This window comes from Psittacicella hinzii (genome assembly GCF_003585885.1).
Lineage (GTDB): Bacteria > Pseudomonadota > Gammaproteobacteria > Enterobacterales > Psittacicellaceae > Psittacicella.
This window is the reverse complement of record NZ_NRHC01000043.1, coordinates 1-57,671: the sequence shown is the minus strand read 5'-3', so window position 1 is coordinate 57,671 and position 57,671 is coordinate 1. Positions and strand designations below refer to the sequence as shown.

Genomic DNA, 57,671 nt, shown 5'->3' with positions numbered 1-57,671 from the left:
TAATGTTAGAGACATGTCTTACATGTTCTACTCTGCTGTAGAGTTTAATGCTGACATTAGTCGCTGGAATGTAAGCAAAGTACAAAATACCTTCGCTATGTTTATGGGTGCGCGTAGCTTTAAACAAGATTTAAATACTTGGGATATAGCTTCATTACGTAATTCTTTTGCAATGTTCAAATCTTCGGCAATGAGCTTTAATGAAGTTTATAGCTGGAAAGATAAACTTTCATTCAAAAATTACAATGAATTATTTATTAATGAAGTAATTAATAAATAACTATCTTTATTAAACTTTGGTTTATTAATACTCACCATAGACTTAAACTACCTTAATTTAAAACTCTCATCAACTACTTAATCTATACGTATGGCAACAAAAATCAAAACTATAGTTACCACTGTAGCAGTTACCCTAGCTTTATCTGCAGGCGGATTATATGCTTATGATAAAGCTAGTAACGTTTACACAGATGCTACTTATGATTCTTCCCTTGGTGAATTGTATGGGAAAAATCTTGCTTATACCGGAAAGAAATTTGTATTTACCTCTAGTAGTTCTTTAAAGAAATTTATTGAAGCTTACGTCAAATACCACGGTAATAAAAAAGCTAGTCTTGATCTAAATTTTATCGATACTTCTAAATTAACTGATTTAAATTTTGTTTTCGCAGGAGATTATTCTCAAATTACTGAAAAGGAATATGAAGCTCTTACAAAAGAGGAACAATCTTCTTATTCTGATTTTGGAGAATTAGGCTTTTTAAAATGTGATAGAAGTAAAAAGCAACAAATATATAACATAGACATTTCATTATGGGATTTAAGTAAAGTAGAAAAGTTAAATGGTACTTTTATGTGCCAGAGATTCTTTATCAATCTTAGTCAATTAGATGTATCAAATGTAAAAGAAATGCAAGCTACTTTTGCTTTTAACTTACTTGTTCCTGAAGGAATTAATTATTGGGATGTTGGCAATGTAACAAATACGTCTTACATGTTTAAAATGACCTTAAATACAAGTAATAGTATAGAAAGTTGGAATGTTTCTAAACTAGAACATGCAGACTATATGTTTAGCTCAAGTTTATTTTTTGATCAGAATTTAAATGACTGGAATCTATCTTCTTTAAAAAGTGCAAAAGGTATCTTTTCTCTTACATCTATGAAAGAAAGTAACTACCAAACTTGGAAAGCTAAAATTTCCCCTAATATATACAAAAGTTTATTCAAATTCCAGTAAATCTCACATAATTACAATAACAAAAATAAGACAGAATAATGGTAAAGAATTATGTCCTACAATTTAAAAACTATTATTGCTAGCGCTTTAATTACTGCTACTTTATCAATCGGAAGTTATTTTGCTTACAAAAATAAACCTAAAACTTTTATAAACCCGATCTATAGCAAAGAACAAATAGGTGAGCTGTATGGTACAAACCTTAGCCAAGCTAAAGAAAAATTTGTCTTTACTAACTCTCAAGCCCTCAAATCCTTTATTAAACAATACTTAGAAGACAATAAATTAAGACAGGTAGTAGATCTAAACTTTATAGATATATCAAATATTAAAGATTTAAATTTCGTATTTTCAGGAGATGTCTCTGGTTTCACTGAAGAGGAATTAAAAAAAGAAGGTCTTCAAGATTTACCAAAAATTAAAAATGGAGATAAGTATTCAGTATGTAAATCTACATTCAATCATAAAGTTGATATCTCCCGTTGGGATACTAGTAATGTAACTGACCTAAGAAGTACCTTTGCATGCTCATCTGTTGATTTTGGTATTAGCAAATGGAATACATCTCAAGTTACAAATATGCAAGGTACTTTCATGTTAGCTCTTAAATTTAATGGAGACATTTCAAATTGGAATACAAGTAAAGTCACAGATCTATTTTCAGCTTTTGCCGGAGCAAGATCATTTGCTGGTGACCTAAGTAAATGGGATGTATCAAATGTTGAATATCTTGATTATACATTTTTCATGGCAACAGTATTCAATTCTGACCTAAGCAATTGGAATGTTTCTAACGTTAAAAATATGAAATTTACTTTTGCTATTGCTGAAAAATTTACTTCTGACCTTAGCAGATGGAACGTATCCAATGTAAGAAGTTTCTTAGCTACATTTTATGGCGCTTCTAGTTTTTACTCTAATTTAAGTCTATGGAATACTTCTAAAGCTTATACTATTAGCTGGATGTTTGCATTTACTAACTTCAGAACTGACTTAAATTTTTGGAATCTATCCTCTGTTGAATATGCTGAGAAAACATTCTTCAATTCCCAATTTCGAGAATTTGATATATATAATTGGAAAAATAAAATTCCAAGCTTATACAATAAGCTAGAATTTAATAAAAACTATTCAGAAGATGATTTATATAAATATGAAGCTAACCCTAAAAAACGATAGGTAGATTGGATACTTTTTTAGACGACAACTATCATTTTAAATTATTTATATATGTTTATAGTTGAATAATTTTGGAGTTAGACGCTGAATTAACCTATTAAATGTAGGAATTACTTACCTCTAATTTTTTTAGGGAGCGGTTCTATTAGGTGTGCATGAACTGTCTCCATAAATGTGCAACAAAAATCTAAGCTTACATTTGTAAGTTTTTAACTCATGAATTTGTCTTATTTTAAAAAAATTGATTACATTCTCCACATATAGATAGCTCCTTAAAAAGATTTTATAAAGTCTCTTTATAAATGTTGCTCAAAACTTACAAGTAATCACATATCGTTATATATAACTTTTAAGTAGACTTAAACTGCTCAACCATAAAACTAAAACACTCATTAACTATCTAAATACACACATGACAACAAAAACTATAGCAACAACTATAGCAATTTCATTAGCTTTATCAGTTGGTGGATTGTATGCCTACGACAACATTAGCAATGTTTATACAGATGTAACCTACGATTCTTCTCTAGGTGAATTATATGGAAAAAATCTTGCTTACGAAGGTAAAAAATTTGTTTTTACTAACAGCAAATCATTAAAAAAATTCATAGATTCCTACGTTAAATACCATGATAACGAAAAGGCTAGACTTGACCTAAATTTTATTGACATTTCTAAATTAACAGATCTAAACTACGTTTTTTCTGGAGAAAATAATTATATATCTAAAGAAGAATATGAACTTCTTCCCAGTAATGAACAATATAAGTACACTTACTACAAGGGTTTAGGTTACTTTAACTGTAATAATACTGTAGACAAGATACACAAAATAAGTATTAGTACATGGAAACTAAGCAAGATAGAAAAATTAAACGGAACTTTTGCATGTGGAAATTTTGATATTGATGTAAGTCAATGGGATGTATCTGGTGTTAAAGAAATGAAGGGAACTTTTTTAGGAAACGAAATGGCTCCTTATGAAATTACGTATTGGGATGTGGGTAATGTTACCAATATGTCTTTTATGTTTGCAGGGACGCTCGCTACATATGCTAATTTAAGAGACTGGAACGTATCTAAATTAGAACATTCTGATTTTATGTTTGCTGGACAAATAGGTTTCTCTGTATATTTAAATAATTGGAATCTTATTTCTATAAAAAGCGTAACTGGAATGCTTAGAAATACCATGGCAGACGAAAAGTATTTCTATAAATTAAAGGATAAAATTTCACCAAAACTTTACGAAGAATTACTAGAAGATAGGTTTTATTTTTTAATAAATTAAAATTTCTACATTAATTATTTCGTTCTCTCATCTTGAGGTTACCTAATTATAGTAATAATCCTATGTCAAAAAAACTAAAAACAATACTTACCAGTACTTTTATTACTGTAACTTTATCAATCGGAAGTTACTTTGTATATAAACATTTTGAAAAGAGTAAGCCTAAAACTTTTATAAATCCCATTTATAGCAGAGAACAATTGGGTGAACTTTATGGTAAAGATCTTAGCAAGGTGAAAGAAAAATTTATCTTTACTAAATCAAGCGATCTTAAGCTGTTTATATCTGATTACCTAGATTACAATAAACTAAGAGATAGAATTGATCTAAATTTTATAGATGTCTCACAGATCAAAGATCTAAATCATGTTTTTTCTGGTGAATTTGATGTAATTGAAAAAGATAAGTTCAAAGAAGAAGATTTTAAAAATCTAAATGTGGTTCAAATTGACTCTAACTATTCAGTATGTAAATCTCCATTTAGCTACAATATTGACATTTCTCGTTGGGACACTAGAAATGTAACAACCTTAGGGTACACTTTTGCCTGCTCCTTAGTTGATTTTAATATTAGCAACTGGAACACCTCCAACGTTACAAATATGCATGGTGCCTTTATGCTAGCAATAAATTTCAACTCTGACATTTCAAATTGGAATACAGAGAGGGTTACTAGTTTGAATTCAACATTTGCAGGAGCAAAATCATTTGCCGGTGATTTAAGCAAATGGAATGTATCTAATGTTGAAGATCTTAACTACACATTTTTTCAAGCTAGAGAGTTCAATTCTGATTTAAGTAATTGGGACGTTTCTAATGTTACTAATATGAGATTTACTTTTGCTTTAGCAGAAAAATTTACTTCAGATTTAAGTAAATGGAAAGTATCTAATGTGCGAAGCTTCTTTGCCACATTTGCATGGGCCTATAATTTTTACTCTGATTTAAGCCAATGGAATGTTTCTAATGCCGTAATTCTCAACTATATGTTTGCATTTACTCATTTTTCAACTAATCTTAATGACTGGAACTTATCTTCTGTTAAATATGCTCAAGGTACTTTCTTAAATTCTGAATTTAGAGAAAGTGATTTTGTTACATGGAAAAATAAAGTTCCAAGTTTATATAGTAAACTAAGACTATTTGAAGAATAGTTTTATTCCTGGCATAAAAATAAAAATAGAAGTTTACATTCTCCGTTTTTATAGGGTAATTATAAATAAGATATTGAGTTACTTATTTGTACAAATTATTTGTACAAAATGGTTGCTTATTTTATGTTTTAAAACGCGTTTTAACTTTTTAGTTAAGGAAAAATGATATGAATCTTTTTAAAAAAGTTTTATTAGCTACATTGATATCATTGGCTTCTGTTAATTTAGCGACAGCTAAATTTGATAAGTTTCACTGGGAGCCTGTTATTGGTAGTTCTCAGAATCAACAAGTTACTTTAGGAAGTCTATCAGATAGTCAATTACAGCAGGTAATTAACGACTACTCTCAGAGTGGCAATGTAAGAAGTGCTGCGGTATTACTTTTAACTATAAGATATATTGATCGTTCAAATTATTCACAAGCAAAATATACATTGAGTTCTTTTAATCCTTACTCTGCTACTCCTAGTCAAGTAGAAACTTACAATATCTTAAAAAAGTTTTTAGCTGACTATTAACAACTTTCACTATAAAAATACCTATATTGACAACTCCTCTATTAAACCTAATTTACCGTTTATCTTATTCACTCACAAATATTTAACTTTTAATATCATTAATAAATAATTATATTAATTTAAGACAGATAGTGTACGAAAAAACTCATAAATTAGAATTAAATTAAATAAGTTATATGCTTTCATATTTTAAATAACCAAAACGGTTTATCCCCCTCGACCAATATGTTGAGGGGATTTTAGAATAAAAGACAAGCATTACTACAGAAAGAGGAAACTTTTAAAGGCATTTGCTTTTAAAACCTAGAGTATTAATAACCAGCAATATATTTTTATATGGGTAAGTACTTAACACTTTTTAAGTAAAGTATTTTATCGCTCAACATTATTCTCTTAAAACTCAACAAACAAAAATAGCTTAATTTTTCACGTTCATTATTTAATTTTCTATATTTCCCATCATTTTATTTCAAATAGATTATGGACCTATAACAATATCTGCTCTATTCTATCTCGCGCATTAATTATTTCAGCTATATCAAATTAAAAATATCCACTGTGTTCACACTACTTTAAGTTTAAAAAACTTTAATTTTTTTCACTATATGTAGGGATTCCCGAACAAAGAAGAAGCTAATGATTAAAGATCATTAAATTTCTTACTTTTACATTAAGTCAACAATCGATTTCTAGCAGGGCAGTCTGCCCTGCTAGAAATCGAGGTAACCTAATGTTATTTAGTAATTTATTTAGAAGAAAATGATCAATTTCGGGAATCCCTATATATGAATATTTTCAAAAAAGTTTTATTAGTTACATTAGTAACTTTAGCTTCTGTTAGTTTAGCCACTGCGAAACTCGATAGTTCCTTATCTTTAAATACATATACTATCAAACCAGCTATTGGCAAAACAACATCAGACACCTATCAAAATAATATTCAAAAGGTTAGTCTATCAGATTCTGAACTAGAATCAATGATGCGTGACTATTCTTTAGATGCTTATACAAGAAATAAAGCTGTTCTAGTTTTAGCAATGAGATATGTTGATCGCTCAAATTATGGGCATGCAAGAAGAGTACTAACTTATTTTAATCACTCTGGTGCGGACTCTGATCAATTAAGAGCTTACGATACCTTAAGAAAGCTTGCATATAGTAACTAATTTTAGTTAATAATTTTTACCGAAGATTATACAAAATACGAAAGATTGTTTTACATTACTGCTGAACCTTCGGGGTAACGGCTAAACTATCAATCAAATCATATAAAAAAATATTGTAAAATCCTTCACGCTTATTAGCATGAAGGATTTTACAATATTTAATAGACATTGTGATCAAGCTCTTTTACCACTTGATACACTCTCTCACAACATCGCCCATCCCTAAACGGAAAAGTCTCTTCTATGCGACTAGCATAAACTTCTTCAACTTCTCCACCTCTAGCTATGGTTGCTTGTAACTCTTGTAAGAGTTGCTCAAGATTATAAACCACTGGTCCAAAACCATCCTTTTCATAAGAAAAATACCCCGCGCTTAAATGCAAGCCACTAAAGAATTCTTCTTGATCAAATTGATAGTAAAGCACCGGTTTTTCTAGTAAAGCAAAATCAAATGCTACCGAAGAATAGTCTGTGATTAAAATCTGTGCTTCTTGCATCAGTTGCTGGATTTTAACCTTACTGGTACGAATATCCCAAGCTTGGATATACTCCGGTAAAGCAAACTCTTCCAAGTAAGGTGCAATATTGATATGCGGAGCAAAAATAACTTTGTATCCTTGGTCTACAGCTAACTCTTTTAACTGCTTGCTATGCAAGAAGTTACGCCAGCATTGCGCAAATTGACTTTGCGCAAACTCTTGGTTTACCGTACGTTCTTGTCTACCTTTAAAGCTGGTACCAACTATTTTTTGACGCCAAGTTGGCATAATTAAAATAGTTTTCTTGCCTCTTTGATTACCTTTAAGCAGACTATCATGACGAGGAAAACCTGTAAGTTTGACTTCTTTGTCTGTAAAGAAAAAGCGTCCATAGTCTTTAACTAAGTAATCATACTCGGCAGGTGTAGCTGCAGTTATACAAGCAATCCCTTTCTTGCTATTGAGCCACTTGGACAAGTTATTATGGGTTACCCCGTGCTGTAAGAATACAAGTTTTTTACTTAAGTTGTAGTTATCCCCAAAGTAATCACTAATGTAACCATCAATGTTACTACTTATTATCTTGTCCGCTTGCGCTAATTTTTGTTTAAAAGCATTTGAACCAAAAGCCAAGAGGTTAAAACCCTCTGCTTCTAATCTCTGCCAATCTGGAGTATCTTTTTCTAAAGCAAAGTAGTACTCTTGCTCTCGATGATGCTCTTTTACATAACGACAAAGATGTTCTGCATTATCATCAGCATTACTGTGACGATCAATAAAGATCCAAATGTCTTTATTAGCATAACGCGCATGTGGTTTTAATTCCGTTAAAATCTCTTGCACTGTTACTAGAGCATGGTAATGCTTACCTTTAATAACTAGCACAGCAGGTTTACCATTAACCGTAACTTGTAACTCTTGCTCTTGGATCTGCTCTTGGATCTGCTCTTGTCTACTAGCATGAGCTAATTCGCTTTTAAGCTCTTTTTGCTCTTTTGGCTCTTTTGGCTCTCCTACCGCTTGCTCCAATTGCGCATAAGGTAACCAAAAACGCTTTTCATAGACAAAAGGTTGATCGAGCAACATATGCGTTACAGTTTTACTGTGTAATGGTAAAACCGTTCTTTGCTCTTGCTGGCAAAAACTAAAGCTAACTTGCTCTTGCGGAAAGTAAGTAAAGTAAGTTAGTTGCAATTGCTCTTTGGCACGATCTACTTTTTCTACATAAACATAAGTTTGCGGTAACTGCGCTTGCTTAAACTTCCCAAGAATACCACTTTTGAAAAAGTAAAAGAGATTGTTAATTTCAAAACTAACAATCGTTTGATAGTCTATGTAAGTAAAGATCTGCTCTAACAAAGACAAGCTTCTCTCTTTTTCTGCTTGACTAAGAAACTTTACTCTTTCATCAGAGTTATACAGCGCTTTAAAAAACCAAGAGAGGTTGTAAAGTACCATACGCTGAACAAACTTAGGGACATAGCCAAGTTTGTCTTGGTAGGTTTGTAACAAAGCTAAATCACCAAACTCTAAACAGTCACCAAACTTCTCTTTCTTTGTCCAAGTTGTGTCAATAAGTGAACTACCGTCAGCTCTTTTACGATAAAAATAAATAGCGTCACGTAAGAACGCTACTTTATCATCATTTGTACAGTGAAGTAAAAACTCTCCAACAAACTTACTATCTTCAAACGTTGGTTTAACGCGAGGATCAAACTGTAGTTTTTCTTCTTTAATGATCCTACTTGCAAAAACTCCAGTGTTTACTCCCATAGTAAAAAAGTTATCTAGCTCATGCCCCCTAAACTCACTTACTGCTTCTTTAAAACGAAACTTTAAAGGGTGGCTGTCACTGGTAATCCCATCTTTTTCATAGAAAAAATGAAGGTTGTTAACCACTAACGCGGTATTACTGTGAGTACGTAAGTAATCATCCACACATTTAAAGTAATTTGGATGAAAAAAGTCATCAGGATCAGCAAAGGTAACAAAAGGATGGATTACTTGCTCGATCCCTAGATTACGCGCAGAAGCTACTCCCCCATTTTCTTTATGGTAGTAAAAAATGTTTTTTGGGTAGAGTTTGCTCCACTTTTGAATAATACTGGCAGTGTTATCAGTAGAGCCATCGTCAACACAAATAACTTGGAGATGACGTTTAAAGTCCAGTCTTTGCTCTTTGAGGCTTGTAAAAAAGCTATCTAAATACTTTTCAACATTGTAACAAGCAACGACTAGAGAGTACTTGTACTTACCTCTTGCTTTGTATGGCAAAAGTTTTAACAATTGTCTCGAATGCTTTTGCCATGCGTCACTAAGAAAGAGCTTGGGATCTCTTAGAAGTTTTCTAAATTTTTTTCTCAGTTTAACCATCTTAATCTTTATGATAGAATTTCTTTAACATCGCGAGCAAGTTCTCTCTATAGTTCGGGATTTCTTCTTTACTATGAAAATCATTAGCACAAAATGAGTGTGGTAAAATCCCTGTACGTTTACCATTGAGGAGTTTTTGATAAATAAACAAACTATGGTTTGAGCGGATATTAAAATAGTAACACGCATCAAAACCAATACTCGCTTTGCCCTCTAAATACATTAACCAAGGTACTAAGAAAGTAGCCATATTGAGATCTTGTTTGGATCTAATTTTTGCTGGGAGAAACTTTCTAATCTCATCACCATATTTTTGCCAAGCTAACTCATACATACTCTTTTTTAATGGGAAATAAGTATGTACAGTTGGGGAGTCAATACTGATCTCGTAGTCCCCTTGTAAAAGTTGTAAGCTATTGTATGAAGCTTCAAGCGTAGCTGTGAGTTTCCCACGAGCACGCATCTGTTTTAAACTTTTATCAGTCAGAAAAAGTGAAGCTAAACCATTTGGCTGGAAAAAGTGAGACTTGTTAAGTTCACGAGCAACAAAAACATCATCGTTAAAATAGATAAAGTTTTCATTGAGATCTGGGATCTTATATAAAAAAGCTTCAATTACATGCGAATTAAAGGTTGGCAGATATTGGGTAGGAATAATATCCTGATGATCCACAAGTACTACCTTATCTTTATAAGGATATGAGCTATTGTACCAACTTGGTATTTGCCCATCTGTAACAATAAAAATCTTTCTCACCCAAGGTAAGAATTTTAAAACACTTTGCACTGAAAAATAGATTTCGTTATGATCTTCAAAACGAGCTTGATCAGCAGCAAATAGTGCCGGTGCATTAATACTTACACCTGAATATAAACTAAACTTATCTTTCCAAAATGAGTCATTACCATCTACCCATGTAAACACTACATCTACATTGGTTTGTTCAACTAGGTTCTTCTCAATAATGGTTTCTAACCTTCTACTAAGGTTTACTACAAGAGGCTCTTCACTTTCAACAAATGGTTGTTCAATATTTTTTATGGGAAACTTCTTAAGTAAATAATCCCTAAAAAAGATATTAGGTTTAGTTAAGAGCTTTTTAGTTTTTTTTAACATCTTCTAATAGATAAATGTATAGCAATATGTAATCTTAAACGTGGGAGTAAGTTACTCTCAACGAATGAGTGTTCTTTAAGCCAAGCAATGCTTTGGCATTAAAACAAATTATAGCAGGGAAAAGAGGATAAGGTAATATTATGCAGTGAAAAAATTCTTTACCACTTTAAATCCACCTTATGCCTTTACCCTGCCAAGCATTCCCTTTTATCTCGGAGAGAATAGCTAATAAGCTGACAAAGGAGATAAAAACTAACTTATCAGTAAAACAGTTTTTACTATTAGTCCTCTTCCTCAGTGAGAAATGAAGTTTATTGCCTCTCAAAATTTTAATAAGCTTCAAATTTATCACGAAACAAACTTTGAAGAGGCTTAAGGTTTATCACTACTTCAAAATTTTAAGAGGCTTAAATAAAGAGAAGCAGAGCTTTGCTCTGCTTTTTATTATTTTTGCTTCATGATTTGGTTGTAGTAATCATAAGCTTTATCAATATTTTCAAACTTGTGAAGTTCACCTTTATCAAGAACTAAAGCATTATCACAATATTGTCTAATTGCGCTTGCGCTGTGAGATACCAGAATCAATGAACGATCTTTACGCTTTTCAAACAGCTCATATTTACATTTTTTTGCAAAGTTTGAATCACCTACGGCAATCACTTCATCGATAAGGTAACAGTCAAAATCAATTGACAAAGATAAAGCAAAGGCTAGACGGGCTTTCATCCCTGAAGAGTAAGACTTAACCGGTTCATAGAGATAATCACCTAGTTCCGCAAACTCTTCGGTAAAGTTTTTTACATACTCTACATCTTTACCGTAGATACGACAGATAAAACGTAAATTATCCATCCCTGTTAAACTACCTTGGAATGCCCCACTAAAAGCTAAAGGCCAAGAAATGCTCATACTTTGTTCTATCTCTCCTGAAGTAGGAGCTTCTACTCCCGAGAGCAAACGAATTAAAGTCGATTTCCCTGTACCATTTCTTCCTAAGATACCTATCTTTTCTCCTTTTTTTAAAGAGAAAGAAACGTCCTTAAGAATTTGCTTGGTTCCAGTACGAGTACGATAACTCTTACTTACATGCGAGACTTTAAGCATTGGTGTAGTTTGCGGATCAAGATCTTCAGCAACTGTTGAAATTTCTCCAGCAGAGACAGCTTTTTCCTCTTTTGCTTTGGCTGTTTCAGCTTTTGTTTTGTCTTTTTCTTCCTTTGCTTTATCTTTTTCTTCTACAGGTTTAGATTTGTCTTCTTTAGACGTGTCCTTGTCTTCTTTGGATTTTGACTTATCCTTATCTTCCTTAGACTTGTCTTTTTCTTCTTTAGGTTTAGACTTGTCTTTGTCTTCTTTGGACTTAGCCTTATCCTCTTTGACTTTATCTTCTTTAGGTTTAGATTTGTCTTTATCTTCTTTAGACTTATCTTTGTCCTCGGAAGTCTTTGCTTCTTTACCTAATTGAAGTTCTTCATCTTTCTCTGCTTTAACTTTTTGTTCAGTTTGGCTTTGCTTGTCTACTGTCGCAGTTGTTGCAGCTGTTGTTACAGTTGCTAGCTCTGTAGTTTCTTCAGATGTCTTAGAAGCTTCTGCAGTTTTAGCTGTTTCTGCTACTTCAGTAGTTTCTTCACTCTTAGCAATAACTTTTTCCTCTACTTGAGGAGTTAAATCTTTTTCACTCATCTAATCACCTCGTTTAAGGATTAATATTACGACTAATAACTCTAATAGCTACTAAACCAAACATTAAGATCACTAAATCACAAAAGAACAGATAGTAAGGATTTTCTAAAGTTATTACACTCGCACCAAAATAACCATGACGGAACATTTCCGTTCCATGAATCATTGGTAACCAAGATAAATAACTTCTAAAGTTCTCTGGAATTGAGTTTAAGAAAAAGAAAACCCCAGACAGTGGCATCAGTAAAAAACTAAAAGTACTCCAAATCTTACCAAAAGCTTCAAACTTATTTGCAATCGAAGTAATAATTAATCCCAGACCAATTGCAAACATTGCCATTAAGAACCATGCCAATAACATGTAGAAAATGTCATCAGGATAGCCAATTACCCCCAGAGTGATTAGAGCAACCATAATTACTATTTGCGCAATTGTCGCTCCACAAAGCTCAAGGATCATACGAGCTAACACTGTATCTACCACTTTTACATTACGGTGGTAAAGCAAACTGATATTAGCATCAATAGAACCGACTGCACGATTAGCAGCATTACGCCACATCATCATTAGCGGGTAACCAGTGATCGTAAAGGCAATAATGTTTAAATTGGAAAAACTTCCAGCTCGCAACTCACCCCATAATAACGCAATTAACAGCGTCATTATGAGAGGTTCAACAAAGAGCCACATAAAACCTATGTTTTTACGTCCATAACGAGTAATTATTTCACGTAAAATCAGGGCTTTTAACACGCGACCTTGAATGACAAAGCTTTGCGCTAGAGTAGTTTTATTACCATAGTTCATAATTAATTTTTATGTTCTCTTACACTTGCAATAATTAAACTGGTTAAACCGTAAAGTAATAGACCAATAATAAAGGTTGCAAGAATGTTATAGAAACGATTAGGTAATTCAGCTTCATCTGGATTACTTGCTGGAGAAATTACTTCAAGATAAAGCTGCTTACGCATAGCTTCATCTTGAGCAGCTTGTAAAGATGAAATCGCACTTGTTAGTTGCTCAACTGCCATAGAGTTTTCTAGGCTTAGTCTTTGATAAACTACGCTTTGCCCTACTAAAGAAGAATCGTCACCGACAATCTTTTGCATTTGCACTTCAATTTCATGTTCAAGTGAACGGTTACGACTTTCAAGGGTTTTAATTTGTAAGCTATCAGGACTTGAAGCTTTTAGCTGACTAATTTGTGCTTGGTTTTTCACAATATCAGCTTGTAAACTTTCGATTAGTTGTAGTAAAGCTTGGGTTTGCGCATTAACATCAAAGATTTTGTTGGCAATACGAAAATCCATTAAAGCTTTGGCTGTTTGTAGCGAATACTCTTGAGCACGCTCAACGTTGTTTTTAGCAAAGGTAATAGCGTCATTTAACGCACGAGTATTTAACTCATTTACGCGGTTTTCAGCAATTGAGATTAAGCGAGAGTTAATCTCTTGTCCTTCTTCAGGCTTATATGCTTTTACACGTAAAGTCGCAATACCCGAAACTGGATCTACTCTAATACTTACTTTTTCACGGAAGTATTGGTAGAAAGCTTCCTGACTGTTGTTTAAACGCAAGGTGTTAAAACGACTAAACCAATCGCCTTGCTTGCTATAGTAATCCCTTACATCAACGGTACCCTCTAAAGTATGTAAAGCAGCACGTGAAGTAATGTAGCTCTGTACACTATAAGCATCGTCAATTGATTTATTAACCCCTACACTCGACAACAAAGAACCCATAGTGCTAATGGTAGCTTGGTTGTTGGCAGAGCGAACAACAAAAGTTGATTCTGACACATACACTTTGGAAGCAATAATTCCAAAGTAGATTACCGAAATCGTTGTTGGTAAAACAACGAGAAATACAAAAAGAGGCTTAAGTTTTTTAAATCTAGTGACAGCTAGATTAAGCCATTTTTTTATCATAAAAAACTCACTTAGTCTTGCACCGCTCTCACTGTATTTACTGCCGGGCTTACTACGTAGTAAATTGCACGAACAAATTTGGTAAATTCAGCAAATGGTGCATTAGAGATATAAATAATATCTTGGTTGTGTACTGGGAATTTTTGTAACCAGAACAACGCTTGCGGATTTTTTAAATTGATACGATAAACTGTTGGTACTGAACTTTGCAGGTTATACCCTTGTTGTAACCAACTTTGTTGTTCTTTAGCTGGTAAGTCAGCTAAAGTTAAGTAACGGAAAACAAATAGACCTTGTGGATCTGCACGATTGTCATCTAAACCTTCAACTCGACCTAAAGCTTGAGCGAGGTTTAAACCTTGCGCAGAGAAATTAACCTCTTGGTTTTTCCCTACTGCACCCATAGCTGTAAAGCTTAATGGGTTAGTCATTAAGTACACCACATCACCAGGTTGTAAAGCAATATTTTGTTTTGGATCGCTAACTAAGCTCGCAAGGGAAATAGCTTTTACTTCATTGCCACGAGTAATTTGTACCGAAATGTTTTGCACTTCAGTATCTACTCCACCTACAGCTGCAACAGCATCAAGTACTCTTTCGCCATGTGCGGTTAAAGGCATTTTTACACTATTACCTTGACGTAAAACCGTAACATTTTCAGAGTTATTTGATTTTACTTGGACAAGCACTTGTGGCTGGTTAGCCATATTGCTTAAACGTTGTGTAACTACGCGCTGGATTTGTAAAGGCGTTAACCCCGCTACTTTTAAATTACCTACAAATGGTACCGTTAAGTAACCATTTTTGTCGACCATTTGTTCTGGCAGAGCAACGGTTTTAACTCCATTACCATTAGCATTGATACTTGCATCAGCAAAAAGAATTGCTGGAGATGCTTCCCAAATAGTAATACTTAAAATATCACCAGCTCCAACTTTACCAGAAACTTCGCTTTGCTGTTTAAACGAGCTAAATGCTTGTTGTTGCTCTGCGGTAAAAAGCTGGTTTACAACTTGGTTATCTACTTCAATTAGTGTTATTGGCAAATCACTTGCATTCACTACTTCGCCAGTAGTTGGTCCTGATTTAGGGGTAATAGAGCAAGATGATAGCAATAAAGTGCTCACTAATACCAAGCTAGTCTTGTTAAATACAAAATTCATAAATCAATCTCTTCAAAAATAAAACGCAGGTTTCCCTGCGTATTATACTCTTATTATCAAGATTATTCAGGACTTTGGGTGCGCTGGGTTAAGCCTTGATAGTGTTCTTCTAAACTACGACTGTAGATTAAGTTGATACGTTTTTTAGTGAACCCAGTAACAACTTGGATATAGAGACGACCATCTACTACCTGAATAGCTTCAGCTTCGTAATGGTTGTACTGAATCGCCAAGTCACGTCCTACTGTGATAAACTCACGTCCAACTAATTCCCCGTCAAAGGTATAAGTCAGTAGTAATAGAGGGTGCTCAACACTTGATAGTCCTAAATATAAATAAACGTACTTACTATCACTAGCAATCCCTTGTAAAGGATATTCTGGATCTGTAGTAATTTCGTCTACTAAAAACTCTTTTAAGTAAGATTTGGAAATATCTGTCTTTTTAATGGCAGCTAAATCCCAAATACGAATGTACGAACGTTTACCTTTATAACCACGAGCTATTAAATACTTTTGGTCTGCAGAAATTCCAGGAGTTACACTTCCTTTACTATTAAACTCTTTACCAAAGAGCGTATAGGCTTTAGCATTGGCTATATCATTATAGTCAAACTTAATTGCCTTACGTCCATAACTACCAAAGTGGCGACCTGCCGATGTCCATAACCAGATTTTGCCATCAACAGTTTGAGCTGCAAGTCCTTGGTGACCAACGATAAATGAGCCCTTACTTGCGTCTATGCCATTAATGGCATAGTAGCCTGGTTTAAACACATATCTACTAATGCAGTAACCGTAAGCATTACCACAGTGTCTTAAAGAAAAAGCGAGCTTTTCTTCAGGTAGTAAAACAAAAGACTGCTCTACATTTCCTTTATATGAGCCCTCTGGTAAAAGCTGGTAATTTAATTGCCAATTATCTTGACGTACCGTTTGTTCTTGGCTCGTCATTAGCGTTAAAGGCGTAGTTACTGTTTGGCTATTGGTTTCAACTGCTGGGTTATTGTTGTTAGCAAGCACCTCGGTGCCATAGAACAAGCTTGGTAGTAAACTAATTAGAGTGATCAATTTTTTCATTGTCAGTGCCTCCATATAGCTTTGTTAGTAAAAAAGCAATACGATCTTTGCTAGCGCAATGATGCAGGCTTGGATCGATATATAGTTGTTGCAATGTGTGGAAATATGCTAGCTCTTGCGCAGAGAAAGCTTTTAACTCTCGCACATCTTGGTCTAGCATAATTAAGTGATTGAGATAATCTTGCTGTTGTAGACTTTGAGGTAACAAAGCAAGATTATCTTGGTAGAAAAAGAGATAATGCGGGATATTTTCATTTAACAACTGCGTTTCAATTGCCGATAAATCACAAAAAGCAATTCTTGCCTGATAGCCCTTAAGTTCACTAATTACCTTAACGCCCAGACGTTTGAGCTTAAATTTTTGCCAAAATCCTAGCTCAACGTTCTTTAGGTATACTTCTAGCGCAATGCCTTGCGCTTTAAGCAGAGGGTATACTTGGGTGAGAAAATCCAGCAGGATTTCTTTTACCCTAAAACCGGCGTTAGGGTGAGGTTGCATTACAACTTTAGATAAGCCATAAAGCTTACAAGCCTGAATTAAAGTAGTCGCTACTTTTACAGGCTCTTGCAAACTTGAGTAGTTCTCTCTCGCAATTCCTCCTTCCCAAGTTGGAGCGTAAAAACAAATATCTCCTTCAGGACTAGCAAAATCTGCACGAGGCTTTAATTGGGTTTGCCCAATAAAAGTATTACCCATGGTAAAGGCACGCTGTTGACTAAGGTCGTAAGAGCTCAAAATCTTACTCTCTACTAATCTTTGTAGTCCTAATTGTCCAGCGGTAATAATATGATCATAGATACGTAAAATAGGTTTTACCGAAGAGATCTTATTACTTTCCCCATGGGTAATAAATACATGCTTGAGACGTCTATTAGCTACGGCACGACAATTTGATTGCGCGTTAAAAGGGTAAAGTATTACCCCTTCTTCTAATTGGTCTAATTCGTCATAGCTCACGAAACGAAAAATTATCTGGTGCTGAACAAAGATTTGTTCAATTAAACGACTACTTTTATGTTTGTAGCGTTTAACTAGCACTACAGTTTTGTCTTTATCTAATACTTGATCGGTAAAGAAGTTAACAATCTGCTTAGCTGCTCCGACAATTTTTGTATCTAAATAAAGATAAATCATCTTTTTTTATGCATTAATTTGTTCTAAAGCGGGATCAATGTAGTCTTTATCGCCTTTAACAACATCAACTATATTGCCACTTTCTTCACTTGCAAGAATAAATAGAGAAGCTAAAGCAACTACTTGCGGATCTAATAAACTATCTTCTGGCTCTAACCCAAAAGCTTGCACGCGCATTGGGGTTTTTGTGCGCTCTGGATTAATACAGTTGATCTTAATTCCTTTATCAGCCCATTCTTCTGCAATTGCTTGAGTAAAGTTAACAATTGCCGCTTTAGCAGCTGAATAAATAGAATAGAATGCACGTCCACGTGTATATGAGCTCGAAGTGTAGTTTAGTAAACCACCTTTAGTTTTTTCTAAATATGGATAAGCAGCTGTTGCTACATTTACTACTCCAGTAAAGTTCACATTAATGTTTTGCGCTATCTCTTCTGGAGTCATGCTGTTTAAAGCACAGTGCACTAAAGACGCAGCTGTATTTATAACAAAATCAATACGTTTTTCTTTGCTGTAAATTTCTTTAAATGCTTTTTCTAGAGAAGCATGTTCAGCTACATTTACATTATTAGAGCGACTTAAACTGTAAGTTTTGATATTTAAGTTTAGTTTTTGGGCTAGGGCAATGATTTCAGCACCAATACCATAGCTTCCGCCAACAACGACAATAACTTTGTCACGTAAACTTTCTAAACTATCTAAACTTGAAATGTTTTTTAAAGAGAATTGACTTCTACTTTGGAAAAGTTTATCGGCAATAAAAAGGTCTACTGGACGAGTTAACTTAATGTTAGTTTCCGAACCTTCAACTACATAAACTTTTTCTTCTGGCAGAGTTTTTAATACTATGCCACAATCACAAGTAGCTACCATTCCTGGAGTATTGTGGTAGATGTCGTAAGCTTTGATAATTGTTCCCAGTTTAAAAGCTTGAGGGGTTTGCCCTTGATAATACTCACTACGCTTAGGAATTTCACTAATCGTTTTTGTGTTATTATCAACTTTTACAATAGTATCAGTTGCTGGGATACAAACATCTACAGCGTTATAAGTATCTAAAGCTTCAATACATTTACTAATTATCTCAGACGCAAGTAAGGGTCTTACTGCGTCATGGATAATAACTTTAGTATCTGGGCTTTCTTTTTCTAGAGATCTAATTGCTGATAAAGTTGAATCAGTTCTTTCTTTACCACCAAAAAGAATTTTTCTTACTTTATGGAAATTGCTTTGAATAACTAGCTGTTGAATTTTGTCGTAGCTATTAGCTTCGGCAACAATTACAATCTCGTCAATCTCTTGATGATCTTCAAAAATTTGGATTGTATGTTCTAAAGCAGTTCTTCCGGCAATTTTTGAGAATTGTTTAGGATAATTTAGCTTCATGCGGCTACCTACGCCACCCGCTAAAATCACACCTACATTTTTTGACATAAATTATTCCTAATTTTTATTGCCTAATTTTTATCAGTAGCAGACACACTCTCTTCTAACTTTTTATAAAACTCTCTGTTTAAAGTTTGTTCTTTACCGATTAAATAGTTTCTCGCTTCTTCACGACGCTCTGCTTTATAGTCATTACCATTTAACACTTCTCTTAGCTGTGCTAATAGTTCTTCTAGATTACTAAAAGTATAAGCGTAGTAGTCGTAGCTCATCTTACTAGGGGCAATTCTGATATCTCTATCTTGAGGAACGAAAACAAAGATTGGACCGTTAGCAGCAATACACTCTGATACCACTCCAGAAATATCACAAATAAAGATGTTTGAGTTAATGGTGATATCTTCAACTGGTAGATCTTTATCTACAATTAAAGTATCCACACCTTCATCTAATAACACTGCTCTTACATCGCTTGAGATATTTTTTAATAACGGATTTCTAATCCCTGAAGATGGGTGGAATTTAGTTACAACTGGAACATTAAATTCCTTGGTAATGCTCGCAATAATATCTTTAGAGAAGTTAATTGATGAGTAGTTAGTTTCTTCGAACACCCCTTCCCATGTAGGTAAGTATAAAATCTTATTAGGACGTTCTGTCCAAGGAGCTTCTGTTTGTTTAATCACATTAAATAGTTGAGGACGACCAACTTTAACAAATTCTACATTAGAAATATTAAAGCCTGCGTTTTCAAATCTATCAATATGCGCTTGACCTGCTGTCCAAATTTGGTCATAAACACGGAAGAATTTTTGTGCACTTGAAGTTTTATCACTATCACCGTGCCCTAAGAAAATATGCTCGTATTTGTTGAAACGTAAACTATGGATTAAGTTTCCTGTATTTGATAAGTAAAGTACAGCTTTTAAGTAAGGAAGACTGTTGAAAAGGTTTTCAATATCATCGATCTTTTTAGTATAAGCTACACTAATATATGGGTATTCTTTTGCAACCCATTTAAATAGCTCTACATTTCTTACCATAACAATAAAGTCATATCCAGATTGACAAAGGTAAGGAATCCATTGGCTTAAGTGTGCAGCTCCGCTCACACAGTTTTCCCCTGTATGAACAACAAAGTTAACATTTTTATAAGGATTAAGATTATGAGTTAAAAAAGTATCTGCTACTTTTTTAGCTTTTGCGCTTTTTGCTTTACCACTAGCTTTGCCATTTGTCGAGCTATTTGATGACTGTAAACGAGTATTTAAGTTTTTTACAGCATCTTTAAAGAAAAGAGAGGGATTCTTAAATAATTTAGTTAATTTGCTCATACTATTTTTATTCTTATTTTATCTTGTACTTTATACCTATAATTATATATATAACGCGTTAAATTTAATTGACTTTTTATCAATTTGTTGCTTTTTATATCAGCATTTTCGCCATTTTCTTAGAAAAGATCTAGGCTTTTAATGAGATTAAATATCTTTAAAAAAGTATCCTGCTCAGCTTTTAAGTCACAGACTTCCTCATATATCTTTATACGGGTAAATTACCCATAAACAAATCATATTAAGCAAGCAGTAAAAAATAACAGAGCTTTAGACAAGAAAATTTTATTTTTGGCTTAGAAAAAGTGAACCTTTTTTCCCGATGTCTTTACCGACTAAAGCTCAACTCTCCAAAACCTACCCAAACTCTAGACAAAATATTCTTATCTCTCACCAAATATTAGCGTACAAATAAGCAAAATTGAAAAAACTTTTGACCACCTAGGAAAAGATCTCAAAAAGATCTCAAGGAGATAATAACCTACCTCTCCACTCTAGAACTTTGCTCTCATTAGGCCAAAAACAGTTATTTTAGCATAGATCTCTTTACCTAAGGAATTGTTAAGAACAAGCCAATAAAAAAGACCACGCAGATAAAAGAGAACTTTTATCTTAGCGTGGTCTTTTTCAATTTTCAATTAACGAAATTTGTTTATCAACTACTGGCACTTTCGCTTAGACAGTAAATCAATAGCAGGCAGTAAATCAACAGCTGACAGTAAATCAACTCCCTATTCACTAGATCTAAGCTAAGTTAAAGTAACCCTAAAACAACCATACTTTACTCATTGATCGGTAAAGGAGGCACTAAAGTTGCATTTACCGCAGCTGGTGCAAATACCCATAAGAGTTTTAGAGGCACAAGAGTACGTTCATCTTCTTGGCAAGGAGCCAGAGTAAAATCATCGTAACTAGTACCAGCACTTAAGCACATTTGTGCTCTAACTGATTTAATCTGTACTCCTCCTAAAGTGGTAGGAATTACTTGCCATAATGAACCATTATCGAAAGGATCACAGTTCGCAGAGATTATTCTTCCTTGCAGAGTGTAAAGACAACGAGCTGTTCCTGGTACTTTAAACTGAGTTAACCCCGCAGTTTTACCTTGAGGCATAACCTCACTAATTTGCCAAACGTATTTATCATCACCTGCTAGCACCTGATTATTTAGAGGCACTCCAGTTGCTAAACTACGTAAAGAAATTAATGGGTTAACTTGAGTTTGCTCTAGGATTAAACTTGAACCTGGAGCATTTACTCCTGCTTCAGAGTTAGTTTCTCCTTTAGCAATCCCACTTAAAGCCATTCCACTCAAAGTAACAGCACAAAGAGCAATGTGAGTCCTTACTAATGAAGCTCTTGTGAACGAGGCAATAGTGCTGGTAAGATCTTTTAACTTAAACATGTGAATCTCCTTAACGTGGGGCAAAGAAACCCACTGGTCTGTGATCTGAAAGTAACTGACTCTTAATTTGTCCGAAAAGAATCGAAGCAATTAGTGCCGTACCACCAAAAGTTAAAGAGTTACCAACTACAGCATAGTCTAAAGTACCACCACTTTGTTGAGTTGGAGTCGTTGGAGCAATGATATTTACGTGACGTGCTACTCCTGGTTCAGACATCTCAAGGTTTGCTTGTAACTGCGATGGGGAACGGTTAAAGTCACCCATGATCATCCAATTCACGCCTTGCATGGTTGTACTTCTGTTAAAGAAATCAAACACAGAACGTACGATAGCAGTAGAGTCAATACCACGATTAGCTAAGGCATGAGTATTAAAAAAAGCATCATTACCTATGCGAATACCAATAATTGGACGTGAAACTACTGTCGGTGGAGGTAAAACAAACACCTCGTCAGCACGTATACGACTAACAATTGCTAGGTTTACGCGGTTAGCACCTACATCTACACGTGAGTAGTAGATGTAAACTATGTTTGGACGAGAAGCTGTACCTAAGTTCCAAGTATACTCATGGATAGGAATACCTACGGCAACTGGTTGTACTACACGCTCGGTAATCATTGCACTACTTGGTAGCACTCCTGCTTCTTGTACCGCAAGGATATCGGCAGCGCCGTTACCTGTAATAAGTTGGCGTACACTTACGTTCCACTTATTCTCGTTAGCTGCTGAAGAACCTTGGAGGTTCCAAGTGGCTACACGATAGTCTTCTAGATTTGCTTGAACACTAGTCGAAAGTGTAGCTAAAGACAAAGCTAGGGTTATTGAAGAAATTAATTTCGTGATGTGTCTCATATCTTAACTCGCTAAAGGAATAGGAAATGCTCTTTGAATTGGTGGTGTAATAAACCATTGTTGCTCTTGAGTCATTTGCCCTTGGACAATACAAGGAGCAAAAGTTAAAGACATGTACACAGTTTTACGGAAGAGATCCGTACGTAAACACTGTGAGTTCGAAGCACTCTTAATAGCTACTGCACGGTTAGACAGAGGTAACAGGTCAAACTGTTGCTCTAAACTTTGTGGATTACATTGCACATGAACAATTCCACGGTTGCCATAAGCAGCCATACAGGTTCCAGTAGCAAGGTTACGAAAAGACACAGAACCATTGCTGTTCTTAATAAAGTACCAGTTACGTAAGTCACCAAAACTCTGCGAGTCAAATGGAGAATAACCCCATAACCAGTTATTTGGTGCTGTTGCCCAAACAGTAATTACTCCAGAGGTATGACTCATAATACTCACTAAAGGTTGGTCGGTTAGAGTACGTGAGTTACTGTTAGGCAAAGCGCCAACTATTTTGCTTACCTCTCCTGGAGGAGTAGGAAATTTGCCAAGATTTGAAGAAGAGCCACAAGCTGCAAGAAGTGTCCCTAACATCATAGTGGTCAATAATTTTATCTTCATATTAATCAGTCTATAGCCCCCAATAATGGTGATGAAAATTTATTTTGTAAAGTCTAATCAGTTTGCTTAAGTCTTATTGTCGTTTAATTTTTTATTGATTGATAATGCAACAATTTATTATGTCTTCTTTAACTAGGTATAGACTGTATAGATAGAACTATGAAGCTAAGAGTATGCTCTAGATTGATCATCTATTCCATTAGATAGATCACATCTACACCATTAGATAGGTCATCTACACCATAAAAAAGACAATTTACGATTAAGGAAAGAGGTCAAGCTATCACAGATCAAAGAGTATAGAAAGAGATTTTTCACTACAACTCTTTTAATCAGATAACGGTATGATTTAGTTTAAGAATTCTTACTTCCCTTATATGATATATTTTACTACTTTCTTTCACAAAAAACTGTAAATTTTCGAGAAAAATATTCGTTTCTAGTTCAATAAACTAGAGAGATATTTAGTTTTCCAGAACAAAAAAGGTAGCTTATACCAGTCTAACCCCGCGAATATTTAAACCAAAAATAAATAAATGACTCCTCACTCAAGTAAAAAATTGAAAACTTCAATTGGTCTTGCAATAATTTGTCCTCCTTGTTTTTAAAGTACTTAGAGATAATTTCCATTTAGCATTCATTTGTTTGTCCAACCCTTGAGTTGCCTCAAACAACCATCGCAAACAGCTACAAACTGCTACAAACTGCTACAAACTGCAATACCATAGCAGTAACCAGAATCCTGCAATAAATAAAAAAAAGCTAGAGAACTGTTACCCAACTCTCTAGCTTTTAATTCAACTATTGTTGAACAAACTTAACCCCACTTTAGTAGGATAAGTTTGATTGATGTCTGTACCTTCTCTAGCAATTACTTATCAGAAGCAATACCATATTTTACTAATAAAGCATCTGGAGTAGGTTTACGACCACGGAACTTCTCGTAGTTCTGCATTGTTGGACGTGTACCACCTGTTGCTAAGATATTATCTTTAAAGCTTTGCGCTACTTTTGCAGAGAAAATATCACCCACTTCTTTATAAGCTGCATAAGCATCAGCTGCTAATACATCAGCCCATAAGTAGCTATAGTAACCTGCAGAGTAACCACCTGTAAAGATATGTTCAAAAGTATTTGGGAACCAAGTTTTACGTTCACCAAAGATTAGATCTGTAGTTTGTGTACGTACATCTTTATGTACTTGGTGAACTTTACGATCATCATCTTTACTAAATAATTCCATGTCGAATAAACCATATTCAACTTGGTTAGATAGGAAAATACCACCAGAGTTAAATTTATTTAACTCAAGTAGACGATCAATTTTTTCTTTTGGTAAAGTTTCACCTGTAGTTACGTGACGTGAAATTAAAGCTAATGCTTCTGGTTCATAAACCCAGTTTTCATGGATTTGTGAAGGTAGCTCTACAGCATCCCACTCAACATTAGTACCACATAAAGATTGTAGTTTAGTTTTAGTTAAGATTAAGTGTAACGCATGTCCCATTTCGTGGAATAAAGTCTCTACTTCACCTACGCTTAGTAAAGCAGCCTTACCATTTAATGGTGGGGTAAAGTTACCACATACATAAGCTACTGGTAGTTTTAAACGAGTTGCGGTTTCAAAACGACCAAATGCTTGATTCATCCATGCACCAGCACGTTTAGTTGGACGTGCATATACGTCTAAGTATAGACCGGCAATTAGCTCACCACCTTCATATACACGAATAAATTTTACGTCTTGGTGGTAAGTTTCTACGCTATTATCAACTTCAAAGCTAATACCGTAGAGGCGACTTAAGATTTCAAATAAACCTTTTTGTACTTGGTCTTCTGGGAAGTACTGACGTAACTCTTCTGGATCTAAGTCATATTTTGCTTTAATGTACTTAGTATTGTAGTAAGTAAAGTCCCAAGGCTCAAGTACTTCAATACCATCAGTTTCTTTAGCAAATGCTGTTAAAGATTCTAATTGCTCTTTACCTTTTGGTACAGCTTGTTGGCGAAGCTCTTTTAAGAAAGTAATAACTTCTTCCGGAGTTTCAGCCATCTTAGTTGCTAAACTACGCTCTGCGTGGTTATTAAAACCTAATAGTTTTGCTTGTGCAGTTTTTAACTCATACACTTGCTGAACAAGTTCAGTGTTATCGTACTTACCACCAGTAGTATCATCTGGAGAAGCTAAGTAAGCATAAGCTAGGAAAAACTCTTTACGTAATTCACGGTTATTAGCATAAGCCATTACTTGTGAAATTACTGGTGGAGATAAGGTTAGTAAGTAACCCTCTTTACCTTCAGCTTGCGCTAATGAAGCTAATAACTCTAAACCATTTTCTGATAAACCATCTAATTCAGCTTTATCAGTAATTAATTTTTGCCAAGCTTGGCGCGCTAATAAGTGGTTGTTCGAAATTTTTGTTCCAATTTCATTTAGTTTTACCGCATTCTCTTCGAACTGTTTAGCAGCTTCACCTTCAAGTTCGATACCGTTTAAGCGGTAACCTAACATAGTTAACTCTAAATCACGTTTTACTTCTTCTGGGTAAGAATCATAATCCGGTGAGTTAACTAGTTTTACGTATTGTTTGTATAAATCTTTGTTGCGTGATACTTCTAAAGATAAACGAGCACGATCTTCATTTAACTCATTGTACGCATCAATATATTCCGGTGTTGAAAGAGTTGAAGAAATATGATCAATTGCATCCCAATGCAACTCTTCAGTTAAAGTTTGATCAAAACTTTCTTCTCCGTAAAAGTCTTCTACAGTTGGATTTTCTAAAGCAATAGCTTTAGCTAAATCTTCTTTTACGCGAGCTTTGTGAGCTTCAAATAAAGGTCTTAGATTTTCTGGAGTAAATTGAGAGAAATCAATAGTGTGTAGTTTGGTTTCTTTTTGTGTCATAGGATTCCTTATCCTGGTTGGGATTATTTGCCTAAGGTTGCTTTGTTAACTTAGTTTGCTATATCTCAAAAGCTATAACTAACCTAATCTGTTTACTAAAAAGTTACTAAAACTTAAAAGTAGCTGAAACTTATTCAGTTATGTTAGCAGTTATACAACAATTATACAAAGAAGTAATCGATTATAGTTTGTCAAAACAGTTACCTTACTTTAAGTCCAAGCTTAAAGTTAGGGAGCAGTAACTTTGACTTCGTTTTACTTTATTCAGCCAGCTATATGCTTCTTTTTATCTAGGTTGTTCTGAATAAATCAATCGCGAACTTAGCTTTAACTTAAGGCAAATAAATGTGATTTTTTATTTAGTACTATTTGATTTTAGCATACCATTAGAAAAAAAAGCAAAACTCTACTCTTTACGGAAGATAAGGTTTTGCTTTTCTTATCTTACAACAGCAACAGATGGTTGTTGTTAAATGATGCTATGGCCAAACTAGCTAATAACTTCTTCAGTTTTAACTTCTTCAGCTTTAGCTTCTTCAGCTTTAGCTTCTTCAGCTTTAGCTTCTTCGATTTTAGCCTGTATTTCTTCTAACTTACTATCAAGTAGATATTTTAACTTAGTCATATTTGTAAAGTTAAATACTTTGGAAAAGTTTTCATTAAAGGTTTTACGTAATGAACCATAACGTGGGCACTCTGTTGTATTAAATACTTTGCTACGTAAAGCCTTAGCAACGTCATCATAAAGATAGGTAATTACCTTATCAAGAATTAATTTCTGCCCCTCTTGAAGTCTTTTTTCAGCAGGTAATCTTTCTAAGCCTTTCTCATTTACGAAGAAGTAACCTAGAAGTTTATCTTCTGGTACAGATAATTTAGATAAATCTTCATTTATTGCTTCTCTAAACTCATTCCAAGTTAAGGTAACAGAAATTTTAGTATTGTTATGAACTAAAGATACTTCAAAGTTGAAACCCTTATTCTTACTGTTTCTGCCGTTATCTAGATCTACGTACTCAAAGTTCCAACGACGCTTAAAAGCAGTATCCATAGGGAATACTCCTTGGTCAGCGCTGTTCATAGTTGCCCAGATGTAAAAGTTTTTCGGTAAGTACAGCTGATTTTCAAGCGGATCAAAATCACTAATATGCTTTTGCAGATAGCCCGCCATATCCTCTGGAATAGCTAATCGGTAAACGCTATCTCCTGCTTCATTACGATCTAGCAGTTGAAAAATATCACCAAATACAGCACTTACTTGAGCACGATTAATTTCTTCAATGATTAGTAGATAGTTCTTATCCTCATTGTTGATTGCTTCAACTAAATGCTTCAGAAAGACTCCAGGAACAAACTCATATTTAATATTGCCGTCTTTATCTGTTACCGGTTTATAACTACCAACAAAATGAGCATAACTGTAATTAGGGTGGAAAGTTATTCTGGCGATGCATTGATTTAAGCTTTCATCATAATCATTACCCTCAGAATAAATTCTAGTAAAGCAATCCTTAGCTTCTTTATTTAAACTATAACTTTTACCGGTTCCTGGAGCACCAAAGAAAATTCTTTGATGGGGTTTAAATCTAAGATCCTCATCATTTTGTACTGGTTTAGCAAAAATATCTTCGCTATCTTCCACGTACTCAACGTCTTCAAATCCTTCCGTATCACTTGTTTCTGACAAAATAGCAAGACTATCTTTGAACATACTCGCGTATTTCTTTTTCGTATTAGGTAGATCCTGTAGATTATCAACATTAGTAGCTTCTAAAAAGCTAAAAAGATGTTCTTTGTTTACATAGTAGCGTACAAAATATTCATTGCCATTTCCAGCAGGACCATAAAAGTAAGGTTCATTACTTAATGTATAATCCGTCAATTCATTAAAATTCTCCGGGATCTTGTGCCGGTTCCTTCCTGCTTCTGCTTCTCCATTGGCATTGATATATTTGTAAGTAACAAAGTAAATTTGACGACGTATTTCTTGTTCTTGATCTAACTCCTTATCTTTTCTAATTTCTAGGCAAACTATGTACACTGGTAAAGGATTACCTGACTTTTTCCAATATAAGTATGCTGCACTTCTTTCGTGCATTAACAGGTATGGATAAGAATTTGTAGATGAAGTACTTTCTTTAGTTATTGCTAAATTACTAGTATAGATCAAGTATTTTTCTTCTTCATTAATCTTGATAATTAACCCATTACCATATTCTTGGTAACTGACCTTGTCTTTACTTTTATTGTTTTCAATTAGCTTATCTAAATACTGTGTAAAAGCCTCACGACATCTTAATATCATCTTTTTGTGTCGCAAATAGTCGCCACTAGGAGGAGTAAATTCGAAAAGCTCTTGAGTTAAAACTTGCTTAGCAATGTAAGAGATTAAAAAATAATCTCTATTACCTGAACCATAATTTACTGTTTCCCCCTTATTGAAGTTATCTAAATCTAAATTTAAATTTACATACTCATAAGAAAAGCTAACTTGTACTCCTTCTGCCTCTTCAGTCAACTGTGAGCGGGAAACAACTACATGCTCCCATGGAATAGTATTGTGCAGATAAAGCATTGCTCCTGTATACTTATCTGCATTCACTTGAGCACTTTCTTCGAGATCAAAGAGCAAGAAAAACTTTACATTCTTCTCTAAAGCATATTCTTGTAGATTAGCATGAAGATCTTTTTGCTCAGTTAAGTCAAAAACAAAATTCTCTCCATCAAAATTAAGTTTTACTTTACTAAAAACAAAACTTTGTTCTGGTACTTCGGATTTTACTAAACCATAGTCACCTACTTGCAATTGCGTAGGCAATTGGTCAAACTCATTAATATTATCCATTCTTATGTTCTCGTTCTTTTTTTTATATGACTTAGCACTTTAATAGTGCTTTAAACTTTAAGCTTTAAAATTTGGTAGCCGCAATGGTAGTAGTTTGTATAAGCAAAATAAATCTAGACAAGATCAACCTAATAAGCTTAGACTCGAAATCTTACACTAATCAAGGATAGCTAATAATAAGACTAAACTAATTTTCTAAGGAGAACGTAATGTTATTAAAGAACATCTTGCTCCTCCTAAGAAACCTTGGCTAACCTAGTTAAAAAATTATCCTAGTAGATACAGCTTATACAACTCACTCGCTTCTAAACCATAGCAATAAAGCTCATTCTTTGCTTTACTAGATCTTGCAGTTGCATCAGTTGCAAATCTATCCCCACTTTTGTCTCTTTCAGCATTTTCATCAGCAAAGGCATTAACCTCACTATATAACACAGGCAAAGCAAAGTTCACTTTCGCAAGATAGTAAGCTTTGATTGCATGTTCTTCTAGCATATGCCCTGCATGAAAACCAAAGCAAAGCTTATCTAGCTTATCTAAATAGCTTTCTTCATTATCTCGCTTGCTACTTTTACCATTACTCTGCTTAGCATACTTTGTAATTAAGTCCTTCAAACTATCTATATCTACAGGCATTAAAAAGTGATTAACTTTTACTGCCTCTTGTTCAAAGATACCATGTAAGGCATGGGCATACAGATACTGCTTGGTAATGTCATTAAGAGATAAAGGCTTACTTTCACTTATGATCTCGAGAGAGTTGTAATATTTAGCATCATAAATCTCAATACAACCGGCAGGTAAATCCAACTTGTGTTCTTGTAAGGAGCCATATTTACCTACTTGAACAAAAGGAACATCTTTCTTTGCATTTGCACGAATATGAATAATATCTGGAATAAAAGTTGCTTTTTCACTTTCAGCATTATCCTTGCCAAATAAAGCAAAATGCCAAGTTGGTTTAGGAATTAATTCCTTAAGTTGTTTCTTGAGGTTATGCTCTTTTTTGAGAGTAGAGTTTAATATGTAGCTGGTAGTTGAAGATAGTGCTTGTTGTTTTTCCTGTAGGATACTTTGCTGCAGTTCTGATGTTACTCTTTGCTGAGCTTGCTGTGGAGAGCTTTGTTTAGCTTCTTGTTCTAGTTGTTTTCTGATATACGGAATATCTTTGAGTGAAGTATTACGGTGACAACCTATTACTTGGCGACAAACCTCTTCCCAAACATGATGATAACTGTTGGTACCATATGCACAAACATCTAAATTTTCATTATCTTGTGAGATATTTTCAATGTACATTAACAAGAGTTTGAGAACTTCCAGTTTGTGACTAACAAACTGTTGACTAATTTCTTGGCGTAGTCTATGTCTAATGTATTCCTGTTCTCCAAACTCTTCAGTCAGTATTTTAGTATGGTCAACCAAATCAACAGGACTTAGATCTAAATATTCCAGAGCAAGACTATATTCTTGAGATAAGATTGTTAGAATAAAAGCGTGTAGTCTCGTAAAGTAGTTATCTTCAGGAACGATCACTTGACGATTGTAAGTATCTAGGTAGATAGGTTTATTTTGAATAAATATTGGCTCTAAATGCGCAAAGGTATAGTCCCAATCTACTTCCCCCTCTCCATTGATAGTAAGCATTTGTTCTTCAACATAGTAACCTCCATATTCATGGTACAAACTTAAAAGTTGTACCAAGATATTGAGAGGGTTAAATATTCCATCTGACTGTTCAACTTGTGATAGTTCGAGCTTTATATTACTTTGTACTTTGCGCAGTACAGCCATTACTTCTTTGAACTTATTGTCTAGTTCTTGCTTACCTTGTAGTGCAAGATCTTCAGGGAGAACAATCAAGTTACTATTCTGATTTACCACATTTTGCCGCGCTATTCGCTGGGCTAAACAACGCTGTGATAAATATATAGGTAAGGATAACCTGAACTATTACCTTACCAAACATTAAAATGCCAACAAATTTTAGTTTAAACGTTTTACTTGAGTAAACTTCATTACTCTCTTCTTCAGAGTTATTAATATCACTTAAGAAGCCTGAGGTTTTATTGGTTAGAGCAATAATTTTTAAATCAAGGTACTTATCGAGTAAAGTAAGAATCTGCTCTTTTTCTAATTTCTGTGAATCTTGTGAAGCTGCGGATAGGGCAACAGCAAACTCCTCTTTGTTGTAAGTACAATCTTCTTGTAAAATTAAGATATTCATCGTTAATTATTTCAATAATCTTCTGCATACTATCATAAACGAAAGCCCACGATTGTTGTGAAAAAAGTAAGGGTTAAATTAAACAGATTTAGTTAAGTAGCCAAGAGATTTTTATAAAAATTAGAGTACAGCCTGTTTAGCCTAATCTATCCTATAAGTATCAATAACTGATGCATTAACTGATGCATTAACTGATGCATTAACTGATGCATTAACTGATGCATTAACTTACACATTCACTTATGACTAAAGAGGACTTTAAAAGTCCTCTCTAGTCCATTTTTATTCTTACAGATATTCCTCTACTAATTTTAGTTACCTGTAATTTGTCAGTAACTAAATATTGAGCTGTCGTGTACCTACGCTAACTGTTTACGCTCAACCTAGTTAACCGTAACTATACTTTCTTGATGTGAAACTTGAACTATTAGTCTTAACTTGTAAGCAACTAAACAAACCAACGCATAGACTATGGTCAAATAGTATGACTCTACCGGCATGGGTAAAACATAAACTAATAACCAAGCCCAAGTAACTATAGCTGTTAGGTACACAAATACTGTTTTCTTTAACGGTGAAACATACACGACATGCTCTTGTTGGATCTGGCGACGAGTTTTTAACGCATAGAACAAGGTAAACAGAAAAGGAATGCTTAGATAAATTACCAGAGAGAAGTTTTTTAATCTCTGCCAGAGTAACAGTTGGTAAACATCTAAACTTACCATAAATTCAGCAATCCTTTCTTGTTCTTGGTAGTGTAACCAAGCATACCAATTAGCTGGTAAAGCTAATTGGTTTTGTTGGATAAAACCTACTACTTGCTCCGCACCTACGGTAAAACCGTAGGCATGGAGCAAAGCTCTTAACAAGAGATTACGATCCAACGCAAAGAAAGTAAACACAAAGACCATTAAGATCAAACTCAAAACCATTACCAAAGCAAAACGGTAAAAGTAATTCATTGCTCGCCTCTCCTAGATAATCATAACTTTAATTTTGAATACAATTTTATCCCCACTTTAACTTAAGCCATAAATTAAACATTACCCCAACCAATCAAACATCAGGCGTCAGCCTGATCTTGCAACACCGCTAAACGCCCCTTAATTACTTGTCCACCTGCAACCCTTGCGATGTATTCAAAATTTGGTAATTCGGCAAGGATATCAGGGGTAATTAGTTGCGTGCTTTCATGCTTTACCGCTTCGCTGTAAGAGTTATTGGTAAAAGCATCATGTTGAAGATAACTGTTTTGTTTAACAGAGACACGTGTTTGACGTAAAGACTCGGCTAAGTATTTTTGGGTTTGATAATCAGTTGTACGTAAAGCTAGCCAGTTGTTAAAGTTCCCTAACATCTGTCTAGTTTTATCTTGATCACCTGTCCTTACATTAAAATCAGCAATAGTTTGACAAGCAACAAAACATCTTAACCCCGCTCCACGTCCTTTATTCAAGATTTGAATAAAGGCGTCATTAACAACTTCACCAGCCTCATCGACAAAGATGTTAATTGGACGTTTAAGGTCTTGGTAGTTATAAATACTACCAGCTAGACCTGCAAGATCAGCAAAGAGTAAACTCCCGATGTTACCTGATAAGGTAGCATCGGACAGACTATCTAACCCCACATACAAAATGTAGTTATTAGTAGTTAAACTTTGAAGATTAAAAACTACTCTGTCATGACAGGCTTCAAGCTCGGGACTAATGAGTTCATTCATCGGGCTTGAGGCTAATACTTGTAACCCTGGTAAAAGAGAAGCGATCATCTTATTCAAATGTGCAGGATCATGGTTATACAACTCAATTAAATTTAAAATAGCTTGTTGCTTGATCTGTGGATGATGCACTTTTACATATGTACGTAAGATACCTTTAAAGGTACGAGTATCGATGTTTTCTTGGGAAAGTTGCTCTGCCATTTCTGGGAGGTTGTAGGTATGACAGGCATAGAGCATAACTTCTTGGAGTAAGTTCTTCATTCCCAAGGTCAAGTTAAGGTAAATTTTTCCTAAAGTGATCTTTTGTTGTAACAAGGTCAAAGCTTCAATAATGGTTAACACTGCTTGGTAGGATACTGCTTTAAAAGGAGCAGAGACTGCAGAGTTAGGCATTAGCGCAACAATACGTTGCGCTAAGTCTGAAGTTTTGGAATAGTTACTCAAAAGATCAAGAGATACACTTTGTTGAGCAAATGCGGGACTAAAGGCAAGAAAACGTGAAGCCATGTTCATCTTGTCTGCAGTTGCCAAAGCTTTGTTACGTAAACTATGATCTCCTTTAGGATCAACAATAATCACGCTTTCTTGGCGTAAGATAGCTTGTTGGATAAGTAAATCAAAAGCACGGGTTTTACCCGCCCCCGTGGTACCAAGTAGCAACATATGCCCATTGGTGTGTTCACAATCAAGGTAAAGATTATCTTCGTTGAACTCTAAAGTATGTAACCAACTAGCACCCATCTTGTCATAACTATAGTCAGGATGTTGACTAACTTTATACTTTTGCTGGATAGCTTGTTGTTTAAAGCTATGACTGGCTTGCCAGTAAAAGCCTTTGCCTAACCACCACTTATTGTCAGGGAGTTGGCTTTCAAGTTCTTGGGTAGTTGTAGTTAGTAAAGAACGCTTGTAACGCTTTTCCAGCCACAAACGGTTATATCTTGCTTGAGGGTAGTAAACTAATGCCATTCCTAGTAGAGCTAGTACAAAAATTCCCACTTCAATAAAAAGAAAGGTCAAAAGCAGGTAACCACCAGCCATTGCCAAGCAAAGATTTACCATTGTTTGTTCAAAGTTAGGACGCCAATGAATAGAAACATCTTCCTTGGCGTACTTTTGGCTAAGATGTTCTTGCCAGCTAACTGGCAATATCCTATCTAGCCATGAAGTTTTTCCTTGAAACCATTGCATAAAAACTCCAGATTTGCAGATTGTTCGATAGCCTGGAGAGTGAGAGTTTAAAAATTGGCGTGAATTGTAAAAATTGGAATAAAATTTGGAGAGAGTTATAAAACTTGGAATAAATATTTAGAGAAAGTTATAGAAATTAGAATCAAAATTTGAGGAGAATTATAAAAACCGGAATAAAAATTGAAGAGAGTTATAAAAACTGGAATAAAAATTTAGGAGAGTTGTAAAAATTGGAGAGAAATTCGAATTTATAAGCTAAATTCATTAGCATAAATCCATAACCTTTAAGAGGTGAAAATAGAATTATTAACCCCTCTATAAATTTGGATTAGGTTAGAGCAAAACAAAGAATTGTTAAAGCATTTAGGAAAGTATCTAACCAATCTAACTAACAAATACGTAAATTGTTAAGTTAACATGGGTTCAACTAATCAGCAAACAAGCTATTAAGCTCTTGTTCTTGATATATCTTTACCAGTAGGGGGAGGATTGGTAAATCCACAAAGTAGCTATACTTGATTTGCTGTCTTGCGGCATCATACTGTTGTTCATCATCAGCTTGATAGAGCAAAGCTACTAACTGACGTTCAAGCTTTGACATACGTAAGTAAGCCCAAGTATCTGGATGTAAATAATGTTCTAGATGCATCAGTAGCTTTTCCAAAGGAAGCTCTTGCCAAGAATTGTTACTGTCAGTATTTAAGTTATCCCCACTTATCTCCAAAAGAGGATTATGTTTAGAGAAAACTCTTAACTCTGGTAAATGTGGATTTGCACAAAAAACATTTACTCCACCCTCAAGTCCAAAACTTTGGTGGTCAAGTAAATGAAACTGACAGAGCAAGCTCTCAAGAACTTCTTCATTGAGTTGTCGCTCTAAGTTCGAGGCTAAAAAGTCGTAACTAACAGAAAGAATTTCCATTTGCATTAACTCTTGCGCTGTTAATGGGTAAGTTGCTAATTCATCAATTAGTTCTTTACCCTCAAAGGTATAACACAACTCTTGCTCAAAGACCGCTTGCGTATAAAGCCGCTCACCATCTTCGCTTTGCTTAAACTGCTTATCAGTTTTACCTGTACTTGTGCTTGCTCTTGTACTTGTATTTGTACTGGTAAACTTGGAGTTTGCAGTATACGCACCTCGAGCTTTTTGAGGATTGTTAGCTTGATTGTTAGATTGCTGGCTAGCTTGATAGCTAACTTTGCTAGACTTACTGAACTTACTCGTTCTACCAGAAGAATCTGAATCCTCTGAAAATGCAGAGTTAGCTGAGTTAGCTGAGTTAGCTGAAGAAGCTGAAGAAGCTGAAGAAGCTGAAGAAACAAAATCTAACCCCTCATCTTCTTCCTCATCATAGAAAGCATTAGTTTGTCTTGCTAACTTTGTTTGGGTGCGACGTGCAGCTTGTGCTTGTTCTTTTAAGCTAGAAAGTTCTTTTTTGATTTCGTTTTTGTAATTGGTAAAACGACGTGAGGAACTATCTTGACTTACGGCTTTGCACATAACTTCTACAGGCATTTGTTCAAACTCATTAAAGAGCTCATCTAAACGTATAGCTGTAAACTGTAAAGCAGTAGAGGTTCTCTTTGCACGTGTGCTTCTTTTGCTTTCCTGGTTGAGTTGTGTGGAACGAGATGAACAAGCTATGCTAGTAGGTTTATCAGTGCTGGAGGTTTGATCATGACTAGCTGTGATATCGTCGCGAGCTTTCATATTACTCCCAGTTGTTATATCACTCCTAGCATCTACTTGTTCTTGCTGAACAAGTTGTTCTTGATGTACAAGTTTATCTTGTTGACTTTGCAGTTCTAACCCCTCTGACTGTTCTAGCTGTTCTAGCTGTTCTGATTCTTCAACCTCTTTATCTGAGAACTCTAAGTCTATCTCTGTTGCTAATTTATATTTAGCTTCTGTTTCAAATTCTGATTCAGTTTCAGTTCCATCATCTTGATACACTTGTTGAGCTTTGCAAGGTTCAAGCTTTTCAAAGAGGTCAAGGAGTTCTTCTTTTATACTATTCATCACTTTTTTCCTCTTCAAGATCAACGAGTTTGCTAAACAACTGCCACATAAGCACTAAACGTTCAAGCTTAGCCTGCCAAGTTAAGTTGCTTTCTTGCTGATAAAGTTGTTGAATGAACTCAAGTTTAACTTCAGTAAACTTACTTTGACTAAAGTTAACTTCGTGGGCTTTGGTAAAACTTTGCCAAACTTGACTAGCGTTTAACTGTTGACGCCAATGGATTGGCGTCACAGGAACTTGCTGGTTTTGCAAGCGCAAAGCTTGCAAAGCATTAACTAAGAACAAAGACTTAGCCTTCACCATAAAGTTACGTGGGTTGAAGTTTTGCTTAGCAACAGCTTCAAGCAGAAGTTGGTTCCTTTGCCTAAAACTTTTGGCAAGTTCTCCAGCAAAACCTTGCCCGAGATTTTGTAAACAGTTAAGTTTTTGCTGGAGTTTACGATGCTCTAGGCGTAATAGAGCTTCTTGATGATAGCGCTCTTTGGCTTCTTTATTTGCACGCCAAGCTTGTACGTTCTTTTCTTTACCAGTAAGTACAGGAGTAGCTTCTGTTAACTCTAAGGCAAAGTTTAAATCAGTTACCGAGGTTTGAGGTTCAACATTTTGTTCAAGAAGATATTGGGGAAAAGTTGGGGGAGTACTTCTATCCCCTCTATCTTCTTTACTTACTTGAGATTGATCTTGACAAGGAGCAAGTTCTACTTTCCCAGTGAGTGATTGTCATCCTTGAGGTTTTTATGCTCTTTTCTGTTGTCTGTATGGCTATTGGTCTTCATTGCTCTTGCCCTCATTACTACCATTCACAGAACAGCTACTTTCTTGAGTAGTTTCAACAGTTGGCTTGGTAGCTTCTTCTACCTCACTAGCTACTTCAGTAGCACTTAAGTTTAGGAGCTCACTACTTTGACTTTCGTTAACTGTACTAACAGAATTAACTTCATTAATTTCATTAACCCCACTAGTTTCAATAGCTTGCGCTTGCAGTTTTTCTCTGCATCTTGCACGATAGACTTCAAGTCTTTCTTCTTTAGGTAAGAGTAAGTCTGTGTCTACAAAGAACTCTTGTTCCAGTTCATTAAACTCTGCTTCAAGTTTTTGTTCTTCTGGAGTTAATGGACCTTTTTGTAAACTTTCATGGATATGGATGTCATTATCCATGTAAGTGCCTTTTAAAGATTTTAAATAAGTTTCAGGATCTTTCATTAGGAGATCTAGATCAGATGGTACATAGGTTGGTTTCTTTTTTCTTGCTTTCATCGCAATTCCTCATGATTTTTACATTCGAGTTTATGGTTGATTAAGATGATGTACATTTGGCTAAACTAGCCAAATGTACCCTTAGGAGGGAAAAATAAAAACTCAAGCCTAGCTTCAGCTTTCAGAAATATGCCTAGCGTGATATTAACATACTTAGCTTACACATATATGCCTAACTTACGCGCATATGCTCAGTTTATACCCGTATGCCTAAACTACACGCATATGCTTGGTCTATACTTATACATCTAGCTAATCATCTAAGCATGATTCTGAAGTATAGGTTTTAGCATAGCTGTAATTAGTTATCCTAGTAGGAGCAGAGCGCTTAGGAGGTTCTTTCGGAGAAGTTGGTAAATATTGGTTTACCGGAGCCTCATCAAACTCTAGAGGCAATAGGGTAGCAGAAACAAACTCTTTTTTGCTTCGTTTTGAAGCGTTATTTTGCTTCTTAGTCTGACTGAAGATTTGTTTAGGGGACTGATCCAGCTCTTTAACTTCTTTACTGACTGATGCGCTTTGTTTGGAGGTAGAGATTGAGTTTTGCAGGGTACCGTGGTTTGAGTTTTGCAAGGTACCTTGGCTTAAAGTTTGCAGGACACTCTGGCTTGAAGGTTGCAGAGTAGCCTGACTTGTAGTTTGCTCTGTTCCTTGACCAAAACTTTGCTTAGCTTCCTGACTGTGTTTAGCAGTTGAACTTGACAGATAAGAGGCGCTTGAAGCTAGTTCAGCAGTTTGAGCGGAAGTTTGAGCACAAGCCTCTGCATCAGCTAGATTTACACTGACTTCAAAAGCTTGGTCTGAACTTAGATTACTTAGATTAGAAGATCTATTCGTACCTAGATTAGGAGCCTGTTTGTCTTGCTTGCCTTGTTTGGCTTCTAAACTTGCAAGTCTCACTTGCTCTTGTGCTTCTTCTAACCCCTTACTTAGCTGCGCAAAGCCTTCAGTAAAAGCTTGCTCTTCAAGCTGTTGCCATTGCAAATCTAAATGATCGGCTAGCATTTGCCAACGCAAGATATTAATAATTTGCTTGTAGTTAAAATGCTTGTCATGCAAATGAATTTGCCACAAGGATACTAAATGTTGCAAATAACTTGCTAAATGTTGTTTACCTTGTAGCTTACTTCCTGCGAGCAAAACCTCTTCTAACAATGCTTGACTGTTAAAGCCATAACTTTGTTGCTCTTGTTTATACTGTTCTAGAAGCGCTTGAGTTTTGCTATAACCAAGAGCTTGTTCTTTACCATAGCGTAAGCTTTGGTAAAGTAAACTTTTCTTGTCCTCTTGTTTAAAGAGCGCAAACAGCTCCTGTTGCCAATTCGGCACCAAACACGTCAATGTCTTTTGCACCTCATCTGTCAACAAAAAGTCTCTATATACACCAAACAAAGCTTGATAAGTTGAGGCTTCCTGCACTTTGGGGCTATACCAAGCTATCTCAAGGCTTTGTAGGTCTGGTACTTGGGAAGTGTACCAAGCTTCTAGATCTAAGTTAAACAAGCCAAGCTCTTGCTCTTGGATACAAACCTGTACCCTACTTCTTACCTCCCAAGCTGTCATTAAGAGATTTGCAGCCATAAAGAGCAAGCCACTGCTTAGTCTTTGGTTAACACTATGAGCTTGTAACTGCTTGGGAGTATGAGCAAGATAGTAGGACAATCCTTTTTGACTAGAGTAAAGGAAAAACTCTTGCGCTCCTTGGGCATGAGCAAACTCTCCTTTACGCTGGTAGGGTAAAGTAAATAGGAGCTTATGAGCTTGCTTGAGCATACTCTCTAAGAGAGTAAGCTCAAGCGGTAGCTCCCATGCTAGGGTTCGACGTAACCCCTCAAGAGGAGACTGACGTAAGTAATCACTTTGCTCGGGGGTAAGATAATAAAGACGATTACCATTAAGATAGCTTTGCTCTTGCAAGCATGGGTTTGCTAAATGAAAAAAGTCGGTGTAAGTTACTCTTTGCATAAGAACTATTCCTTAAGATCATTATCGTCTACATATCTGCATTGCAACTCTTCCTCACTCGGCAATTTTGCACAATCGAGAAGCAAATAATTAATCACCTAAGATATCTTCATGCGCAAGTCTTTGCGAACAATATTGAGCAATAAAGTCCTTTCTTGCTTGCATTAACTGCTGGCAAAGCATTGCCTGCTCTTTATCTAGTTGGTAAATACCGTAAGCAGAACAGTAAGTTTGTTGTAGGTCAAACTTACGACTAAATGCCCAGCTAAACTGCATTTTATTAGTCAAGCAAGCATGGTAGTTTTGTAAAGTCACAAAGAGATCACGCCAGTGGAGATAGAAAAGACGACTTTGAGCTAACAGTAGGTTAACGCTGTAGTCAGGAAGATAGTCACTGACATGCAGATCATGAGCAAACAAGTTAGTCGCACAAAGGTTAAACACTTGGTAAACCTTAGTTGGATCCAAGTAAGCATCAGCAATCGGTTGCATAAAATGCTTATTAGCATAACCAAACTGGCGAGTATAACTCGCTTGTCCGTAAAGATAGGTAAAAACTATCTTCTCTCTTAGTTTCAGAGGTAACTCTATGAGAGGCGGTAGCCTCTCTTGAGTTACCAAGGGAGAACTATTGTTACGGATAAAGTCATTGGTTAAAGCAACTAGGGGGAGTTTAGTTCCTTTATTACCAACTAAATCTTGCGTTAACTCTAGTTCAGGATTTTGAGCTAGGTACTTGTCCAAAAGTTGCTCATCTCTTGCTGGTAATGAGCTTACTCTTGTGTAAGTTAGCTCTTGAGGTAAAAGTGAAGTTGCTAAATGTTTATTCAAAGTTACTAAACCTTGTGGACTAGCTACTTGTTTTAGTAACAGACTATTGTTTATTAACCCCACTCCTTTATCGCTTGAACTTTTATCTCTTGAACTTCCATTCATTAAACCCACGATGAAGTTTTTACTTTGTGGAGAACGAGATTGCGAAGTTAGAAGATTTTCATTTGTGAGTTCAGCTATAACAGTTTCATCTGCAAGTCCTGTTACAACTTTTTTATTTGCAAACCTTGAGGGGTTTGCCATTTCATGAGAGTTTATGGTTTCTTTAGTGTAACTATTAGGATTACTACTATTCTTAACCCCTCTCACCTCATGAGTATAGCTATCCCCATAAACCTCACTGCTATTATACAAATAAGAGTTAGATAACTCTTTAAAAAATAGTTCTTCTTTTTCTATCTTACTACTTTCTTGTGTTTTAAGTTGAACTTGTTGTTCATTTTGTGGAATATGTCGCTTTTTTCGTGTAAAAAGAGAAGAAAATTTTGCAGTGGTGGTACTTAGTTTGTGTTTGATTGAGTTTTGAAGTTGTTGTTCATGTTTGCAAACTTGACTGGAGGCTTGGCTTGTACCCTTTGCTTGAACGGAAAACTTGTCTTGGGTTGCAACCTTTGCTTGAGAGGCAAACTTATCTTGAGTTACAAGTCTTTCTGGAGTTGTAGCTTCAGCTTCAGATTTCAACTCAAGGAGAATTTGATCAAGTTGAAGTAAGTACTCATGTCTGGAGTTTAAGAGCTCTTGCCAAAGTTCAGCAAGAACTATATCTGGATTAAACTTTCTTCTTGAGGTAGCTGAACAAGCTATGGAGTTACTAGCATAAAACAAGTCCTCTTCTGACAATACTTGGAGGATTTGCTCGTCTTCTGCCCCTGCCTCTTTAACTTGAACATTTAACCCCACCTTGGTATCTGAATCTATTTGTTTCTCTTCTACTCCTATTGCGGTTTGAGTAATGTCCCCTGTTTGCTCTTGTAGTTCAACAGGATCTACTGGTATTTCTTCACTTTTTCTTCGACCAAAGAAATCTTTTACTCTACGTAAAAGAGTTTGGGGTAGAGTTAAGGTGTTCGGGAGGAGCTCTTGAGAGCTCTCTCCTTGAATTAGATTGTTAGATGTTTGTGGGTTTACCTCCTTGGTATGTTTGGGGGTTAAAGAGAAAGAATAATCTGATTTTAATATAGTGAGTTTGGCTAGAAGAGTTGGATCAACTCTTCTTTTGTAAAGAACAACTAAGGCTTGTTCAAGCCAAGGCTGCTTAACCTCGGTTAAGAAGCCATAGCTTTGCCTAAGTTGCTCAAAAAGGTTTACACTCTCTACCAAGCCGTAGGCTTGGTGAGTTTGCAGTAATTTGTACTTACGGAAAAACTGCCCTTGCAGTAAAGTACGAGAAGCCAATGGTTTTTGCCAGAGAACTTGAGCAACCAGCTCTTGGCTTAGTTCTGCTCTTTCTTGGGCAGGCAAAGTCACCTCTTTACTTTGACTTAAGAAAGTAGTGAGTAAAGTTCGAGGACTTTGACAAGCTTGGCTGGCGCCTAGGCGCCACTGCCATGCTTGCCAAAGATAATTTCCTCTAACTTGCAAATGCTGGTTTGCTTGGATAAGCAAAGCTCCATACTGCAAGTTAGCACTATAATCACAACTATAACTAGAGTTAACAACCAGAGCTTGCTGTCCTTGAGCATGCAAAGCTTGGTGCTTTACTTGCCAAGACTGCTGACGCAGTTGTAGGTTTCTCTGCCACCAGAAGAAGTAGGTTTGTAAATGGTACAGGGCTAGTTCTTCTTTAGTTGCTTCCTGTTTAATTTGTTCTTGTTCTTTATTATCTACTAGGGCATATGCCAAAGGTAGCAAGCTATGCGCATCATAAAGAACCCAACGATAGTTTTTTAATGACAAGGTTTGCATTTGTCCTTGGTTATAAACCAAGGCGTAAAAATCTTTACCTACTTGGAGTTGTAAGTTAGAAGAAACCTCGTCAGTGAAGACAAGAGCAAACAAATCTCGCTCTTCGATAAATGCTAGATAGATTTCACGCCAGAATTCGATCTTGTCAAGCTCGTACTGTGGTAAACAACGACAAAGGTAAGCAAAGAGTTCACTCTTTTGCCACCTTTGCCAGCTAACCTCATTAAAGTCTGCTAAATCCACAGTAACCTCTTCTAGCAAACCTAACTTGAAGTCCTTTAAATGTAAAACCTTATCTTCATCATAAAAACTAGCAAGTATTGCTTCCTGCTGGCTTCTTTTTCCTTTTCCAAGAGAAAGAGAAGAAGAAGGAGAAGTTAATCCCACTTCAGAGGTTACCCCTATTTCTTTGGAGATAGTCTTTAGACTACTAGCAAGATCTTTTTCTAGCTCTTGCTCGAGCCAAGCTTGCTTGGCTTGCGCAAGATAGTCTTCTACCCAACTTATCAACCCCTCTTTACTAAAGATCTTAGCTAGATAATAAACTAGATTCAAAGTTACTTTGTCCATACTTGGAAGTTCATCTTCTACGTCAAACTTATCCCCTCTACTTCCCTTATCCGAACTTGTTTTATTGTCCGAACTAGTTTTATTGTCCGAACTCGTTTTATTGTCCGAACTAGTTTTATTATCCGAACCCGTTCTATTATTCTCTCTAGTATTGTTATTCCCACTAGCGTTATCACTTACTACTTTAGAACTCTTACTTCCCAAACAGAACTTAAGCCAAGTGCTTAAGTTAGGTAAGTCTGTTGCACGTATTTCAAGTTGCAAGGACTGTTGTAAGCTAGCTAAATAGTTTGGATAAGTAGAGCAGGCTTTTGCTAGGTTAAAGATGGGAGTTATATCTGCTTGTTGACTAACCACACAAGTTTTACAAAGATACTGCGCTAGTTGTTCACCTTGAGGTACCAAAGCTTCAGGTGTTTGCCATACTTGATCTTTTACCTGACGGTTAATTCGCTTTTGAGACGGTAATAGCTGTGCAACTCTGTCACCTAAAGCTCTGGCAAAATGCCAAGTGGTTGATTGCGGTAAAGTTAAACGTGCTTTATTCGCGAGGTTACACCAATTGAGATAAAACACTTCTTTGTGCGCTAGTCTTTGACGTAGTTCTTTGGCTTGCTGATAAGAAAAAGGTTGCTTAAGGTAATCACTTTGCCAGATTAAACGTTCTAGTTGAGGTTCAAGCTCTGCAAGTTTAGCAGAGTCTGCGCTGTAACTAGGAAGAACTATTAACCCCTCTTTGGTTATGCCAGTTACTGGTTTAGGATAAGGAGCTCCTTGCTCTAGTTGCTCTATAACAAGTTGCCAACTATAGTTTTGTAGTTTATTATCCCCACTAGTTTCACTTGCACGAGCAAGAAGCTCTTGAGCACAAGCAACAAATAGGTTTACTCTGTCAATTGCTTCAGCTTTAGGGAAGTAGCAGTTTTGGGTTAAGAGGAGTTCAAGTTGTTTACCAGCAAAGTGAAGTTCAGATTTTATAGAGGCATAGATTGCTAGAAGTTCTAGTCCAAGGTGGTAGAATTTACTTTGCAGTTCTAGAGAACGGCTAACTGCCTCTGGCGTTAGACGCTGACGTAAATGAGGATTTAACCAAGAGAACTTTGCCAGTAAATGAAAGTATGGTTCATCTGCTAAACTTGCGTCTAACTCCAGCCCCCAGCTCTTTGCGACTAAATGGCGTTTAAAACGGTTCCACACAGCCCCAAAGAGATCAACAAGTTGATCTTTGTTAATACGCGTTTGGTCGCAAGTAGAAGAGTAAGTTTGTTTGAGCAACTGATCTAACCAGTCCTCCAGAGGAAAAAGTAAACATTTACTTGGTAAGTAAATACGTAGTTGTTTCCACGCAGGAGGTTGAAGGGCAAACTCAACTTCTTGTTTTAGTTCCATATAGAGAATACTTTGAAAAAGAGAGCTCTTTAACTCACTAGTGGTAAAAGGCGAGTAGTGAGGTAATGAGTTTTCTTGTTCTACCTCTGGTTTGGGTGCTTGATCTAGTCCTCGTTTGTGTTCTTGATCTGGTTCTCGTTTGTGTTCTTGATCTGGTTTTCGTTTGTGCTCTTGCTCTAGTTCGCATTTATACACTACTTTTTGTTCTGACTGTCCAGACTCTACTGCTATATTTTGCTCATGCTCAGCTATTCTCCCTTCTCTTTGTTTGTAAATCGCAATGCGTTCAGCTTGCGTTCTTATCCCCTCAAAATATCCTTGAGGTTTGTTCCATAAGCTCACTGCGTCTTTTTCTCCAGCAAGTAGAGCATCAAGTAAAGTTTCTGGTGATAAGCTTTTTTCTAGCTTACGCAGATACTCGCAGGTATAGCCATGATGGAGTTCTGCGAGTAAGAGAGGTACTAGTTCATCAGCATAGTCGGTGAGCAAGCGACAGACTATGCTGTCTAAGAGATGTTCAAGGCTTACGCCTTGTCCCTCTCTAAGTACCTTACCTTGCGTAAGTAAAGGTAAGTATGGCGTTACTTGCTCTAAAGGTATATGCTTACTCACTCTCTGCAGCAGAGAACTGAAACTAAAGTTAGTCCCTAGTTCTGCTTGTTCTTTTGCCTGCTCCTTGGCATAAAGCAAAAACAATTCTGGAGCAAGAGCTCGCATTTCCAGTTCTTGAGGACTAAACCAAGACAAACTTACCCTCTCGGGTTGTAAAGCTATTCCAAGCTCTTGCCATAGTCCAAGCTCTTGGAGGTTTGAGATAGTGGCTGTAACTACAGCTTGTGCTGGAGAAACAATTAACCAACTACGCAGAACTTTTTTAACCCCTGCAAAATGCGGATTAGCACGCAATTGCTTGCGCAACTCTTTACAAGTAGTTGCAACTTGTTCAGTTTGTTTACCTAGTGTTGAGTAATCTCTTTGCCCGTTTTGTCCGTTTTGTCCGTTTTCTTCCCTTTGCTTTACTTTTCTACTTTGCTCACAGTGCTCACTTTGGGACACAATCAGCTCACTTTCCCCACAGTACTCACTGAACTCGCTTTGCTTGTGTCTAAACCATAGGTTAAAACTATGCTGTTGGTATCTACGTTCTAATAGCTCTCCTAAATAGAGATGAGCTAGAGCTAAATCTCGTTTAGCTGGAGTTAGAACTTTTGCAGGTACTAAATTGTAACAAGGTACAACTTCTACCTGACGTAAGTTAGTAAGGTTGGTTATACGCCAAGGACTACTTGTACTTGGTAAGTAGTCAAACTCACTGACAATAAACTTAACAGCTTTCGAAGACGATGCTGTCTTAGCTTGATGTTGCTCTTTGTACTCTTGTTGCCCTTGTTGCTCTTGGAGTACTTGTGCTCCGTTCTGTCCTTGTTCTTGTTGTTGCATTCTTTGCTTTTGGAGTTCTTGTTGCTCTTGTAACTCAAGAGCTGCAACTCCTTTGGCTACTTGCAACACTCGACTTTGTTGACAGTTGTAACCCAACAGATTAGCTTGTTGCTGGTATATATCTTCCCACCAACTAAAGATCTCTTCACCATTCCATTGCTGGGTGACAAAATTTAACCCCTGCGAAGTTAAGTAGCCTTGCGCTTGCGCAAGCTCATCTGCTTGACAGAAGATCACTAAATTACGACTATCTGGGTTAATCCTGAAAGCATCACTTTTACCCCATCCATTTACCCCATTACCTCCGCCATTTCCTCTATTATCTCCGCTACTTAACCCCACTGCAGAACGTAAGTCTTGCCATAAAATCAATTCTTGGGTGGTATCATTAGCTTTTTGGTTAAAATCTTCTTTTACTTCAGCGAGCTTGGCAAAGCTTAGCAGAGGTAGTTGTTGATAGAAACAGAAACTTATCCCCTCTTGAGAATGAGAAGATTGGCTTGAGGAGCTTTGCTGATTTTGCTGGCTTTGAGAACTATGCTGGCTTTGCTGATTTTGCTGGCTTGGGTTATTTTGCTGTTTGTGTGGTTCTTGGTTACCTTGTCCTTGTTGAAACTGATTATGTTTTGCTTGCTCACGCTGATCTTGTTCTGCCAAGGTTAGGTAGTAACCAGTTAAGTAAGTAAAAACTTCAGCACTAGCAAAGTAACAACGCAAATGCCACTGCGAGCTCTGCCATGGTTGCGTAGCAACTAGCTGCGCAACTAGGGCATTTACTTGCAGGCTTAACCTCCCTTGTCCAGTTAACTGGACAAGGGTAATTTGAGGTTGAAGAGTAAAGGCGGTTAAACTACGCCAGGTTAGATATAACATACAGACCTCCGTTGTCTTGCCTATCCGTTATGGGGTATTACGTTGTTAGCTATTTAGCTATTGGCTTACTTGTCTCTTGCGCTATTATTTGAGCTGGTTACTTGTTGTAGAGCTTGTACCGTCATAGCTGATGGGGCTTGTTGGTTTACAGCTGTGTATAAGCTTACTGCTTTTTCATAAGCTGATCCTTGACTAAAGATTGCTTGCAGGTTCGCAGCTTGACGACGTTGCTCGGCATCAGGGATTAGAGCTGTTAAAGCTCGTTCATTTGCTAGCGCTTGATGCGCTAGCTGAGGATTGGCATTAACCATTCCTTGAATGTAGTCTCTAGCTTGACTATTGCTTGCTAAGCTTTGCGCTAGGGCAAGTACACTCATACTTTGATTTGCGCTTAAACGATCAAGGGTTTGTTGAATACGTTGGTTCTCTTGACTAAATTGTGTAGCTAGTTCATTACTTGCTTGCGCTCTTTGCTCTTGCTGTTGTGAGCTTTGCTCACTTTGACTTTGGCTTTGGCGTTGACCAACAGTACTTTGCTCGGTAAATTGCTTAGCTTCAATTTCGCTCGAGCTACGAACTTGTCCTTGACCTTGCTCTTGGGAGTTAATTGTAGTTTGACGAGAAGATACTTCATGGGCTGTACGGGCATTTATCCCCGCACCTCCAAGACCACCAGATCCCACTCCTGCAAGTCCCCCAGCTCCGAGACTACTAGTGGTACTTGCTCCCTCACTTGTAGTGGTGCTACTTGTTTGGCTCATACTACTAGAGCTCGTAGTTCCCTCGATATTGCTGCTAATTGATCCTTGGCTTGTAGTCGTACCTTGCTCAAATAGAGAACTCGAGCCTTGGGAGCTACTACTTCCGTGGCTCGTTGAACTCATTTGGCTAGCACTACTGCGCCAAATGGTTTGGAGTTGCTCTTGGGCGTTTTGTAAAACTGCACGCGAAGATTCAAGGGCAACAGCTCCAACAGCCATTTGCGCTCCGCTTTTGTAAGTTCCCTCATAAGCAGAGCTTGAGTAAACCGAACCAGCTTGTACTACCGGCGCAGCTTGAACTATGTTAGGACTTAAGTTCGCCGAGGCACTTGGCACCGCTGGTGCCAATTTACTCGCTAAACTCGTAGCAGCCACCGCTCCACCGTAGATTAAAAACAAGGCTAAACTTCCTACTGAAGAGAGTAACATCCCCGAAGTAGCAATATATGACTCTAACTTCTGACTAAAGAGCGTTATTCCCCAAAAACTATCAAGGGCAATATAACTATGTTGTAACTGACTTAAAGACTTACTAATGGCTTGTTGGTAGTAAAGGTTGATTATGCTAATAATCGGTTGCCACATTTGTAACCAAACCAAGAGCATAATAAACTTCCCTAGCATACGTAAACCAAAGTTCCCCAACATGAGCAACAAGAAGATAAAAGGCACCACTGCGTAGAAAAACCCTTCAAGAAAGGTAATTAAAGGTTTGACCGTACTGGTGAAAATATTCCCTTGTAAGCTCCACTGACTGTACAAACTTGCCAGGCTTTGCTTGAGAGTTGCATTCCCCAAATTGGTGTAAGCTGGTTGTTGAGCAATCATTTGCGCCATTGCCAGAGCGACTACGTACTTTTGGGCATCAAGTTGTCCGGCAGAGAGGATACTAATGTCGGAGTTAATACTACTTTGGTTAAAACCTTTGTCTTGTTTAAAAAGCTCACGACTTGCTTCAAGAGTTTGATTCTTGAGACGAGTAAAAGCTTCAGTACAAGTAAGAGTTGAGTAACTTTTGCCGTCTTTATCAAGAATACGTACATAGTAAATCGATGACTTAAAACCCACAGCATCAGGTAAACTCGAGTTAAGCAAGTCGTGTAGGTCTTGCGATCCTGAAGCTTCAACAGTTAGATTTAAACTAACATTAGTGCAATTAGTCAGATACTCCTGCCATGAGTAAGCGAGGTAAGCTCGCTTACCTTGGTTACTAAACATGCTCTCTAACACATTACTGCGCAATGCCAGTAGTTGCTCAAAGCTTTGCGTAACCGCAGGGTAACTTGAGTTAGCTTTGGCAGAGGTAAAAGCTTGCTCCATCATTTGCGCCAGTTGCTTACCAATATTGCTCGTAAAACTAGCAAAGATAGCTAAGCCCACAGGTACCCCTGCTACTCTTTGGCTTAGCAGACTATTACGATCGTGGAGATTGACATCAACACGCGGGACAAACAAAGCCGAGAGTAACAACCAAGTTATTGCTAGCTGTTGCACCTGCATAAAGCTGTTTTGTAAAACAGCATTTATGCCTAAGTGCAACACACTTAGGAGGAGAAAGATTTTTGCAGCAACCCAAATACTATCTCCTTGAAAGATCATGGCAATCCCTACAAGAATTGCTTGTAAAAACTTTACATCACCAATGACATAGATATCCCACATACATCTATTCTCCTAGTTAACTTGACTCACTCTTGGCGTTAAATTATTTGTTCGTGCACTCGACCTACTAGCGTTACTTTACTACTGCTTTTTCTTATATTCTTATCCCCTCTATTATTTCTAATTGTTGCCCGTAATAACCGCAATAACCTTAATTTAGTTTGCTGGGAGTAATTGCTTACTTTGAGTAACTGCTTGCTTTAAGTAATTACTTACTTTAAGTTAAGGCTTGCTTTGATAAAGGCTTGCTTTGATAAAGGCTTGCTTTGGTAAAGACTTGCTTTAGTTACTGCGGTTTAACCTTGCCGTAGTAAGGATTGAGTTGCAGTTGCAGGTTGTTGTAATATTCAACTATGGCACTAGGGTTAGCAAGTTCAGAGTAAGTATTGATAACGTCTACATAAGCTTGGTAACTATGTTGCAATAGTTGATTAAGCTTGTCATAAGTTGGACTTTCTTGCATTAACTGCAAAGCAGTAAATGCAAGTCTAAAGACATACTCAATTTCTTGGCTTGCATACTTGTAAGCTATGTAGTTAGCTGCAAAGTTAACAAAATCACGCGCAGCTGGTGGAGAGATCTGGGCTAAGGTTTTTATTTGGCTATTTATCCCCTCACCAATTAACAAAAGCTGTTGCTTTTGTCCATTGGTTAGAGAACCACGATTAGTCTCGTAGAGACTAATAACCCCACCGCTGTTACTCTTACCTAGGTAGAGCTCTTTGATTTGCTCTGGCAAGGTTTGTTTAGTCACGCGTTTGATTTTTATCTCTTCACACTTAGAATTAGCGCAAGTGTATTGCGAAGTAACCCCACCGTTAATTAACTTAGTAAAAGAAGTTAAATTACCTGGGTAGGCTTTGATTTGATCTTGCTCATCTTTACCTTTATGTTGAGGAATTACTACTAAAGTACCAGTCAGTGAGAGCATGCTCATAATCTGCTCTTGATTGAACTCACGTCCATAAGCTTTTTTAAAAGCTTCAAGCAAGATATTGCCGTAGAAGTTCTGTTTTACTTTAGAGTTAGTACGCAGAACTTCTTGTTTGGCTTCACTTGCTTGACTTGAAAAACTAGTAAAGGTATCCCCAAACCCTTTGATGTTTGCCATTAAACTAAGTTTATTGTTGGTCGAACCGGTAATAGCAGCAACTGAATCATTTACAATTCCTTGCGCTAACGCGCAAGAATTCCCAAAATACTGGTTGAGCATTTGAATTTTACGTTGCAAAGACTCAGTTATTTGACTACAAGTTGGGCATACATGAGTTAAAGCTAAACTAAAGCTATAACCTATCGCATTTGAAGCTACTGACTTTAACAGTAAGTTAAACTGTTCCTTGTTAATAAAACTCAAACTCCCACCATACATATCTATCCCTCCACAACCAGCATTTATGTACGGAGCGTCAAAGTTTAACAACTCGATGTTTAATAATTGGTTGCGTAAACTAAAGTTACCGCCATAGTAAACATTACGATCAAGGGCACGAATGCTAGCCGCGGAAGTATAATGACTTTGCACGTTGAGATGAGCGCTAATGCGCTCTTGGATAGAATTGGCAATGCTTACTGGTGGTTGCACCACCAAGCAAACAATTAACCATAACCTTACTAAAACGAGAAAAAATATCTTTACTTGATTCATACACTACTCGCTACTTACTACCTACTACTTACTACTCAATAAATACAACAAGTTGACGATTAATTATTTCGTTCTTCTTTTTAAGTTAATTAGGTTAATTGGGGCAATTAGTTTAATTAGTTAACCCCTCAACAAACAGAAGATCTATATTAACCCCTCACTACAAAAAAGAGATTTACATTAACCCCTTAATAGAAAGACCCCAATGACCAACTCATCGATATAGAGAGATCTATATTTAATCCCTCGTATATACAGAATCCTACTTACCTAACTTCTTAATTAGATCACCAACTTGTTCACTTTCTTGTAAGCGCTCGTTAATAACCCCACGCGCCAGATTAAACTGTTGGCGACTAATAATGTTTTCCTTGTACATAAAGCGCAGTAAACGCATTTCAAAGTCTTGGATATCAGTTGCTCCCTCAACGAGTACTTCTCCTTTCTCTAAACTAAAGACGTGCACCGTTGGTAATATCTCAACTTGAGCATTATCAGCAAATGCCAGCGCTTCCTCTGCTGGTAAGTACTCAAACTTCCTCAATTCAGGTATCACTTGACCATCAATGGCAGCGATTACCACCTTGATCCCCAAGGCTTCTGCGTTTTGCGCTGCAAGTATGGCAAAGTTCTTACTTTCAAAATCACCTGCTAGGGTAAAAACTAGTAAGAGCTTATGGGCGTAATGGCTAAGTACCATACGACGAGTATGCGCTGCCATTTGCTCACGGTATTGACGAGCAACTGCATTTTGAGGAAAAACGCCATTGTTATCTAGAAGAGCATTACCTTGGGTAAGTAAGGTTACTTGTTCACTAAACAAGCTCGCTTGTTGAGTTGCATAGTTTTGTAAATAGAGGTAAGTAAGAACATTTTCCTCACTTGGGTTATCAAGGGCTTGTTCAAGGTAGAGAGGTAATGCCATTTTGAGCCAAGCGCTACTAATAAACTTTGGGACAGGAGGAACTGTTGTTTTACTTGCAAGTTCTTCATCGGCGTCTTGCGCTAGTTGCCAGTTGTAGTAAAACCAACCGTAGCTTTGTCCTTGGTATTGCAAGTTGTTTTGTGCAGAGTTTGCGTTACTACTGTTTGCTGTGGTTTGTGAGCTCTGAGAGCTTTGCGAGACCTGCGAACCTTGAGAGTTTTGTAAGGCTTGAGAACCTTTAGAGTTTTGTAAGTTTTGAGAAGTATGCGAGCTTTGCAAGGTACTACTAGCTTGGCTAGTAGTACTTGCATAGCTCGTCTTGAAACCAAAGGTTAACATCAATCCCAAGACAACAATCGAGCAGAAGAAAAAGCAACTCCTGATAAAGCAACTCCTGATAAGGATTTTTACAAAAGGAGAAAGTAACATAAACACTCCTAGTAAAGTTGGTAAGGTAAATTGTTACGTAAAGTAGCAAGATGAAAAGTTAGGCAGAATGAATTTACACTTAAAGTTAAAACTGAATTAGTTTGGTTTAAAGTTAGGTTTAAAGTTAGGCTTACATTCTCCTCTAGGAAGGTAGATTTAGAGGTAGAGTTAGAGTTGTAGTTATGCTAAGAGCTAGGACTTATAATTCAAGCTAAGGTAGATTTAACATTTTTATCCCCTCTAGCAAATTAAACTCTAACTCTACCTCTACCTCTCAATCTAAGTTCTAGTCACTTAGTAAGAACATAATTGCACGCTCCACAAACGCATCAAGGGTTAACTGTTCACTTAAATGATCAAGACGAGCTTGGTTACGCTCACTAGCGTCACGCTGGTCATATTCAGCATTTGCTGAAATACGACTTAGTAAAGTTTGTTGTTTAGCTAACTTTTCTCCTAGTTGGGCAAACTCTGGGTTAGCTAGCATAATTGCAACCCATTCATCGAGGTTGATTTTGCTCCAATCAACTAAGGCAAGATCGTCGGTGGTTAAAGGTTCACAATTCGCTCCTTGAGGTATTTTGAGTTGCGCGCGAATTTGCTCTTGCAAAATACGCGCTAGGGGACTTGAGTAACAACAACTTACATGGGTCATTTGTACACAAGCACCTAGGATACGTTGACTACAATAGCTACGTTGGTATGAACAAGAGCGAAGTTTTTTCTTATTTGCTAGTTCCACTTCACTTTCGTTACAGCCGTAAGCAACCTCAAGAGCATTTTTACCAAAGCTATATGCCGAGTACACCGTCATGGCATAGTTAAAACCTTGGCTAATTGCTGGATTTAACTGGAGGTTACCCGTACTACCTTGCACGGTAAAAATCTTACCGGCAATATCTTCACCTAGGTTGTCTTGTAACCACTTGTACAAACTCTTACTTAGCTGTTGTAAGATCTGCTGTTGTGGTTCTGCGGTTGCTAGGTTACTGCTACTCGCACTAGCTAAGCTAGTGCCTGTAGCTGTACTATTACCCACAAGATTCTCATACAACGAAGTTAAATTTTGTTTACTAAACTCATAAGCTTTGGCAAAACCGGCATTGAGCATTTCTCCTAAGCTTGACCAAGAACCTAAAGGATTTTCATAACCAAAGCTTTTGGAGGCATACTCATTAAATTGCATGAGCTTAAAGCCAAGGTTCAAGTAGTCATTAAGAGAAACTTGACTTGGCAAGTTACAACAGTCCACCATGCCTTTGGCACTACAGCGACAGCTGTAGGGTCGCCCTGCAAAGACTTTACAAACTCCAGTACGTGGATCACACTGACTTTCTTCTTGGATGCCTCCAAGTAGAGAAACAGCTGCAATTACTTGCCCCATGTCTTGCTGTTGCCCTAAACGAGCACAGCCCATATCACCAGGTTGGCAAGTGAACCTTGCACACTTATTGGTGGTCGTGACCACAGTATTGCGATACTTAGCTGGCTTCTGACAAGAGTAAGTTATTAAACCGTTGTCATTAAGCAAGATCTTGCAGTTTTTCTCTTGCGAAACTGCGCCTTTAGTGCGATGAGCAACAATAAAGTCTGGACAGTTACGCCCCAGAGCACAAACTTGAGTTTCTGTACTTAGGTAGAACTTGTCTTGCTCACTAATTTCAATTTCTAATGGACAATCACTGCTCAATGGGGCACTGTTAAATTGCTCTGGGCATTTGCTTACTTGGTTACAAATGTAGCTGTAGCTATAACCTATAACCCCGCGCAGTTGATTACCTTTAGCTTTGCTCGCGAGCGAGGTATAAAACAAGCTGTACGGATCTTGTTGATCTGCAACTGCATCATTTTGTAAATAAATTGGTTCTCGAGCTGTACGGCTGCAAGTTGTTTGCCCCTGTTGCATCATTTGCTCGAGAGTGCGTTTACAACTTGCTGGTACTTTGGTCGTGTATTGCCAAGTGATTTCTATTTGCGAGCACCATACTGGTGCTTGCAAATAGGGGTTGTGAGGATTTTGAATACGGCAATACTGTTTACCGTTTATTGTGACGCAAGTGGTTTTATCTGTAGGTAACTTAACCTCTCCCTCGAGACAACGAGCTTTAAACTGGGGTTGTACAACTTCACCGTCTTTAACTTTGGTAAAATCTTGCGTAGCCTCGAGGCGAGTAAACTGTTCAAGTAAAGCAGCCCATGGACAATCTTCAAGATGCCAATCTATATGAGTTGCCATGATTTCGGCTTTATAGTATCCCCTTACTTTCAAGGTAAAAGGGACATTGTTCTTACCACGAACACGTGGATTAGCTACCGTAAACGCAAGTGCTTGCTGGCGTTGATTGTAAAGTTCAGATAGATCAAGTTCTTGTCCTGGACTAAGACGCTTACCATTTATACTGACGTTGCCACTAACAACTTTCACCACAAAACGCATTTGCGGTAACTGATGCGCAACTTCAAGGTTAAAGCTTTCTCGCATTAAACGCCCCGCCGAGTTAATTTGCGTTTGAAAGCAATCTTTGCCACAAACTTGATTATTTTGTAAAAACTGAGGTAGATCAACTAGGTCACCATATCCTTGGTTATCACCTTGCCATTGTGGTGTTACACGACAAGAGGCGAGCATAATACGCGGTTGGGTACAAGAAAGGTTTTTATTTTGTACCTGACGACAAGGTTGTCCTTGGTTGATGTTGCGTAGGGAATTAGCAACCCCATTGAACTCAAGGGCAGGCATGTTCTTTAAACTAATGGCTGCTATACCGCTAGCTTGATCACGGTACTCTTTGCTATGTTCCCAAGTTGCTAATTGCTGAGGATCAACAATAGTTGGCGAAGATTGGAGTAAACGAGCAACTATTTTGACTAACTCTTCCTGATGTTGAGGAGTTAGTTGTTGAAAATTGAGTTGGTTGAGATTAGCCCATTTGAGTTTGCTAATCTCTCGGATAAACTGTGGATCATTACGTAGTTGCTGATAAACTTGTTGGTCTGTAGCTTGTAATATGGCACGAGCTTGCTCGTGGTTAGCTTTTGCTGTTTGCCAAGTCAAACAGCAAAGAAGTAAGATCCCCCAGAAGTATTTCATTAGATAAGGCATGGGTAATCCCTAATGCTTCAATACATCAACTTAATACTGGTTGAGTATTTATTGTTAGTGGTTGAGTAGTTGTTAAACTGCTGGTGTTGAGTGGTGGATTGATTTAAGCAATCAGTTAAGTTAATTTGCAATTAGTGACACAGATAAATTAGTGACACAGATAAATTAGTGACAAAAACAATTAGTGACAAAAACAATTAGTGACAAAAACAAACTAGTGACAAAAACAAACTAGTGACAAAAACAAACTAGTGATAAAAACAAATTGGTGACAAAAACAAATTGGTGACACAAACAAATTAGTGGCACAAACAAATTAGTGGCACAAACAAATTAGTGGCACAAACAAATTAGTGGCACAAACAATTTAGTGACACATGAAAAGTAGTTCACTAATATGTTGTTGGGGGAAAGAGTTTATTAGAGGGAGAAAGGCAAAGAACTGTTATAAAGAGCTGTTGCAAAACTGGAGCATTGTAAAACAGTTTGAACTATTACTGAACATAGAAAGCAAAGCTTAATACTTAATAATAGTTAATGCTACCTTTGATATTTCGGTTACAATTGCTATTGTTGCTACAATTGCATCCTATAAAGTAATAACAGAACACAGTTCTACTTCGCTCTTAAATTGCTTTTGCACAAATTGGAGTTATTGATAGGATTAAAAAATTGGAATTGGAATTTTCTAAAAAGAAGTGTTTGCACTAGAGTTTGCATTCTCCGCTTAAAAGCTTTAGCTTTGATAGAAAAATTAAAAAGCTCTAAAGCTAGAAATCTTGAAAGCTCGAAAGCTAAGAAGCTACAAATTTTAGCACTCTTTGTTGCTAACAAAATTGAACAAGGAGATTAAGATTACAAAACATCTAGTGGGTATAAAAATTAAAGATTTGCTGAAATCTTTAGTTTGGTAAGATTAATTGTCTCTGTTTGAGGATAGGGATTATTTTGCAAGGCAAAATAATCTACGTTTGTAAGTTGTGAAATTACAAACGGAAAGGTAATTTTGTAGAAAAAAGCTCGTTTGTAGCTTAATCTAAGCAAAATTAAGTATTTTTTCTTAATTCGATATTTTTATTCTATCTTATTTTTAGATCAAAGTTTAATTTTTTATCTCGATTTTTAATAAAAATTTACAAAAGTATGATCTTGATCACACTTTTGAAGAAAACTTTTGTATTTAGTTTAGCTAGCCATGAACTTTTTTAACAAGCAAAGATAAAAGAGTTTAGAATAGGATTAACTGTAATCTTGGAGTAAAAATATGAACCTTTACTCAGTTGCTTCAATAGCAAATCATTTTATCGAAATCTCTTTAAAACGTCCGGACAAGCTCCCCAATCTCACTGTAATGAAACTACAAAGATTGCTCTTTTTTGCACAGGCTTGGCATATACAAAAGTATACAAATATCTTATTTGCTGATGCTTTTGTGCGTTGGCAGTATGGTCCAGTAATTCCCTATCTTTACTATGAGCTTAAGTAGGGATTCCCGAAATTGATCATTTTCTTCTAAATAAATTACTAAATAACATTAGGTTACCTCGATTTCTAGCAGGGCAGACTGCCCTTCTTTAAATCGATTGTTGACTTAATGTAAAGGTAAGAAATTTAATGATATTTAATCATTAGCTTCTTCTTTGTTCGGGAATCCCTACTTAAGGGATATGATTCTTCTCCTATTAACCAGCAACTAAATCTTGTTGCTCGTAAGATCGAAGACAAGAATACTATCTTATTCCTCAATGCTGTTATCGACATGTACGGTACATATGATGGTAAAGAGCTATTAGCTATGACGCAATCTGCAGATACAGCTTGGAGTCTTAACAAAAAGAGCTACTACATTGACCTCGCAGATTTCGTTGCTGGAGAAATTCCTACGGCTTAACACCTTTATCTTTAGCCCTTATTCTCTGCTCCTAGAAACTATGGGCTGTCTCCCTAAAATAAAAATAAGAAGACAATAGGGATAGATCTAGACAATGATAGACATAGACAAGGCTAGACATAGTCAATAAGAATATCCTGTAAAATAAACAAACATTAGGTAAGTACAGTACAAATATTAAGATTTGTAACGACTAAGGATCTCGGTTTCTTTTCTTTGAGAAAGGAGACCGAGATCCTTGGCAATTAAACATTCAACCATTACTAGTTATAACCTACTTGGCATCTCATAATCTAATCGACTATCTCATAGCCTCATTAGTTATCCATAATAGTTGTTTATTTAAGTGTATTGATATTATCGATTATCGATTATCGATTATCGATTGACTAGGTATTGTAAGGGTTAGTGACCTGCGGTTGATAGCTTTAATAAAGCTACCCCACCAACAATCATTCCTACTCCAACCCAACTTAAAAAAGTTGCAGGGTCTTTAAAGAACAGTACGCCAATAACAAAAGTACCAGCAGCACCGATACCTGTCCATACTGCGTAGGCTATTCCCATAGGGATTTCTCTAATAGCACTGTATAAACAAAAGCCACTTAAAGCCATACATACAGAAGCAATAACCCAACCTAAAATTTTAAACTCATTAGCACTATTTGCTAATTTTAAACCTAACGGCCAGCCAACTTCAAATAAACCGGCAACGATTAAAAATATCCAAGCTATCATAATTATCTATACCTTTAATTTAATCTCTTACTTGCCCTTAAGTTTGTACTTGTTCTAGTTTTTACTAGTATAGCAGTTATAGCAGTTATAGCAGTTATAGCAGTTATAGCAGTTAACTTTTTACATGTTGAGCTAATTTATCTCCCAATCCCATAAAAAGCAAAGCAGAGTAATCACTATTCTGATCTCTATGATCTCTATGCTTTACTTTACTGACTTAAAGATTTGCAGCTTTCTAGCTTTCTAGCT

At 36.4% G+C, this 57,671-nt stretch carries 38 protein-coding genes (1 of these 38 running past the window's edge); 9 read left to right on the top strand and 29 right to left on the bottom strand.

Annotation, left to right across the window (positions count from 1 at the left end):
• The 7 genes from CKF54_RS04110 to CKF54_RS04080 all read left to right on the top strand — a co-directional run.
• Nucleotides 1-280, top strand: the end of a protein-coding gene (locus tag CKF54_RS04110; RefSeq protein ID WP_119525049.1) for a BspA family leucine-rich repeat surface protein. Its footprint begins 1,217 nt before the window's first position; only the last 280 of its 1,497 coding nucleotides appear in the window; its start codon lies off the left edge, out of view; its stop codon occupies nucleotides 278-280.
• Nucleotides 281-370: 90 nt separating this feature from the next.
• On the top strand, nucleotides 371-1,243 hold the full coding sequence (locus CKF54_RS04105) for a BspA family leucine-rich repeat surface protein (protein WP_119525047.1): 873 nt from the start codon (nucleotides 371-373) through the stop codon (nucleotides 1,241-1,243).
• A gap of 51 nt (nucleotides 1,244-1,294) precedes the next feature.
• Nucleotides 1,295-2,422, top strand: a complete 1,128-nt coding sequence (locus CKF54_RS04100; RefSeq protein ID WP_119525045.1) for a BspA family leucine-rich repeat surface protein — start codon at nucleotides 1,295-1,297, stop codon at nucleotides 2,420-2,422.
• 412 nt (nucleotides 2,423-2,834) lie between these two features.
• On the top strand, nucleotides 2,835-3,716 hold the full coding sequence (locus tag CKF54_RS04095; protein WP_119525044.1) for a BspA family leucine-rich repeat surface protein: 882 nt from the start codon (nucleotides 2,835-2,837) through the stop codon (nucleotides 3,714-3,716).
• Between the two features lie 200 nt (nucleotides 3,717-3,916).
• Nucleotides 3,917-4,870 carry a BspA family leucine-rich repeat surface protein gene (locus tag CKF54_RS04090; RefSeq protein WP_222987507.1) on the top strand — a complete coding sequence of 318 codons (954 nt, stop codon included), beginning with the start codon at nucleotides 3,917-3,919 and terminating at the stop codon, nucleotides 4,868-4,870.
• Between the two features lie 167 nt (nucleotides 4,871-5,037).
• On the top strand, nucleotides 5,038-5,388 hold the full coding sequence (locus tag CKF54_RS04085) for a hypothetical protein (protein ID WP_119525040.1): 351 nt from the start codon (nucleotides 5,038-5,040) through the stop codon (nucleotides 5,386-5,388).
• A 785-nt stretch (nucleotides 5,389-6,173) separates the two neighbouring features.
• Complete coding sequence (locus CKF54_RS04080) at nucleotides 6,174-6,554, top strand: hypothetical protein (RefSeq protein WP_119525038.1); 381 nt, start codon at nucleotides 6,174-6,176, stop codon at nucleotides 6,552-6,554.
• A 158-nt stretch (nucleotides 6,555-6,712) separates the two neighbouring features.
• On the opposite strand, the gene CKF54_RS04075 is transcribed toward CKF54_RS04080, so the two are convergent.
• From CKF54_RS04075 to traN, 28 genes are all read right to left on the bottom strand, one after another.
• Nucleotides 6,713-9,319 carry a CDP-glycerol glycerophosphotransferase family protein gene (locus CKF54_RS04075; RefSeq protein WP_222987506.1) on the bottom strand — a complete coding sequence of 869 codons (2,607 nt, stop codon included), beginning with the start codon at nucleotides 9,317-9,319 and terminating at the stop codon, nucleotides 6,713-6,715.
• Between the two features lie 88 nt (nucleotides 9,320-9,407).
• Entirely contained in the window at nucleotides 9,408-10,523 is a 1,116-nt protein-coding gene (locus CKF54_RS04070) for a stealth conserved region 3 domain-containing protein (RefSeq protein ID WP_119525035.1), read from the bottom strand.
• A gap of 444 nt (nucleotides 10,524-10,967) precedes the next feature.
• A complete protein-coding gene (locus CKF54_RS04065; RefSeq protein WP_119525063.1) occupies nucleotides 10,968-11,627 on the bottom strand; it encodes an ABC transporter ATP-binding protein in 660 nt (219 codons plus the stop codon).
• Between the two features lie 592 nt (nucleotides 11,628-12,219).
• Nucleotides 12,220-13,014, bottom strand: a complete 795-nt coding sequence (locus CKF54_RS04060) for an ABC transporter permease (protein WP_119525033.1) — start codon at nucleotides 13,012-13,014, stop codon at nucleotides 12,220-12,222.
• A 2-nt stretch (nucleotides 13,015-13,016) separates the two neighbouring features.
• Entirely contained in the window at nucleotides 13,017-14,009 is a 993-nt protein-coding gene (locus tag CKF54_RS04055) for a capsule biosynthesis protein (RefSeq protein ID WP_262407808.1), read from the bottom strand.
• A 140-nt stretch (nucleotides 14,010-14,149) separates the two neighbouring features.
• Nucleotides 14,150-15,301, bottom strand: coding sequence for a polysaccharide biosynthesis/export family protein (locus CKF54_RS04050; RefSeq protein ID WP_119525029.1), 1,152 nt, complete (start codon nucleotides 15,299-15,301; stop codon nucleotides 14,150-14,152).
• A gap of 62 nt (nucleotides 15,302-15,363) precedes the next feature.
• Nucleotides 15,364-16,380, bottom strand: a complete 1,017-nt coding sequence (locus CKF54_RS04045) for a hypothetical protein (RefSeq protein WP_119525027.1) — start codon at nucleotides 16,378-16,380, stop codon at nucleotides 15,364-15,366.
• Nucleotides 16,355-17,515: a CDP-glycerol glycerophosphotransferase gene (locus CKF54_RS04040; protein ID WP_119525025.1), complete on the bottom strand. Its 1,161-nt coding sequence runs from the start codon at nucleotides 17,513-17,515 to the stop codon at nucleotides 16,355-16,357. Before CKF54_RS04040 ends, CKF54_RS04045 begins: the two co-directional genes overlap by 26 nt.
• A gap of 6 nt (nucleotides 17,516-17,521) precedes the next feature.
• Nucleotides 17,522-18,949, bottom strand: a complete 1,428-nt coding sequence (locus CKF54_RS04035) for a bifunctional cytidylyltransferase/SDR family oxidoreductase (RefSeq protein ID WP_119525023.1) — start codon at nucleotides 18,947-18,949, stop codon at nucleotides 17,522-17,524.
• Between the two features lie 23 nt (nucleotides 18,950-18,972).
• Nucleotides 18,973-20,235 carry a CDP-glycerol glycerophosphotransferase family protein gene (locus CKF54_RS04030; protein WP_119525021.1) on the bottom strand — a complete coding sequence of 421 codons (1,263 nt, stop codon included), beginning with the start codon at nucleotides 20,233-20,235 and terminating at the stop codon, nucleotides 18,973-18,975.
• Between the two features lie 781 nt (nucleotides 20,236-21,016).
• Nucleotides 21,017-21,640, bottom strand: coding sequence for a hypothetical protein (locus CKF54_RS04025; RefSeq protein WP_119525019.1), 624 nt, complete (start codon nucleotides 21,638-21,640; stop codon nucleotides 21,017-21,019).
• A gap of 10 nt (nucleotides 21,641-21,650) precedes the next feature.
• Entirely contained in the window at nucleotides 21,651-22,496 is an 846-nt protein-coding gene (locus CKF54_RS04020) for a cytolethal distending toxin subunit B family protein (RefSeq protein ID WP_119525018.1), read from the bottom strand.
• Nucleotides 22,497-22,499: 3 nt separating this feature from the next.
• The gene (locus CKF54_RS04015) at nucleotides 22,500-23,111 is read right to left on the bottom strand and encodes a hypothetical protein (RefSeq protein ID WP_119525016.1); all 612 of its coding nucleotides are present in this window, start codon (nucleotides 23,109-23,111) and stop codon (nucleotides 22,500-22,502) included.
• 871 nt (nucleotides 23,112-23,982) lie between these two features.
• Complete coding sequence (locus CKF54_RS04010; RefSeq protein WP_119525014.1) at nucleotides 23,983-26,019, bottom strand: M3 family metallopeptidase; 2,037 nt, start codon at nucleotides 26,017-26,019, stop codon at nucleotides 23,983-23,985.
• A 490-nt stretch (nucleotides 26,020-26,509) separates the two neighbouring features.
• Nucleotides 26,510-28,864 (bottom strand): McrB family protein, encoded by a 2,355-nt coding sequence (locus tag CKF54_RS04005; protein ID WP_119525012.1) that lies wholly within the window; start codon nucleotides 28,862-28,864, stop codon nucleotides 26,510-26,512.
• A 267-nt stretch (nucleotides 28,865-29,131) separates the two neighbouring features.
• Entirely contained in the window at nucleotides 29,132-30,748 is a 1,617-nt protein-coding gene (locus tag CKF54_RS04000; RefSeq protein WP_119525010.1) for an LlaJI family restriction endonuclease, read from the bottom strand.
• Nucleotides 30,732-31,091 (bottom strand): hypothetical protein, encoded by a 360-nt coding sequence (locus CKF54_RS03995; protein ID WP_119525008.1) that lies wholly within the window; start codon nucleotides 31,089-31,091, stop codon nucleotides 30,732-30,734. Before CKF54_RS03995 ends, CKF54_RS04000 begins: the two co-directional genes overlap by 17 nt.
• Before the next feature lie 383 nt (nucleotides 31,092-31,474).
• Complete coding sequence (locus CKF54_RS03990; RefSeq protein ID WP_119525006.1) at nucleotides 31,475-32,056, bottom strand: hypothetical protein; 582 nt, start codon at nucleotides 32,054-32,056, stop codon at nucleotides 31,475-31,477.
• 101 nt (nucleotides 32,057-32,157) lie between these two features.
• The gene (gene traD, locus CKF54_RS03985) at nucleotides 32,158-34,008 is read right to left on the bottom strand and encodes a conjugative transfer system coupling protein TraD (RefSeq protein ID WP_119525004.1); all 1,851 of its coding nucleotides are present in this window, start codon (nucleotides 34,006-34,008) and stop codon (nucleotides 32,158-32,160) included.
• A 427-nt stretch (nucleotides 34,009-34,435) separates the two neighbouring features.
• Nucleotides 34,436-36,031, bottom strand: coding sequence for a hypothetical protein (locus tag CKF54_RS08140; RefSeq protein ID WP_222987504.1), 1,596 nt, complete (start codon nucleotides 36,029-36,031; stop codon nucleotides 34,436-34,438).
• Nucleotides 36,024-36,335 (bottom strand): hypothetical protein, encoded by a 312-nt coding sequence (locus tag CKF54_RS03975; protein ID WP_119525002.1) that lies wholly within the window; start codon nucleotides 36,333-36,335, stop codon nucleotides 36,024-36,026. The genes CKF54_RS08140 and CKF54_RS03975 overlap by 8 nt, the downstream gene beginning before the upstream one ends.
• Nucleotides 36,336-36,794: 459 nt before the next feature.
• A complete protein-coding gene (locus tag CKF54_RS03970) occupies nucleotides 36,795-37,289 on the bottom strand; it encodes a hypothetical protein (protein ID WP_119525000.1) in 495 nt (164 codons plus the stop codon).
• A 252-nt stretch (nucleotides 37,290-37,541) separates the two neighbouring features.
• The gene (locus CKF54_RS03965) at nucleotides 37,542-39,254 is read right to left on the bottom strand and encodes a hypothetical protein (protein ID WP_119524998.1); all 1,713 of its coding nucleotides are present in this window, start codon (nucleotides 39,252-39,254) and stop codon (nucleotides 37,542-37,544) included.
• A 90-nt stretch (nucleotides 39,255-39,344) separates the two neighbouring features.
• Nucleotides 39,345-46,265 carry a hypothetical protein gene (locus CKF54_RS03960; RefSeq protein WP_119524996.1) on the bottom strand — a complete coding sequence of 2,307 codons (6,921 nt, stop codon included), beginning with the start codon at nucleotides 46,263-46,265 and terminating at the stop codon, nucleotides 39,345-39,347.
• Between the two features lie 65 nt (nucleotides 46,266-46,330).
• Nucleotides 46,331-48,688, bottom strand: coding sequence for a conjugal transfer protein TraG N-terminal domain-containing protein (locus CKF54_RS03955; RefSeq protein WP_119524994.1), 2,358 nt, complete (start codon nucleotides 48,686-48,688; stop codon nucleotides 46,331-46,333).
• Nucleotides 48,689-48,974: 286 nt separating this feature from the next.
• Complete coding sequence (locus CKF54_RS03950) at nucleotides 48,975-50,336, bottom strand: conjugal transfer protein TraH (RefSeq protein WP_119524992.1); 1,362 nt, start codon at nucleotides 50,334-50,336, stop codon at nucleotides 48,975-48,977.
• 262 nt (nucleotides 50,337-50,598) lie between these two features.
• On the bottom strand, nucleotides 50,599-51,600 hold the full coding sequence (gene traF / locus CKF54_RS03945) for a conjugal transfer protein TraF (RefSeq protein ID WP_222987503.1): 1,002 nt from the start codon (nucleotides 51,598-51,600) through the stop codon (nucleotides 50,599-50,601).
• 376 nt (nucleotides 51,601-51,976) lie between these two features.
• Entirely contained in the window at nucleotides 51,977-54,793 is a 2,817-nt protein-coding gene (gene traN, locus CKF54_RS03940; protein WP_119524988.1) for a conjugal transfer protein TraN, read from the bottom strand.
• Between the two features lie 1,264 nt (nucleotides 54,794-56,057).
• On the opposite strand from traN, the gene CKF54_RS03935 reads away from it, so the two are divergent.
• The gene (locus tag CKF54_RS03935) at nucleotides 56,058-56,279 is read left to right on the top strand and encodes a Panacea domain-containing protein (protein WP_119524986.1); all 222 of its coding nucleotides are present in this window, start codon (nucleotides 56,058-56,060) and stop codon (nucleotides 56,277-56,279) included.
• A gap of 273 nt (nucleotides 56,280-56,552) precedes the next feature.
• The gene (locus CKF54_RS08260; protein ID WP_262407807.1) at nucleotides 56,553-56,684 is read left to right on the top strand and encodes a hypothetical protein; all 132 of its coding nucleotides are present in this window, start codon (nucleotides 56,553-56,555) and stop codon (nucleotides 56,682-56,684) included.
• Between the two features lie 405 nt (nucleotides 56,685-57,089).
• On the opposite strand, the gene CKF54_RS03930 is transcribed toward CKF54_RS08260, so the two are convergent.
• Entirely contained in the window at nucleotides 57,090-57,422 is a 333-nt protein-coding gene (locus CKF54_RS03930) for a DMT family transporter (protein WP_262407806.1), read from the bottom strand.
• Nucleotides 57,423-57,671 lie beyond the last annotated feature (249 nt).

Coding starts and splice junctions, on each gene's coding strand:
- CKF54_RS04105 (WP_119525047.1), top strand. CDS start 371: ATGGCAACAAAAATCAAAACTATAGTTACCACTGTAGCAGTTACCCTA.
- CKF54_RS04100 (WP_119525045.1), top strand. CDS start 1,295: ATGTCCTACAATTTAAAAACTATTATTGCTAGCGCTTTAATTACTGCT.
- CKF54_RS04095 (WP_119525044.1), top strand. CDS start 2,835: ATGACAACAAAAACTATAGCAACAACTATAGCAATTTCATTAGCTTTA.
- CKF54_RS04085 (WP_119525040.1), top strand. CDS start 5,038: ATGAATCTTTTTAAAAAAGTTTTATTAGCTACATTGATATCATTGGCT.
- CKF54_RS04080 (WP_119525038.1), top strand. CDS start 6,174: ATGAATATTTTCAAAAAAGTTTTATTAGTTACATTAGTAACTTTAGCT.
- CKF54_RS04070 (WP_119525035.1), bottom strand. CDS start 10,523: ATGTTAAAAAAAACTAAAAAGCTCTTAACTAAACCTAATATCTTTTTT.
- CKF54_RS04065 (WP_119525063.1), bottom strand. CDS start 11,627: ATGCTTAAAGTCTCGCATGTAAGTAAGAGTTATCGTACTCGTACTGGA.
- CKF54_RS04060 (WP_119525033.1), bottom strand. CDS start 13,014: ATGAACTATGGTAATAAAACTACTCTAGCGCAAAGCTTTGTCATTCAA.
- CKF54_RS04050 (WP_119525029.1), bottom strand. CDS start 15,301: ATGAATTTTGTATTTAACAAGACTAGCTTGGTATTAGTGAGCACTTTA.
- CKF54_RS04045 (WP_119525027.1), bottom strand. CDS start 16,380: ATGAAAAAATTGATCACTCTAATTAGTTTACTACCAAGCTTGTTCTAT.
- CKF54_RS04040 (WP_119525025.1), bottom strand. CDS start 17,515: ATGATTTATCTTTATTTAGATACAAAAATTGTCGGAGCAGCTAAGCAG.
- CKF54_RS04035 (WP_119525023.1), bottom strand. CDS start 18,949: ATGTCAAAAAATGTAGGTGTGATTTTAGCGGGTGGCGTAGGTAGCCGC.
- CKF54_RS04030 (WP_119525021.1), bottom strand. CDS start 20,235: ATGAGCAAATTAACTAAATTATTTAAGAATCCCTCTCTTTTCTTTAAA.
- CKF54_RS04025 (WP_119525019.1), bottom strand. CDS start 21,640: ATGTTTAAGTTAAAAGATCTTACCAGCACTATTGCCTCGTTCACAAGA.
- CKF54_RS04020 (WP_119525018.1), bottom strand. CDS start 22,496: ATGAGACACATCACGAAATTAATTTCTTCAATAACCCTAGCTTTGTCT.
- CKF54_RS04015 (WP_119525016.1), bottom strand. CDS start 23,111: ATGAAGATAAAATTATTGACCACTATGATGTTAGGGACACTTCTTGCA.
- CKF54_RS04010 (WP_119525014.1), bottom strand. CDS start 26,019: ATGACACAAAAAGAAACCAAACTACACACTATTGATTTCTCTCAATTT.
- CKF54_RS04005 (WP_119525012.1), bottom strand. CDS start 28,864: ATGGATAATATTAATGAGTTTGACCAATTGCCTACGCAATTGCAAGTA.
- CKF54_RS03995 (WP_119525008.1), bottom strand. CDS start 31,091: ATGAATATCTTAATTTTACAAGAAGATTGTACTTACAACAAAGAGGAG.
- CKF54_RS03990 (WP_119525006.1), bottom strand. CDS start 32,056: ATGAATTACTTTTACCGTTTTGCTTTGGTAATGGTTTTGAGTTTGATC.
- traD (WP_119525004.1), bottom strand. CDS start 34,008: ATGCAATGGTTTCAAGGAAAAACTTCATGGCTAGATAGGATATTGCCA.
- CKF54_RS08140 (WP_222987504.1), bottom strand. CDS start 36,031: ATGAATAGTATAAAAGAAGAACTCCTTGACCTCTTTGAAAAGCTTGAA.
- CKF54_RS03975 (WP_119525002.1), bottom strand. CDS start 36,335: ATGGTGAAGGCTAAGTCTTTGTTCTTAGTTAATGCTTTGCAAGCTTTG.
- CKF54_RS03970 (WP_119525000.1), bottom strand. CDS start 37,289: ATGAAAGCAAGAAAAAAGAAACCAACCTATGTACCATCTGATCTAGAT.
- CKF54_RS03965 (WP_119524998.1), bottom strand. CDS start 39,254: ATGCAAAGAGTAACTTACACCGACTTTTTTCATTTAGCAAACCCATGC.
- CKF54_RS03960 (WP_119524996.1), bottom strand. CDS start 46,265: ATGTTATATCTAACCTGGCGTAGTTTAACCGCCTTTACTCTTCAACCT.
- CKF54_RS03955 (WP_119524994.1), bottom strand. CDS start 48,688: ATGTGGGATATCTATGTCATTGGTGATGTAAAGTTTTTACAAGCAATT.
- CKF54_RS03950 (WP_119524992.1), bottom strand. CDS start 50,336: ATGAATCAAGTAAAGATATTTTTTCTCGTTTTAGTAAGGTTATGGTTA.
- traF (WP_222987503.1), bottom strand. CDS start 51,600: ATGTTAACCTTTGGTTTCAAGACGAGCTATGCAAGTACTACTAGCCAA.
- traN (WP_119524988.1), bottom strand. CDS start 54,793: ATGCCTTATCTAATGAAATACTTCTGGGGGATCTTACTTCTTTGCTGT.
- CKF54_RS03935 (WP_119524986.1), top strand. CDS start 56,058: ATGAACCTTTACTCAGTTGCTTCAATAGCAAATCATTTTATCGAAATC.
- CKF54_RS08260 (WP_262407807.1), top strand. CDS start 56,553: ATGTACGGTACATATGATGGTAAAGAGCTATTAGCTATGACGCAATCT.
- CKF54_RS03930 (WP_262407806.1), bottom strand. CDS start 57,422: ATGATAGCTTGGATATTTTTAATCGTTGCCGGTTTATTTGAAGTTGGC.